This is a genomic window from Nonomuraea sp. NPDC023979 (assembly GCF_040639085.1).
Lineage (GTDB): Bacteria > Actinomycetota > Actinomycetes > Streptosporangiales > Streptosporangiaceae > Nonomuraea > Nonomuraea ceibae.
In genome coordinates this window covers 114,229-160,892 of sequence record NZ_JBEZZG010000023.1, presented here as the reverse complement: position 1 = coordinate 160,892, position 46,664 = coordinate 114,229, and the positions used below count along the sequence as shown (strand labels likewise).

Genomic DNA, 46,664 nt, shown 5'->3' with positions numbered 1-46,664 from the left:
CGCTGGCCCGGCACGGCGGCGGCGCGGTGCGCGTCAGCGGCGGGGCGGTCACGGTGGTCGCGCCCGACCGGGCCGGGCTGCTGTGGAGCGCCGCCGGGGTGCTCGCCGCGCACCGCCTCGTCGTGCGGTCGGCCTCGGCCGCGTCGGCGGGCTCCACGGCCGTGATCGAGTTCTCCGTCATCCCCGAGTACGGCACCCCGCCCGACCCCGCCACGCTGGAGGCGGATCTGCGTCTGGTCCTTGCTGGGCGCCTTGACATCGAGCAGCGGCTGGCCCGCCGGACCAGGTCGATGCGGCCCGCCCGGGTGCCGGTCGCTCCACCCCGTGTGACGTTGGTGGACGACGCCTCCGCGACGGCCACCGTGGTGGAAGTCAGGGCCCATGACAAGCCGGGACTCCTGTGGCGCATCGGACGGGCATTCGGGGCCTGCGGTCTTGACGTAAGGGCCGCTCGCGTAGAGACTCTCGGCGCGGAGGCGGTGGACGTCTTCTACGTGGTTGACCGCGCCGGACGCCCCCTCAGCGACGAGGCGCAGCGCAACCAGGTCCGCGACGCGGTGCTTGCGGCACTGCGGTAACCAACAGCACACGACACACGGTCACATTTGTAACGATTGTGTCCGTTTTGCCTGATACGTCAGATGCTGCGGATACCTTGTGGACGGCCTACGGCCCGTGCCGGGAACGGGATGATTGAGGGGTAGCGGGAGCAGTGACAACGGGGAGTGCAGACAGCGGCGCCGCCGCCGGGAAGGGTCGCCTGAAGCGGCCGATGCCCCGGCTGGGGCTGCGCAATTGGCGCGTGAGGTGGCGGCTCACCGCACTCGTCCTGGTCCCCACCATCGCAGGCGTCGTGCTCGGGGGAGCGCGCGTGGTGGGCTCGGTTCAGAGCATCGGTGACTATGATCGCACAACTGTCGCGGCGGAGCAGGCATCCCGCATCCGCGACCTCGTCGAGGCCGTCGGGCTGGAGCGTGACACCGGCGGCTGGAGCAACGCCGCCAGGAGCCTGCGCAAGAAGCTGAGCAAGCCCTACAACGACCGCAAGGCCGATGTCGACCGGCTGGTCAAGGCCGTGCGGGCCGACCTCGGCGCGATGGACGAGTCCTACGGCGACCGCGTCCAGGCCGTCGTCAAGCGGGCACACATCGACCTCAACGCGCTGCCGCGCATCAGGGAAGAAGCCCAGCGCGACACCACCCGCTACGACACGATGCTCGACACGCTGCTCCGGCTGCACGACGAGCTGAGCCTGCTGAGCGAGGACCCGCAGATCATCGGCCACTTCCGCGCGCTGAGCGCGCTGACCCGGGCCAAGGAGCAGGTCTCCCGCCAGCGCGACCAGCTCCTGCGCGGCTACTACAACTCCGCCAGCGTCGACGCCCAGGAGGTGGAGCGGTTCATCGCCTCCAACTCCGTGCAGCACAGCGAGATCGACAACGTCACCCAGGAGGCCGGCGCCTCCATCGGCATGGAGCTGCAGAAGGCGCTGACCATCCCCGAGTACGTCAACACCGAGCTGACCAAGTCGCGGGCGATCACGCTGGCCAGCGGCAAGCAGCCCGGCGTCCGGCTGCGCCAGAACCTGCTCGCCGCCACCGTGCCGGACAAGTCCGCGCCCGACCAGTGGTTCGACGACAACACCACGATCATCAACGCGCTGTCGTCCATCGAGGACAAGCTCAGCGAGCGCGTCGCGCTGCGCGGCCAGGAGCTGCGTGACGCCGAGATCCGCAACGCGATCATCGCCGGCGCGCTCATCCTCGGCCTGCTGCTGCTCGTGCTGCTGCTGACCGTCGCCATCGCCCGCTCGATGGTCTCGCCGCTGCGCCGCCTGCGCACCGAGGCCCTGGAGATCGCCGGCTTCCGGCTGCCCGACGTGGTGCGCGCGCTGCGCGTGTCCGGCGACAGCGCGCCGCCCGACGTGCGCCCGATCGAGGTCGAGGGCGACGACGAGATCGGCGAGGTCGCCAAGGCCTTCGACCAGGTCCACCGCCAGGCCGTGCGCCTCGCCGGCGAGGAGGCGGAGCTGCGCGGCAACATCAGCGCCATGTTCGTCAACCTCTCCCGGCGCACCCAGACGCTGGTCGAGCGGCAGATCTCGCTCATCGACGGCCTGGAGAAGGGCGAGCAGGACGGCGGCCGGCTGGCGGACCTGTTCAAGCTGGACCACCTGGCCACCCGCATGCGCCGCAACTCCGAGAACCTGCTGGTCCTGGCCGGGCACGAGCCCACCCGCCGCCGCAGCCAGCCCGCCAAGCTCGTCGACGTGGTCCGCGCCGCGCTGTCGGAGGTCGAGGGGTACGAGCGCGTCCAGGTCAAGGTGCACCGGGCCACCTCGGTGCTCGGCAGCGCCGCCAACGACCTCGTCCACCTGGTGGCCGAGCTGGTCGAGAACGCCATCCAGTTCTCGCCGAGCAACTCCCAGGTCATCGTCTCCAGCAGCCTCATCGAAGGCGGCGGCGCGCTGCTGTCGGTGAGCGACACCGGCATCAGCATGACCGACGAGGAGCTGGCCGAGGCCAACCGCCGGCTGGCCGAGCCGCCCGTCGTGGACGTGTCGGTGTCGCGCCGGATGGGCCTGTTCGTGGTCGGCCGGCTGGCCCTGCGCCACGGCATCCGGGTCCAGCTCCGCAAGGGCGAGGGCGAGGGGCTCATCGCCATGGTGCTGCTGCCGCCCGCGCTGGTGCAGGACGGCGGCCAGCCGCCGCTGCCGCAGCGCTCGGCCTACAACCAGGGCGCTCCCGCGCAGCCGCCGCTCCAGCAGCGGCCGGTGCCGCCCGCGCGCAACGGCCACGGCTCGTTCGCCAGCTTCGACTCCTTCGACACCGCCGCGGGCCGGGGCGGCCAGCCTGTCGGGCCCTTCACCGCCGACACCGACGGCGGCGCCTTCGGGCAGCGGCCGTTCGACTCCGGGGCGTTCCCGTCCTACCCGAGCCCGGCGCCGACGCCGCCACCTGCGGCTCCCGCGCCGCCGTCGTACCCGTCGTACCCGTCGCAGCCCGGCCCCGAGCGGATCGGGACGTTCCCGTCGTATCCCAGCTCGGACGGGGGATTCCCGTCCGCGCCCGCCTACAGCACGAACGACGTGCGCAGGCCCGAGCCGCCGCCCTCCGTGGACGTCTCGCCGATGGAGCCCGGGCAGGAGGAGTTCCTGCCGATCTTCGCCTCGGTGGAGTCCGCCTGGTTCCGCAGACCGACAGGCGATACAGCACCGGAATCGAACCGGGATGAGCAATCGCCCGCGCAACCCGTACCCTCTGGGGAGGAAGCGTGGCGAACCGCTGCCGATGCCGGTTGGCAGGCGGCGGCCGCCGCGAGCGACCCCAGCCTCGGCGGCACCACCGCCGCCGGGCTTCCCAAGCGCACCCCCAAGGCCAACCTGGTCCCGGGCACGGCCGCCGCACCGGCGGCCCAGCCGCAACAGCGGCAGGCCCCGGCCCAGCCGTTGTCACCGGACCGGATACGCAGCAGGATGGCCAGCTACCAGCAGGGAGTGCGCCGGGGTCGGGCGGAAGTACGTGAACAGGAGGAACGAGAGTGAGTGAGCGTCCTGCTAGGGAGGGCGAGTGACGACCCTCAGCCATGAGGCGCACCGGTTCGACTGGCTGATCACCGACTTCGTGCGTAACACGCCCGGAGTCGCGCACGCGGTCGTCGTCTCGGCGGACGGGCTCTGCCTGGCCGCCTCGGAGGGCTTCCCTCCGGACCGGGCCGACCAGCTGGCCGCGGTCTCCGCGGGCCTGCTGAGCCTCACCGTGGGCGCTTCCCGGGTGTTCGAAGGCGGATCGGTCTCGCAGACCGTCGTCGAGATGCAGCGTGGACTGCTGATCGTCATGGCGATCAGCGACGGCTCGGTGCTGACCGTGCTGGCCGGGCCCGACTGTGACATGGGGCTGGTGGCGTACCAGATGACGCTGCTCGTCGACCGGGCGGGCCAGGCACTGACCCCCGCCCTGCGGGCGGAGCTGCAGGCGGCCAGGACGCGGTGATGCAGATGACGGGAGTGGGTCGTGTACGGCAGTGACGGCGCAGGGGACGACGAGCCCCTGTTCCGTCCCTACGCGGTGACCGGCGGCCGTTCGGAGCCGCGTTACCACCTCGCGATGGAGACGCTGATCTCGTCCATGTCCATCCCGGACGACGAGATGGCCCTGCTCACCCCGGAGCAGGAGGCGATCATGCAGCTCTGCAGGTCGTTCCGGTCGGTCGCAGAGATCTCGGCCCTGCTCCGCGTCCCGCTGGGCGTGGCTCGCGTGCTCGTCGCAGACATGTCGGACGAAGGGCTCGTCCGGCTGCACGCGCCACGCCTCAGCCAGGGACAGCCAGACCTCAATATGCTCGAAAGGGTGCTCAGTGGACTTCGCAGGCTCTAGCCCCGGGCTGACGTCGACGAAAATCGTCGTCGCGGGCGGGTTCGGCGTCGGCAAGACGACGTTCGTGGGGGCGGTGTCCGAGATCCTGCCGCTCACCACGGAGGCGGTGATGACGGACGCGTCCGCGGGCATCGACGACCTCGGCCTGACGCCGACCAAGCGGACGACGACCGTCGCCATGGACTTCGGGCGGCTCTCGCTCGACCGTGACCTGATCCTCTACCTGTTCGGCACGCCCGGACAGCACCGGTTCTGGTTCATGTGGGACGACCTGGTGAAGGGCGCGATCGGCGCGGTCGTGCTGCTCGACACGCGGCGGCTGGCCGACAGCTTCCCGGCCATCGACTACTTCGAAGAGGCGAAGCTGCCGTTCGTCATCGGGATCAACGGGTGGGACGGGCAGTTCCTCCACACCGACGACGAGGTGCGCGAGGCGCTGGCGCTGTCGTCGCACGTCCCGATCGTGCGCACGGACGCGCGCAACCGGGAGTCGGTCAAGGCGACGCTGATCTCGCTGGTCGAGCACGTGGTGCGGCTGCGGGCCGCCCCCGTGCGGTGATGGCTGGAATTGTCGGATTTATCGGGCATGATCACACTACGCTGCTAGGTCTTCTTCGGATCCCTGAAAGAGGCACGGAAAAGGCGTGCACAGGAGTGTGAATCGTGTGGATCGCGGTCGTCGTGGCCCTGGCCGTCGCCGGGGTGATCGTCTGGTCGTTCCGGCGCGGGGCCACCGGCGCTGACGAGGCGCCGGACCCGGCCTGGGAGTGGGAGTCCCGGCTGGAGGAGAACGCCCGGGTGGCGTTCATGGAGGGCCTGCGGGCCTGCCACGACCAGGCGGCCGTGAGCGAGGAGCGCGGCGTGCTCCGGCTCTTCGGACCGCCGTGCGCGATCTCGCTGTCCCTGCTGGCCGACCGCTTCGCCGCGCGCGGCCAGGAGGGACTGCACGACCCCGAGGGCGTGGTGCGCGAGCTGGTCGAGAAGTGCGTCGCCGCCGAGCAGCCCGGCGTGCTCCACCTGACCGAGGGCCTGCCGGGCGACGACGCCTCCGATGACGCCGGCGGGATGGACCGGGCGGCGTTCGGCGCCGCCGTGCGCGAGCTCGTCCGGCCGGACGGCGCGCCCGGCGGCTCCTGGTATCTCGACGAGGCCGGCGGCTGCCTGGAGGTCGTCGTGCCCGGCGACTACGCCACCACGCTGCTGCTGGACCTGGGCAGGCTGCGCGAGCGCCATCGCGTGGCGCGCGCGGAACGGCCCGGGATGCCCGCCGTCGCCGTGCTGCGCGACGTGGTGTTCGGGCTCATCGCCGAGGACGGGCCCGGCGTGACCTGGACCAGGCCGCCGTCGGAGCGGCACCGCACCGCCGTGCTGCCCGCCGGCGAGCGCCGCACAGCGAGCTGACCTCTCCTCAGCCCCGGGTACGCCGCTCGACCAGCGCCTCCACCCCGTCGAGCAGCCGCTGCAGGCCGAACTCGAAGGCGTGCCCGGCGCTGTAGGCGGCCCCCATGGCCTCGGCCGCGGCCTGGCCCACCCGGGTGGCCGTGGGGAACCGGCTGGCGTCGGCGATCCGGTTGAAGAACGGCGCGTGCGCCGCCCACCACTGCTCGTCGGTCACCCCGGTGTGGCTCTCGGCCTGCGCCGCCTCCACCGCGCCCCGCGCCGTGCCGTGCACGAACCCGGACACCAGCGTGATCACCGAGTCCATCTCCACGTCCGTCAGGCCGATGCCGTCGACGGCGCGCAGCTCGTGGTCGTACTTGGCGGTGGCGTTGGGGCCCAGCACCGGCCGGCTCGCCGCCACCTGGAGCAGCCACGGGTGGCGCAGGTAGAGGTCCCAGTTGTCGCGCGCGATGCGCTCCAGCCGGTCGCGCCAGCCGCCCTCGGCGTCCTCCAGCGGAACCTCGCCGTAGACGGTGTCGAGCATGACGTCCAGCAGTTCCGGCTTGCCCGGCACGTACGTGTAGAGCGACATCGTGCCCACGCCCAGCCGCTCGGCCACCCGGCGCATGGACAGCGCCTGCAGCCCTTCGGCGTCGGCGACGTCGATCGCGGCGCGGGCGATCCGGTCGACGCTCAGGTCGGGCTTGCCCTTGCGGCTGACGCGCTCGCTGGTGCGCCAGAGCAGCGCGAGGCTGCGGGCGGGGTCGCCCTTGCCGCTGTACTCCACAGTCACCCTCGTACGGTACACCGTACGGTCAATCATGCGCGGTAGAAGGGCACAGGTTCAGGGGGGAGCGGCGTGTTGCCGAGGACGAGGTCGGCGGCCTTCTCGGCGATCATCATGACCGGCGCGTAGATGTTGCCGTTGGTCACGTACGGCATGACCGAGGCGTCGACCACGCGCAGCCCGTCGAGGCCGTGCACGCGCATCGTGGCGGGGTCGACGACCGCCATTGGGTCCACGCCCATGCGGCAGGTGCACGACGGGTGCAGCGCCGTCTCGCCGTCCCTGGCCACCCAGGCGAGGATCTCCTCGTCGGTGCGCACCGACGGGCCCGGGCTGAGCTCGCCGCCGTCGAGCCCGGCCCAGGCGGGCTGGGAGAGGATCGCGCGGGCGTGCCGGACGGCCTCCACCCACTCGCGCCGGTCCTGCTCGGTGGACAGGTAGTTGAAGCGCAGCGCCGGCTTGACCCGCGGGTCGGCGGAGGTGATGCGCACCGAGCCGCGCGCGTCGGAGTACATGGGCCCGATGTGCACCTGGTAGCCGTGGCCGCCGGCGGGGGCCGAGCCGTCGTAGCGCACGGCGATCGGCAGGAAGTGGAACATCAGGTTCGGGTACGCCACGTCGTCGTTGGAGCGGATGAAGCCGCCCGCCTCGAAGTGGTTGGTGGCGCCCGGCCCGTCGCGCAGGAACAGCCACTGCGCGCCGATGAGCGGCCTGCGCCACAGCGACAGCGACGGCTGCTGCGACACCGGCCGCGTGCAGGCGTGCTGGACGTACACCTCCAGGTGGTCCTGAAGGTTGGCGCCGACGCCCGGCAGGTCGTGGCGCGCCTTCACCCCGGCGGACGCCAGCACGGCGGCCGGGCCGACGCCGGAGACCTGGAGGAGCTGCGGCGTGTTGATCGCGCCGCCGCACAGGATCACCTCGCCCGCCGTGATGCGCTCCCCGTCGCACACCACGCCGGTGGCGCGCGTGCCGTCGAACGTGATCCGCTCGACGAACGCGCGCGTCCGCACCGTGAGGTTGCGCCGCCGCCGCACCGGATGCAGGTACGCGCGCGCCGCGCTCAGCCTGCGCCCGCGGTGCAGGGTGCGGTCGAATGCGGCGAACCCCTCCTGGCGGAACCCGTTCACGTCGTCGGTGAGCCGGTGCCCGGCCTGCTGCACGGCCTCGAAGAACGCCTCGAACAGCGGCCCGCGCGCCGCCCCGCGCTCCAGCTTGAGCGGCCCGTCGCCGCCCCGGAACCGCGACTCCGGGTCGGCCAGGCAGTTCTCCATGCGCTTGAAGTACGGCAGGCAGTGCGCGTAGTCCCAGCTCGCCATGCCGGGATCGGCGGCCCAGCGTTCGTAGTCGAGCGGGTTGCCCCGCTGGAAGATCATGCCGTTGATGCTGCTGGAGCCGCCCAGCACCTTGCCCCTGGCGTGGTAGACGCGGCGGCCGTCCATGAACGGCTCGGGCTCCGACTCGTAGCGCCAGTCGTAGAACCGGTTGCCGATGGGGAACATGAGCGCCGCCGGCATGTGGATGAACACGTCCCACAGGTAGTCGGGCCGCCCGGCCTCCAGCACGAGCACGGACACCGACGGGTCGGCGCTGAGCCGGTTGGCCAGCGCGCAGCCCGCCGACCCGCCGCCGACGATGACGTAGTCGTAGCCGGCGCTCACCGGGGCATCCAGTCCTTCCACACGATCGCGTTCTCCTCGACCCACCGCCTGGCGGCCTCGTCGGCGGTGATCTTCCGGTTGACCATGTCGGCGGCCACGGCGTTCTGGTCGGCGTTGGTCCAGGTGAAGTTGCGCACCAGCTCGTAGGCCCGGCCACCGCGCTCGGCGAACCGCTTGCTGACGATCTTGTCGAGCAGGTACGGGGGATAGTCGCAGGCGACCTCGGCCGGCACGGTGTCGCAGCCGATGGCGTGCGGCGGAAGATTGACCTTGACCAGTTTCACCTTGCTGAAGAGCCATTGCGGTTCGTAGAAATACATCAACAAGGGCGTCCGATTCTTCGTCGCCGCCTGGGCCGCCTTGATGAGCGCGGCTTCGCTGCCGGAGTAGACGACGCGGTAATTCAGGTCGAGGTTCTTGACGATCGCCTCGTCGTGAGTGACGAACGTCGGATCGCCGTCCAGGACTTGCCCGGCATTTCCGGATCTTGAAGTTTTGAATAGATTCGCGTACTTGTTCAGGTTCCGCCAGTCGGTGATGTCTGGATATTTCTTGACCATCCACTCCGGGACATACCAGCCGATCACCCCTTTGTTCCCCGTGAGACCGGCGGAGAGCGCCACCTTCCTGCGCTCGACGTACTCCTCCTTCAGCTGGTTGTGACCCCAGTTCTCCACGATCACGTCGACCTCGCCGGACTCGAACCCCGCCCAGGAGTCCTCCTCCTTCATCGGCCGCCGCTCCACCCGGTACCCCAGCTCGTGCTGGAGCAGGTATGCCAGCACGGCGGCCTGGGCCTCGTACCCGTCCCACGCGTGGACGTCGATCCTGACCGTGCGGTCCCCGGTGGCCACCGGGACGGCGGGCCGGGAGCCGGTGCAGGCCGCCAGCAGCAGGACCAGCGCCAGCGGGCCCGCGAGCATCGTCGTGATCCGCATGGCTACCGGGGGATCCAGGCCTGCCACTTGGCCGGGTTGGCCTCCACCCACTTCTTGGCGGCCTCCTCGCCGGTCATGCCGCCGTTCGTCATGTCGTCGGCCACGGCGTTCTGGTCCTCGTTGGTCCAGCTGAAGTTCTTGACCAGCTCGTACGCCTTGCCGCCGGTCTGCGCGAACTTCGTGCTCACGATCTTGTCGAGGTCCATCTCCGGGTAGTCGCAGGCCACCTTCTTCGGGTCGGCGTCACAGCCCTCGGTCCACTCCGGCAGCTTGACCCGGACCAGCTCCGTCTTGCTGAACAGCCAGTGCGGGTCCCAGAAGTAGAACAGCAGCGGCTTCTTCTGCGCCTGCGCCTGCTGGGCGCCCTTGATCAGCGCCGCCTCGCTGCCCCCTGTGACGATCTTGAAGTCGAGCTTGAGGTTCTTGATCAGCGCCGCCTCGTTCGAGACGTACGACGGGTCGCCGAACAGGAGCTGGCCCTTGCCGCCCGACTCCGACGTCTTGAACAGGCCGGCGTACTTGTTCAGGTTGCGCCAGTCGGTGATGTCCGGATACTCGTCGGCCATCCACTTGGGGATGTACCAGCCGATGACGCCCTTGTTGCCGGTGGACCCGGCCTCGACCGCCGTCCTCTTCTCCTCGATGAACTGCTTCTTCAGGTCGGGGTGGCCCCAGTTCTCGATGATGACGTCCACGTCGCCGGTCTCGAAGCCCTCCCAGGCGAGCTGCTCCTTGATCTCCGGCAGCTCCACCGTGTAGCCGAGCTCGTTGCGCAGCAGGTAGGCGACTACGTTGGCGCTGGCCTCGTAACCCACCCACGGGTTGATCGCGATCTTCACGGTCCCGGCGGGCGCCGGCGCGCTCGCGGAGCCCTCCGCGGCGGTCGCACTGGGCGCGGTCTCCACGGTGGCACCGCCGCAGGCCGTGGCGAGCCCCAGCGCTAGCAGGCCTGCGAGCAGGCGAATCCTCATGTGACTGTCCTTTGGTGGGGGGAGGTGCGCCTGTCGGCGCCCTGCGTGATGCGGTCGAGCATGACGCCGAGCAGCACGGTCGCCACGCCCGCGATGAATCCCATGCCGAAGTCCGTGCGCTGGGAGAAGCCCAGCACCACGTCGTAGCCGAGCGCCCCGGCGCCCACCAGCCCGCCGACCACCACCATGGCCAGGGTCATGACGATGCCCTGGTTGGCGGCCAGCAGGATGGCGCGCCTGGCCATCGGGAGCTGGACCTTCCACAGGAGCTGGCCGGGCGTCGAACCGGCGGAGACGGCCGCCTCGACGACCGGGCCCGGCACGTTCCTGATGCCCTCCTCGACCAGCCGGACGACCGGCGGGACGGCGTAGACGATCGAGGCGAAGATCGCGGTGAACCGGGTGGTGCCGAACAGCGCGAGCGCGGGCAGCAGGTAGACGAACGCGGGCATCGTCTGGGCCGCGTCCAGCACCGGCCGCTGCACCGCCGACCAGCGCGCCGAACGCGCCGCCGCCACGCCCAGCGCCAGGCCGACGACCAGCGTCACGCTCACCGCGACGGCGACCGTGGTCATCGTCCGCATGGCGTGCTCCCAGGTGCCCAGCAGCGCGATCGCGAGCAGGCAGCCGAGCGCCGTGAGCGCGGGACGCACCCCGCTCACCCGCCAGGCGACGAGCAGCACCGCGGCGGCGACCAGCCACCACGGCGCCGACGTGAACAGGCCCTCCAGCGGGTTCAGCAGCAGGTAGGAGGTGGTGTCCTTGGCGAACGTGGTGACGCCGTACCAGCTCGTCTCGGCCCACAGGACGGCGTCGTTGATCTCGGCGGCCAGGTCGACCGTCAGCGCCCGCGGCCACTCGCGCGGCAGCGCGAACCCGAGCGCCACCCCCGCCACCGCCAGCGCGCCCGCGCCGGCCAGGCGGGCGCGGCCGATCCGGCTGTGCGGGCCGCGCCGGGCCACCGCGACCGTCATCCGGTCCAGCAGCATCGCCATGACCACGATCGCCACGCCCGCCGGGAGCATGATGCCGACCTGGGCGCGCGACAGCCCGAGGATGATGTCCGAGCCCAGGCCCGGCGCGTTGATCAAATTGGCGATGACCACCATCGACAGCGCCATCATGATCGTCTGGTTCACCGCCAGCGCCATCGTCGAGCGGGCCAGCGGCAGGTGCACCTTGACCAGCGTCTGCGCCCGGGTCGCGCCGAGCGAGGCCGACGCCTCCACGGCCGTGGGGGAGACCTGCTGGATCGCCAGCGCGGTGATGCGGATCGCGGGCGGGATCGCGTAGATCATCGTCGCGATCGTGCCCGCGGGCGCCCCGATGTGGAAGAACAGCGCCAGCGGCGCCAGATAGGCGAACGTGGGCATGATCTGCATGACGTCCAGCACCGGCGTGACCGTCCGGTGCACGCGCCGCGACAGCCCCGCCCACACGCCGAGCGGCACCCCGATCGCCAGCGACAGCAGCACCGCCGCCGCGACCAGGGCCAGCGTCTCGACGCTCGACTCCCACAGCCCCAGCACGCCGAACGAGCAGAACCCCGCCACCGCCGCTGCCGCGATCCGCCGGCCGCCCGCCAGCCACGCCAGCGCCCCCGTCACCCCGATCAGCCCCGGCCACCCCAGCGCGGTCAGCGCCGCGTGGAACGCGCCGTAGACCCCGCCCACGAACAGCCGGACGTAGTTGAGGAAGTACAGGAACACCGGGTTGTCGTTGCGGTGGTCGTCGATCCACTCGCGCAGCTCGGTGACGGCCGCGAACTGCGGGGCCTCGCTGTCGTGCGGCAGCGTGCCGGTGCCGCGGAAGACCAGGTACGCCGCCGCGAACCCGGCGGCGATCCCGGCGGGCGCCACCCACCGGGGCACCCGCAGGCCCCGGGGCGTGCTGACCGCCGTGCTGCTCATGCCGCCGTCACTCCGGCGCCGCCCGTCTCCTGACCGGACAGGAAGGTGAGCAGGTCGACCCGGTCCACCAGGCCGACCAGCTCGTCGCCGTCGACCACCCGGATCGGGCGGGACGACTCCGAGGCGGCGGCGACGGCGTCCTTGATCACGGTGGTGGCCGGGAGCGCCGGGCCGTCGAGCGGCTCTCCCGGCTCGGGCGGGCGGGCGATCCAGCGCAGCGACAGGACGTGGCCGCGCGGCACGTCGCTGACGAAGTCGGCCACGTAGTCGTCGGCGGGCGCGCCCACCAGCTCCTCCGGCGTGCCGAGCTGCACGATCGAGCCGGCCCGCATGATCGCGATGCGCTCGCCCAGCTTGAGCGCCTCGGCCAGGTCGTGGGTGATGAACACCATGGTCTTGCCCACCTCGCGGTGCAGGCGCATCACCTCGGCCTGCATGTCGCGGCGGATCAGCGGGTCCAGCGCGCTGAACGGCTCGTCGAACAGCATCACCTGCGGATCGACGGCCAGCGCCCTGGCCAGCCCGACCCGCTGCTGCATGCCGCCGGAGAGCTGGTCGGGGTAGGCGCCGGCGTGCCCGTCGAGGCCGACGAGCGACAGGATCTCCGCCGCCCGCGCGTGCCGCTCGGCCCGGGCCACGCCCTGGACCTCCAGCCCGTACGCCACGTTGTCGATCACCCGGCGGTGCGGCAGCAGGCCGAAGTGCTGGAAGACCATGCTGACGTGGTGGCGGCGCAGCTCGCGCAGCCGGGCCGGGCCGGCCGCGCCCACGTCCTCGCCGCCGATCGTGACCCGGCCCGCGGTCGGCTCGACGAGCCGGGTCAGGCAGCGGACGAGCGTGGACTTGCCGCTGCCCGACAGGCCCATGACGACGAACACCTCGCCGGGCCGTACGTCGAAGCTCACGTCCCGCACGGCGGCCGTGCAGCCGGTTTTCTCCCTGAGTGCGGCGGGGTCCAGAAACCTGTCATCGCACGCCAGCACCTTCGCCGCCTTGGGGCCGAAGATCTTCCACAGTCCCTCGACGCCGATGGCCGCGCTGTCGGGAGAAACCCGCACCTCTCGCCTCCTCGGTTTGAGGGGGCAAACATATGTCGGGATTCACGACAATCTCAATGCTGTGACTCGGGGGAGGCGGTGACGGATGTGCCCTGTTATGAACGTGGAACGCGACAAACGCCCATCAACGGACATTCGCCAATTTGGAGTGGTATTTCGCGCTGAAGGTGCGCTATATGTGGAGCTCCAGCTTCTATGCTCATGAGTCACACTGGTTGACTTATGTCGCGTTATGTTCTCTTGGCCGAGCTGGTCGGCATGTGTTCCAATTACCAGGATTTCCCCGCGAGTCGCATATAGCGCCGATTCGGGCGAGAGGTTGCGTTCGGTGAGTACAGAGTTAGGGCGGCGGCCGCCAGAGGAAGGCAACTGGCGACTGCGCAACTGGCGCGTCCGCGCCCGCCTCGTCGCGCTCATCCTCGTGCCCACCGCCGCCGCCGTGCTCCTCGGCGGCTTCCAGGTGTTCACCTCCACCGGAGCCGCCGCCGACTACGAACGCACCAGCCGCCTCGCCCAGCTCTCCGGACAGGTCGGCGCCCTCACCCACGAGGTCGCCGCCGAACGCGCCCGCATGGCCTGGCACATCGCCCGCGGCCGCCCCCAGTCCCGGCTCGCCGACGTCCACGAGCGGATCGACCGCGCCGACGAAGCCATCCAGCGGGTACGCGGCAGCGCCACCGCCATCCTGCCCGCCGTGTCCGGCCGCACCGCCGACCAGATCGAGAACATGCTCAACCGGCTCGACGACCTGCTCACGCTCCGCCAGCAGGCCCTCAAGGGCGACCTGCTCGCCGCCCCCGCCGTCGACCTCTACACCGTCGTCATCGACGACCTGCTGTCCGTGCACGACGAGCTCATCAAGGGCAGCCAGGACGACGAGCTCATCCGCCAGTCACGCATGCTGCACGCCCTCGCCGGCGCGAAGGAGAGCCTCTCCCTCCAGCAGGCCGTGCTCACCATCGCGCTCACCGACGGCGCCATCAGCCAGGAACAGCTCAAAGGACTGCTCGGCGAGCTGTCCCGCGAGGAGAACGAACGGGCCGCCTTCGCCGACGAGGCCACCGCCGCCGAACGGCGCTTCTTCGACGAGACCGTCAACGGCCGCAGCGCCGACGCCATGCTCTTCCTGCGCGAACTCGTCCTCATCCGAGCCACCGCCGGCCAGCCCCTGCGCGGCCTCGACCAGAACACCGCCGACGACGCCGGACTGTGGTTCAAGGCGTCCACCACCGTCGTCGACTCCCTGCGCACCGTCGAACAGCGCCAGGCCGGCGGCATCCTGGCCCGCTCCCACGCGCTCAGCGCCGACGAGCGGCAGCGCGCGTACGTGATCGCCGGAGCCGTCATCGCGCTGCTCCTCGCCGTCCTGCTGATCACCACCGGCGTCGCCCGCTCCCTCGTCCGCCCCCTGCGCCGCCTGCGCTCCGAAGCCCTGGAGATCGCCGGCCGCCGCCTGCCCGACTTCGTCCAGCACCTGCGCGAATCACGCGACGGCGACATCGACGCCGAAGTGCCGCCCATCCACGTCTTCACCCGCGACGAGGTCGGCGAGGTCGCCCGCGCCTTCGACGAGGTCCACCGCGAGGCCGTACGGCTCGCCGGCGACGAGGCCCGGCTGCGCGCCAACGTCAACGCCATGTTCGTCAACCTGTCCCGCCGCAGCCAGACCCTCGTCGAACGGCAGCTCACGCTCATCGAACGGCTCGAACGCGGCGAACGAGACGACACCCGGCTCGGCGACCTGTTCAAACTCGACCACCTCGCCACCCGCATGCGCCGCAACAGCGAGAACCTCCTCGTCCTCGCCGGCCAGGAAGCCGCCCGCCGCTGGAGCGAACCCGTCGAGCTCATGGACATCGTCCGCGCCTCGCTCGGCGAGGTCGAGAACTACGACCGGGTCAGCGTCCAGATCCAGTCCCAGTCCGCCGTCCTCGGCCAGGCCGTCAACGACGTCGTCCACCTGCTCGCCGAACTGATCGAGAACGCCGTGTCGTTCTCCGCGCGCGACACCAAGGTCGTCATCTCCAGCAACCGCATCGACGGCGGCGGCCTCATGGTGTCCGTCTCCGACAGCGGCATCGCCATGACCCCCGACGAGCTCGCCCAGGCCAACTGGCGCCTGGCCAACCCGCCGGTCGTCGACGTGTCGGTGTCGCGCCGCATGGGGCTGTTCGTCGTCGGACGGCTGGCGCTGCGCCACAACATCAAGGTCCAGCTCCGCCGCCAGGACACCGGCGGGCTCACCGCCATGGTCGTCCTCCCCGAAGCCCTCCTCACCCCCATCCCCCACCCCCCGGCCCCGGCCCTCGACACCACCCCAGCCTCGCCACCCTCCACCCCAGAGCACCCCGTTCCCCCGCCCCCCGCTCCCGAGCCCCCCTCCCCGTCCCGCGACGCCATCCCCGAACCCCCCTCCTGGTTCACCACCGACCACGCCCCCGCCACCGAACCGCCCGCCCCTCCCCGCCAGGGCGACTTCCTGCCGATCTTCGCCTCGCTCGAGTCCAGCTGGTTCACCAAGCCGTCCCCGACCCCCGACCACCGCACCCCCGGCGCCTCCGACCAGGAAGGCGCCCCCCACCTCCCAAGGCGCCACCCGGCCACCCGGCCGACCGGCGAGCCCGCGGCCAGCTCCCCGGACGCGCCCGCGCGGACCACAGGGGAGCCGCTGTCCGCCGCCGCCCCCGCCTCCACCGGTCCGGGCGCCGCGCGGTCCCCGGAGGGGGCACCATCCGGCGCCGCGCCCACCCCAACCGCCCCGGGCACCGCGCCGTCCTCCGAGGGCGCGCAATCCCCCGAGGGCGGGGCGTCTCTGGTGGGGGAGGGTTCTGGTGCGCCACGGCTGCCGCGGCGCTCCCCCGTAGGCGGGCCGGCTGCGGTTGAGGGAGGGGGCGCCTCCGGCGCTCCTCGCCTCCCGCAGCGGTCACCGGCCGGGCGGCCGGGTGGCGGGTCTGCGGTCGGCTCGGGACTGTTCGTGCGGGCTGCGGAGGGTGCGCCGTCCGGGGACGCGCCCGCCGCAACCGGGCCGAGCAACGCGACGTCCCCCGAGGGCGGGCCGGCTTCGGTGGGAACGCCGGATGTGGTGGGGGAGGGGTCCGGTGGGCCGCGGTGGGCGCCCGGGGGTGGCTCGGGTGCGGCTGAGGGTGGGGGCGCCGGTGGTGAGGGAAGGTTGCCGCGCCGGGTGCCGGGCGGTGGGGGTGCCAACGGCTCTGCGGGGGCGTTCGGTGCGGGCGGGGATACGGCCGCCCAGGGGGCGGGGGAGGGCGCGGTGACCCGGGCGGGGCTGCCGCGGAGGACGCCGCGGGCGAACCTGGTGGCCGGGTCGGCGCCGCCGTCGTCGTTGCCGCCGCCCGCGCCTCCCGTGTCGCCGGACCGGTTGCGTACCAGGCTCTCCAGCTACCAGCAGGGCGTCCGCAAGGGCCGGGCCGAGCTTGAGGAGGACGGATGAGGAACCTGAGCCAGGGAGCCAGGGACGTGAACTGGCTGGTCAGCGGTTTCGTCGACGAGGTGCCGGGCGTGGCGCACGCGGTGGTGGTGTCGGCGGACGGCCTGCCGATGGCGTTCTCGCGCGGTTTCCCGCAGGACCGGGCGGACCAGTTGGCGGCGATCGCGGCGGGGCTGGTGAGCCTGACGCAGGGGTCGGCGCGGGTGTTCGAGGGCGGGGAGGTCGTCCAGACGCTGGTGGAGATGGATCGCGGCCTGCTGCTGGTGATGGCGATCAGCGATGGCTCGTGCCTGGCGGTGCTGGCGGCGCCGGACTGTGACATGGGCCTGGTGGCCTATCAGATGACGATCCTGGTCGAGCGTGCCGGGCAGGTGCTGACGCCTGATGTGCGCGCGGAGTTGTCGGCCGCGCGCCCCTGGTGATGGGAGTGGACGTTGGCATCGTGGCATGGCGGGGAGCCGGAGCGCAGTTCGCTGGTGCGGATGTACGCGGTGACGGGCGGCCGGACGGCGCCGCGTGGCGGGCTGGCGATGGAGGCGCTGGTGTCGTCGGCGACGTCGGCGCGGCTGGGCCCGGCCTATACGCGCGAGTACCGGCGGATCAGCGAGCTGTGCCGTCAGGTGCGTTCGGTGGCGGAGATCTCGGCGCTGCTGGCGGTGCCGCTGGGGGTGGCGCGCGTGCTGGTGGCGGACATGGAGGCGGAGGGGCTGGTACGGGTCCACCAGCCGCGGCTCGACGCCGGGTTGCCTGAGCGGAGCCTGCTCGAGCGGGTGCTGGGCGGGCTCCGCCGGCTGTGACCTCGGCGGGCTACTGGGCGGCCCACCAGTAGGCGGCGACGAGCTCGGCGACCAGCGTCTCGGTGAGGAGCGCGACGTCGGGGTCGGTGTCGTGGGCGTAGCGGATGACGGCGGCGGTGTCCTTGACGTCGGCGCCGACGGAGATCACGGTGGAGCCGCGCTGCCGGACCCAGTCCATCGCCTGCTCGTCGTAGCGGGAGCCGGGGTAGAGCAGCGCCCGGTAGTCGAGGGTCTTGGTCAGGTAGACGTCCACGTGCGCCCAGTCGCCGGTCTCGCAGGCGTCGGCGGCGCGGCGCGGGCCTTCGCGGACCATGAGCGCCGACTGCTGGGCCGACGACAGCCGTTCGGCGGGGGCCAGGGCGTAGACGCCGTGGGGGCCGTCGAGGAGTTCTAGCGTCAGGGGCAGCCAGTCGTCGCGGCGGTCGAGCAGGTCGGTGGTGGCCTCGGCGGCGCGGCGTACGAGGGCGGCGACGTCGCGGCCGGAGCCGGTGAGGCGGGATTCGAGCGCGAGGAGGAGTGCCAGCGTGTGCTGGAAGGTGCGGCAGGCGACGCCGCCTTCCTCGGGGCCGGCGAGCAGCGGGACGACCAGGTCGGCGCCGGCGGTGAGCGCGGAGCCGGGGGTGTTGGTGAGGGCGGCGACGGGGGAGGCGCCGCCGGTGTAGCGGGCGAGCGCGTCGAGGGTCTCGCGGCTGCCGCCGGTGGCGGAGATGGGCACGACGAGCGTGCGGGGGTCGGGCGGGTAGGAGGCGGCGGCGGAGGCGTACTCGGCGTGGGCGGAGACGCCGGCGGCGCGCAGGCGCAGGGCGGCGACGTCGGCGGCGTAGCGGGAGCTGCCCATGCCGAGGAACAGCACCCGCTCGATGCCGCCGGGCAGCGCCGCGAACGGGTCGGCGGCGTCGAGCGAGTCGGCGAGCGCGGTGAGCGCGGCGGGTTTGGCCTCCAGGTCGGCCAGGTAGAGCTCGGGGTTCATGGGGTCTCCTCGTGGTACCAGGTGCGCAGCACGCCCATGGGGGCGTAGCGCCATCGGGGCAGGTGGCGGGCCGCGTAGATGAGCTCGCGGCACTCCTGCTCGATCTCGAACGGGCGGATCAGGGTCTCGTCCAGCAGGCCGGCGCGGTCGTGGCGGGCCAGGTGGGCGCGGTAGGCGTCGAGCATGGCGGCGCGGGCGCCGGCGGCCCAGCGGGCGGCGTCGGCGGGCGCGGTGCCGCGGCGCTTGATCGCGACCTGGGCGACGTGCTGGAGGCTGGTGGTGAGCTGGGCGACGTCGCGGGCGGCGGGCTGGTACGGGTCGGCGCCGGTGAGCGTGGGGTTGCCGTCGAAGTCGATGACGGCGTAGCCGTCGCGCCACCGGAGGATCTGGCCGACGTGGAGGTCGCCGTGGACGCGGATCAGCGGGCCGGTGACGGGGCTGTCCAGCGGGGCGAGCTCGGCGCGCAGGCGGTGTGCGTGGCGGGCGAGCCAGTCGCCGTCGTCGCCGGTGGTGAGGCCGAGCGCGTCGCGGAGCGCCGTGCCGGCCCGGCCGGACAGGTCGGCGCCGCTGGGCGGGGCGCCGGGCAGGGTCGCCAGGGCGAGGTGGAGCCCGGCGGCGAGTTCGCCGAGCGCGGGGGCGAACCCGGTGCGCCCGGCGGCGGCCTCGTCGGCGCACCATTCCCACCCGTCGGTGGCTTCCGGCAGGTAGCCGGTCACGAGGGCGAGCAGGAGCTCCCGGTCGCCGTCGGCCCGGGTGAGGGCGGCGTACGGGGGCGCGGTCTGTTTGAAGCCCGCCTCAACGAGGTGGGCGAACACTTCGGGAGTGGGGTGGGGCAGGGGCACGGGCGGGGTGAGCCATTTGACGACGACCTGCTCACCCACGATCACCGAGTAGTTTGTCTGGTCTACGTGTGGTCCGAAGTCGCGTTCGGCTGGGACCCCAGTGTGGAGATCCTCTGGGCTGTGCGAGAAAGTGGGCAGCGGCAGATACCGGCGGACGGCGAAGGGCGGCGGCACGGGGCCGTCCAGCGACGCCAGGAGAGCCGCCGTGAGGCCGCGATCCCGCGCGGTGAGCGGGTTCTCACCGAGAGAGATCAACCGGCTCCATATTGAATCCGAATTCAACAGTTGGACCAAACTTCCAGGTAGCAATGTCCGCCAAAGTCTTGCTCATGTTGATTTCTGCTGCAACACTCCTGCTCTGGTCTGCCGTGTCCAGTTGGTCGCGAGACCCCTCGTACATCGCCATTTCATAAGGAGTAGCGGCCTTGTCCCGTACCCGGTTCACCCGTCGTCTTCCGGCCGCCGTCGCGGTGGCCGGCCTCGCGCTCGCCGCAGCGGCGTGCGGCGGTGAGTCGACCAACAGTGCAGAGACGGCGACCCAGGCGACGGCCGCCGCGCTCAACCCCAACGCCGACCTCACCAAGCAGTCGCTGGCCGTGACCGTGTGGGACGGCTACACCCCTGAAGAGCTTCAGGCCATGGTGAAGAAAGAGCTCAAGATCAAGGAGCTCACGGTCACCCTGCACGAGACCAACGAAGTGGCGATGACGAAGCTCACCGCCGGCGGCGACCACGGGATCGACGTGGCGTTCGTGTCGGGCCAGTACGCCCAGGCGCTCAACGAGCAGGGCCTGCTGGAGCCGATCCACCCCGAGTTGATCCCGAACCTGGCCAACCTCTACCCCGAGGCGACCCAGCTCTCCTACGACAAGGGCAACAAGTACTCCGTCCCCTACACCTGGGGCACCACCGGCATCTGCTACCGCAGCGACCTGGTGAAGAAGAAGCCGACGAGCTGGAACGATCTACTGAAGCCGCCGGCCTGGGCCGACAAGAAGGTCACGCTCATGACCACCGAGCGCTGGCTGGCCCTGCCCGCGCTCAAGTCGCTCGGCTTCTCGGTCAACACCGACAAGGACGAGGAGATCGCCAAGGTCAAGGAGGTGCTGCTCGCGGCCAAGCCGCACCTGCTCGCCTTCGACGACACGACGTTCGGCGACAAGCTGATCAGCGGCGAGGCCCTCATGGTCGAGGCGTGGGACGGCTGGTGCCCGACCACGCACGAGAAGCAGAACATCGAGTTCGAGGTGCCGAAGGAGGGCAGCGACCTCTGGGTGGACACCATGGTGATCATGAAGTCCTCCAAGAACAAGGAGGCCGCGCACGCCTTCATCAACTACATCCTCAACCCCGAGGTGCACCGCTGGGCCGCCGAGAACATCAACTACAAGGTGCCCAACAAGGCCGCCATGGAGAAGGTGAAGATCGCGCCGGGCTCGCTGCTGGGCATCAAGCCCGCCGAGCTGCTCAACGGCGAGTCGATCATCGACCTCGGCCAGGCGTCGACCAAGTTCACGCGCCTGTCCTCTGAGATCACGGCCAGCTAGTTGCGGTGAAGGCTGATACTGAGGCCCGGCCGGTGTCCCCCTCGCGGGGCCGCCGGCTGGGCGCGTTCGTTTTCCTCTCGCCGGGGCTGACCTACCTGATCGTGCTGCTGCTGGTGCCGCTCGCGATGGTGCTCAGCTACACGGTCTTCCAGCGTGGCCGCTTCGGCGGCGTCGTCTACGAGTTCACCACCGAGAACTTCTCCCGGCTGTTCGACCCGCTCTACCTGAGCGTGGTCGTCGAGTCGCTGAAGCTGGCCGGGCTGGCCACGCTGATCGCGTTGCTGGTCGGCTACCCGACCGCCTACCTGATCACGCGGCTGCCGGGCAGGTGGAAGACGGTGGCGCTGGTGATGATCGTCCTGCCGTTCTGGACGAACTTCATCATCCGCGTCTACGCCTGGATCATCCTGCTCAACGGCGAAGGCCTGATCAACAGCGGGCTGGAGGCCATCGGGCTGGGCCCGTACGAGCTGCTCTACAACCAGGGCGCCATCGTCACCGGGCTGGTCTACTCCTACCTGCCGCTGATGGTGCTGCCGCTGTACGCGACGATCGAGAAGCTCGACCCGCAGCTCCGGGAGGCGTCGGCCAACCTGGGCGCGTCCGGGTTCACCACGTTCCGGAAGGTGACGCTGCCGCTGACGCTCCCCGGCGTGATGACCGGCAGCCTGTTCGTGTTCGTGCCGAGCCTGGGCAACTTCGTGATCCCCGAGATGCTGGGCGGCGGCAAGTCGGCGATGGTGGGCAACCTGATCCGCAAGGAGTTCCTGTCGGCGCGCGACTGGCCGTTCGGCTCGACGCTCGCGCTGGCGCTCATCGCGGCGCTGCTGGTGCTGCTCGTCGTGCAGGCCTGGGTGGCGCGCCGTGCGTAGCTCCCGCCTGCTCCACGTCCCGTTCTGGCTCACGTACGTCTTCCTGTACGCGCCGATCGTCGTGCTCGTCGTCATGTCGTTCAACTCGGGCGAGTCCGCCTACACCTACGAGGGGTTCAGCCTCAAGTGGTACGGCGAGCTCGCGCAGGACGAACGGGTGCTGAAGGGCCTGGCCAACACGCTGATCGTGGCGACCGGCGCGACGCTGATCGCGACCGTGCTGGGCACCCTGCTGGCCGTCGGCCTGGCCCGCTACTCCAGGTCGAAGACGCTGGAGGCGCTCTCGCTGATGCCGGCGGTGCTGCCCGACCTGGTGATCGCGATCGGGCTGCTGCTGTTCTTCGGCATGATCCAGCTCACGCTCGGGCGCTACTCGGTGGTGCTCGCGCACGGCCTGTTCGCGATGGCGTTCGTCGCCGCCGTGGTGCGCACCCGGCTCAGCGGCACCGACACCTCGCTGGAGGAGGCCTCGCGCGACCTCGGCGCCGGGCCGGTCACCACGTTCGTGAAGGTGACGCTGCCGCAGCTCGCCCCGGGCATCGTGGCGGGCGCGCTGCTGGCGTTCACGCTGTCGCTGGACGAGTTCGTCATCGCGTTCTTCACGATCGGCAACATGGAGCAGACGCTGCCGATCGTCATCTATTCAATGATCCGTTTCGGGGTGACCCCGGAGATCAATGCGCTGGCCGCGATCCTGCTCCTGGTGAGCTTCACCGCGGTGATCGCGGGGCAGCGCCTGACCAAGATCGGGGAGTCGCGTGCTCAAGATTGACGGGGTCACCCGCAGGTTCGGTGACGTCACCGCGCTCGACGGGGTGTCGCTGGAGATCGGGCAGGGCGAGTTCTTCGCCCTGCTCGGCCCGTCGGGCTGCGGCAAGACGACGCTGCTGCGCATCATCGCCGGCTTCGAGACGCCCGACAGCGGCACCGTGACGCTCGACGGCGAGGACCTGCTGGCCAAGCAGCCCAACCGGCGTCCGATCAGCCTCATGTTCCAGTCCTACGCGCTGTTCCCGCACATGACCGTGGCCAAGAACGTCGCGTACGGCCTGGAGCGGGAGAAGCTGCCCCGCGACGAGATCAAGAAGCGGGTCGGCGAGGTGCTGGAGACGGTGGGCCTGTCGGCGCACGCCGGGCGCAAGCCGCAGCAGCTCTCCGGCGGCCAGCGGCAGCGCGTGGCGCTGGCACGCTCCATCGTCAAGCGGCCCCGGCTGCTGCTGCTGGACGAGCCGCTGTCGGCCCTGGACAAGAAGGTCCGCGCCGACATGCAGCTGGAGCTCAAGCGGCTGCAGAACGAGGTCGGCATCACGTTCGTGGTCGTCACGCACGACCAGGAGGAGGCCATGTCGCTCGCCGACCGCATCGCGGTCTTCGAGAGCGGCAGCGTGCGCCAGGTGGACGCGCCCGTCGCCCTGTACGAGCGGCCGCGCACCAGGTTCGTGGCCGACTTCGTGGGGGCCAACAACCTGTTCGAGGGCACCGTGGGCGGTCCTGAGACGCTGGCGGCGGGGGAGTTCGGCGACCTGCCGGGCACGCCGCTGGGCGAGCTGGAGACCGGCGCCAAGGCGCTGCTCGGCGTCCGGCCGGAGAAGATCAGGCTGGAGGAGAGCGGTGGCCTCAGGGGCGCCGTGCTGGACGTTAGCTTCTACGGCGGTGTCTCGCACATCTCGGTCGACGTGCCGGGGCGGGTCAAGCCGGTGCTGGTCGCCGTGCAGGGCGCCGGCACGGTCCAGCCGGGCGAGGAGGTCTCGCTCAACTGGACGGCCGGCGACGCGGTGATCATCCCGGTGGATCAATGAAGCAGGTCGTTGCCCGTCACCGTGCGCGCGTAGGACAGGATCAGCTCGGCCGCCTCCTCGGGGCCGATGATCGGGTGCCGGGCCGTGATGCGATAGCCGTAGGCGTCCTCCAGCGCCACCAGGTTGCGCGAGATCGACAGCGCGTCGGCCGTCAGCCTGAACACGCCCAGCGCCTGCCCGGTGTCCAGGATCGACTGGTACATCGACACCTGGCGGTCGTACAGCGACGTGAGCAGCACCCCGTAGACGCGGTTGCGCCCGGCGGCCCCGCCCAGCTCGTTGAGGAGCCGCACGTCCGGGTCCAGCGGCCCGGTGGGCAGCCCGGAGCGGATCGTCAGCACCAGCTTGGCGACCGGGTCGGTGAGCGCGGCGATCTGCCGCAGCCGCTGCTCGTAGAAGCGTTCCATGCCCGCGTGCTGCGCCTCGACGAGCAGTTCGCTCAGGTCGGGGTAGTGGTAGAGCACCGCCCCGGAGGTCAGCCCGGCCTCCTCGGCGACGTGCGAGAGCTGCACCCCGTCGATGCCGAAGCGGATGATGGCCCGCCGCGCCGCCTCGATCAGGTCGATGCGCCGGTCAGTACGGCTCTTGCGCTGGGCCATCTTCACCACCTTGCCCTCATGTTCGTCTGTCGTTCAGTAATCCGTGACAATAGTGCCCTGAAGTTGACCAACGCGCTAGATGCGTATTTGAATTCCTCTTCAAATGGCTAGATCCCCCCGGAGTGTGCCCATGTCTCTCACCATTCTGTTCATGCCGGAAAGCGCCTACGGGCCGACCAACAACAGCATCGGCATCGGCGACATTCTGCGCCGTCGTGGCCACCGTGTCGTCTTCGCCGCCGAGTCGTCGTGGAAGGGCAAGCTGGAGGCGCTGGGCTTCGAGGAGGACCTCGTCGACCTGGCCCCGCCGGCTGAGGAGGAGCAGGACGCGGGCCAGTTCTGGAAGGACTTCATCCGCGACACCGCCCCCGAGTACCGCAAGAGCACCCGCGAGCAGCTCGAGACCGTCACCAAGCCCATCTGGGAAGAGCTCATCGAGGGCGCCAAGTACTGCGAGCCGCAGCTCAAGCGCATCATCGAGCGGGTCCAGCCGGACGTCATCGTCGAGGACAACGTGATCACGTTCCCGGCGCTGCTCACGGCCGGCAAGAAGTTCGTCCGCATCGTCTCCTGCAACCCGCTGGAGATGCGCGGCGAGAACGTCGCGCCGGTCTTCTCCGGCCTGCCCGCCGCCGACCGCTCCGAGTGGGACGACTTCCGCGCCGAGTACGACCGCACCCACCGCGAGCTGTGGACCGCGTTCAACGAGTGGTGCGTCGAGCAGGGCACCGAGCCGCTGCCCGACCTCGACTTCATCCACGAGGGCGACCTGAACCTGTACGTCTATCCGGAGATCCTCGACTACGTGGCCGACCGGCCGCTGGGCGACACCTGGCACCGCCTCGACTCGTCGGTCCGCGAGACCGAGGAGGAGTTCGAGCTGCCGTTCGCGCGCAACGAGGGCTCGCTGGTCTACTTCTCGCTCGGCTCGCTCGGCTCGGCCGACGTGGAGCTCATGCAGCGGGTCATCGACGTGCTCGCCACGACGCCGCACCAGTACATCGTCTCCAAGGGCTCGCTGCACGAGGAGATCAAGCTGGCCGACAACATGTGGGGCGCCGAGTTCGTCCCGCAGACGAAGGTCATCCCGCTGTGTGACCTGGTCATCACCCACGGCGGCAACAACACCACCACCGAGGCGATCCACTTCGGCAAGCCGATGATCCTGCTCCCGCTCTTCTGGGACCAGTACGACAACGCGCAGCGGGTGGCCGAGTTGGGCTATGGTGTCAGGCTTTCGACCTACACGTTCACGGACGAGGAGCTGAAGGGCGCGCTGGAGCGCCTGCTCGGTGACGACGACCTCCGCGCGAGGCTCGCCGCCGCCGGTGCGGAGGTCCGCGAGCGTGACGGTCTGCGCAAGGCCGCCGACCTCATCGAGCAGCTCGGCCAGAAGTAGGTACGGCCCCCCGTACCGAGCAGGGAAAGATATCCATGCGTGAATTGATCAACCCGGCCACCGGTCTCGTGTGCGCCGAGGTCCCCGACAGCTCCGTGGAGGCCGTGGCCGCCGCCGTCCGGCGGGCCAGGGACGCCTACGCCGAGTGGGCGCAGACGACGCCCGCCGAGCGCTCGCGGCTGCTGCTGCGGCTCGCGGATCTGGTGGAGGCCGACGCCGAGGAGCTGACGCGGCTGGAGGTCGAGGAGACGGGCAAGCCGGCGGCCGTGTTCAGGGACGGCGAGCTGCCGTTCGCGGCCGACAACCTGCGCTTCTTCGCCGGGGCCGCCCGCTCGCTCGACGGGACCGGCGCCGGGGTGTTCAGCGCCGGTTACACCTCGGTCCTGCTGCGCCGCCCCGTCGGGGTGGTCGGGTCGATCGCGCCGTGGAACTTCCCGTTCATCATGGCCGTGTGGAAGGTCGGCCCGGCCGTCGCGGCGGGCAACGCGGTGGTGATCAAGCCGGCCCCGCAGACGCCGCGCACGACGCTGCGGCTGGCCGAGCTGTTCGCGAAGGCGGGCGCGCCCGACGGGCTCGTCCAGGTCGTCACCGGCGGCGCGGACGTCGGCCAGGCCCTGGTCACCGACCCGGGCGTGGACATGGTGAGCGTGACCGGCTCGACCGAGACCGGCCGGGCCGTCATGACCGGCGCGGCCCGCACGCTCAAGCGGGTGCACCTGGAGCTCGGCGGCAAGGCGCCCGCGCTCGTCTTCGAGGACGCCGACCTGGCCGAGGCGGCGCGCGGCGTGTCGATGGGCGCCACCTACAACACCGGTCAGGACTGTACGGCGGCTACGCGCGTGTACGTCGCCCGCGAGGTCTACGGTGATGCCGTGGAGGCGTTTCGGGCAACTCTTGCCGAAATCTCGGTGGGTGACCCCTGGGACCCGGCCACCGACATCGGCCCGCTCATCTCCGCCGCGCACCGCGACCGGGTGCACGGCTTCGTCTCCCGATCGGGCGGCCGGGTGCTGCACGGAGGCGCCCCGATCGAGGGCCCCGGCTTCTACTATCCGCCCACGCTTGTGACCGATGTCGCACAGGAGAGCGAGATCGTCCAGGGGGAACTGTTCGGCCCGGTCCTCGTGGTGCTGCCGTTCGACGGCGAGGACGAGGCGGTCCGGCTGGCCAACGACACGCCCTACGGTCTCGCCTCGTCGGTCTGGTCGCGTGACGTGGCCCGCGCGATGCGGGTGTCGCACCGCCTGGACGTGGGTGTGACCTGGGTGAATGATCATCTCCCGATCGCCAGCGAGGCGCCTCACGGCGGCGTCAAGGGCAGCGGCTTCGGCAAGGACATGAGCCAGGAAGCGGTCCAGGAGTACGCGGTGACCCGTCACCTAATGATCAAGCACGCGGCCCCGGTCGAGCGGGACTCGTTCCGTCCGGCCTGAAAAACGTGGACGGCGATAAGTCCCCCAAACGGCACACCTGGGGGACTTTGATGGGATATGTTCGGTTGGCCGATCTGGTACGGGTTGTGTTCCAATTACCCAGCCCGGCAGAATCCCATGCGCCACACGCGTGTCTGATTTTCTTCGAGCACGTTACGGCGAGAGGTTGCGAGAGTCAGTGAGGACGGAAAACCCCAAGCACACGAGGCCGGGGGAGTACACAGGCGGACGGTTCCGGCTGGCCAACTGGCGCGTGCGCTCGCGGCTGGTCGCCCTGATCCTCATCCCCACGGTCGTCGGCGTGCTGCTCGCCGGCCTTCAGCTGGCCAGCGCCATCGGCACCAGCGCCGAGTACCGCCGCCTCACCCAGGTGGCCGAGCTCGTGCAGCGGGTCGGGGCGCTCTCCCACGAGCTGGGCAAGGAGCGCACGCTCACCGCGTGGTACCTGTCCGACGGCCGCCGTGCCGGCCGCCTGGCCCAGCTCCGCACCCAGCGTGGAACGGTCGATTCCGCGCTGAAGAAGGTCCTCGACGCCTCCGCCGCGATCGACGCCTCCCACTCCGCGCGTGTCCGCAGCCAGGTCGAGGAGATCCGCCGCTGGCTCAACGGCCTCGACGGTCTGCGCAAGTCCATGGTCGGCGAGAGCACCCCGCCGCGCGCCACGATCAGCACGCTGTCGACGCTCATCGAGGTCCTGGGCGCGCTCCAGGACGACCTGAGCGAGGGCGTCACCGACGACGCCCTCCAGGGTGACGTCGCCGCCCTGGCCGCCATCCAGCGCGTCAAGGAAGAGGTCTCCCGCCAGCAGGGCATCCTCATCGTGGCCCTGGAGCAGCGCAGCCTCGACAACGACGACCTCTCCGACTTCCTCGGCTCCTGGAACCGCCAGCAGGACGAGCTGGCCCGGTTCGAGCAGGAAGCCGGCGAGCAGGACCTGCGCGCCTACCGGCAGAACGTGCGCGGCCAGCAGATCGACCGCGCCGACGCCATGCGCCAGCGCGCCCTGGCCCAGCTGCGCGAGTACGACACGATCCGGGACCTGGACAACACCACCCGCCAGGACATCAACGTCTGGTACAACAGCACGCTGCTGACCACCAACGCCATGCGCAAGGTCGAGGACGGCCTGGCGACCCGCGTCGTGACCCAGACCCGTGAGCTCAGCGACAGCGAGCAGCGCAACGCCATCATCTCCGGCGCGACCATCCTGGTCCTGCTCCTCCTCGTCCTGGTGATCACCACCCGGGTGGCCGGTTCGCTCGTGCGCCCGCTGCGCCGGCTGCGCGCCGAGGCCCTCCAGGTCGCCACCACGCGGCTGCCGGAGACGGTCCGCGTGCTGCGCGAGTCCGGCGACAGCGCCGAGGTGCCCGACGTGCCGTCGGTCGGCGTCAACACCCGAGACGAGATCGGGGAAGTGGCCCGGGCCTTCGACGAGGTCCACCGCGAGGCGATCCGGCTGGCCGGCGACGAGGCCAAGCTGCGCGCCAACGTCAACGCCATGTTCGTCAACCTCTCGCGCCGCAGCCAGACGCTGGTCGAACGGCAGCTCCAGCTCATCGAGGGCCTGGAGCAGGGCGAGGAGGACGAGAACCGGCTCGCCAACCTGTTCCGCCTGGACCACCTGGCCACCCGCATGCGCCGCAACAGCGAGAACCTGCTGGTTCTGGCCGGCCAGGAGGCCGCGCGCAAGTGGAGCGAGCCGGTCCCGCTCGTCGACGTCGCCCGCGCCTCGCTGTCGGAGGTCGAGGGCTACGAGCGGGTCCAGATCCAGATCCCGTCCAGCACCCAGGTCGCCGGCCCGGCCGTCACCGACGCCGTCCACCTGCTGGCCGAGCTGATCGAGAACGCCATCTCGTTCTCCCCCCGCGAGAGCAAGGTCCAGGTCACCAGCAACCCCACCGAGGGCGGCGTGCTCGTGACGATCAACGACCTGGGCATCGGCATGAGCCCCGAGGAGCTGGCCGAGGCCAACTGGCGCCTGGCCAACCCGCCGGTCGTGGACGTCGCCGTCTCGCGCCGCATGGGCCTGTTCGTGGTCGGCCGCCTGGCCCTGCGCCACGGTATCCGCGTCCAGCTCAAGATGCGCGAGCGCAACGGCCTGACCGCCCTGGTGCTGCTGCCCGACATGCTGCTCGTCGGCTCCCAGCCCGCCGGCGGCCCGCAGCCGCGCTCCCAGTACGACGCGTTCACCAGCTTCGACCCCGGCATGCTCGAGTCGGGCCAGTTCGACGCCGGCCAGCCGGTCGCGGCGAGCAACGGCACCGGCGTCTACGCCGCGCCGGCCGGCTTCGAGACCACCGACGTGCGCGGCACGCGCGACGTGCCGGTGGACACCGAGTGGCCCGGATCGCTGCCCGCGCCGGGCGGCGGCGAGGCGTGGCCGTCGTTCGGCGAGCCGCCCGCGCAGGAGACCCGGCAGGACCAGCCCTGGCCGTCCTTCGCCGAGCAGCCCCCGCCGGCCCCGGCGCAGGCTCCGCAGGTGCCCGCGCAGCAGCAGGAGGAGCCGCGCTGGCCGTCGTTCGCGACCGAGCCGCCCCCGATGAAGGAGGAGCCGCGCTGGTCCTCGTTCGCCGAGGAGCCGCCGGCGGCGAAGGAGGAGCCGCGCTGGCCGTCCTTCGCCGAGGAGCCGCCGCCCCTCCAGCAGGACGAGCCGCGCTGGCCGTCGTTCGCGACCGAGCCTCCCGCGATGAAGCAGGACCCCCAGCAGGACGAGAGCCGCTGGACGTCCTTCGCCGACCCGCTCCCGCGCCGCGACCCCCTCGGCGACGAGCTGCCCCGCCGCGACTCGTTCGGCGAGGACCTGCCGCGCCGCGAGGAGCTGCCGCGCCGCGACGCCGCCTTCGGGGCCGAGCCCGGCAGGTCCGCGTTCGGGGACGACGACCGGCCCTGGCCGTCGTTCGCCGAGGGCCCCAAGCCCGGCGACGCCGGCTACAACCCGTTCGGTCCCGGCGACTACTCCTCCCAGGACCTGACCGGCCCGCTTCCCGTGGTGCGCAGCTCGCCCATGGAGGAGCAGAGCGAGGAGTTCCTGCCGATCTTCTCCTCGGTGGGCTCCGACTGGTTCCGCCGGCCCGACCCCTCGGAGCCGGCCGCGCCCGCCGAGGCGGCCGAGCCGGAGTCCCCGGCGCCCGCGCCCCTGGCCGCCGAGCCCGCCGCGCCGTCGGCGCCGTCAGCGTCCGCTGGAAAGTCGGCGCTGCCGCAGCGCCGGCCGGGCCAGTCGGGCGCCGGCGCCTCATGGTCCTCTCCCGCTGACAGCGGCTGGCAGGCCGCCGAGGCGGCGGCCAAGCCCGCCCAGGCCGGCACCACCGCATCCGGCCTGCCGCGCCGCGTGCCCAAGGCCAACCTGGTGCCGGGCACGGCCAGCCTCGCGGAACCGCCGGTCACCTCACCGGCGCCGCAGATCTCTCCTGAGCGCCTGCGGAGCCGGCTGTCCAGCTTCCAGCAAGGTGTACGGCAAGGCCGCGCGTTCACTCGCGGAGAAGAGAATGAGGAGGAGAAATGAGAGAGCTGAGCCAGGGAGCGCGTGGCATCAACTGGCTGATCACTGATTTCGTCAACAACGTGCCCGGTGTCGCGCACACCGTGGTGGTGTCGTCCGACGGCCTTCCGCTGGCCTTCTCCGAGGGGTTCCCCAAGGACCGGGCCGACCAGCTCGCCGCGGTGGCCTCGGGCGTGATCAGCTTGACCCAGGGCGCGGCGCGCGTGTTCGAGGGCGGGATGGTGACCCAGACCGTCATCGAGATGCAGCGCGGGCTGTTGATGATCATGTCGATCAGCGACGGCTCGTGCCTGGCCGTGCTGGCCGCGCCCGACTGTGACATGGGCCTGGTGGCCTACCAGATGACGCTGCTGGTCGAGCGTGCCGGGCAGGTGCTCACGCCGGCCGTACGCGCAGAACTGCAGGCGGCCCGCCCCCGCTAGACGGGCGGTGACAGGAGATCATGGTGTCAGGTCAGGGTTGGGCTGGTGATAGCACTCCGCCGCATCCGTCGGCTCCTCGTGCGCCGAAATCAAGTTCCCTGGTACGGCCTTACGCCGTGACCGGGGGGCGTACGGCCCCGCGGATGAAGTTCGCCATGGAGGCGCTGGTGTCCTCCGTGACGTCCGAATACCAAGACATTTCCCTACTAAGTCCGGAATATCAGGCGATCATCCAACTGACGCGGAACGTTCGGTCGGTTGCTGAGATCTCCGCCCTTTTACGGCAGCCTCTCGGGGTGGTCCGGGTGCTGATCGCCGACATGGCGTCGGAAGGCCTGATCCGCGTGCACCAGCCTGCTCTGGACGCGGGCAAGCCGGACCTCAACCTGCTCGAAAGGGTGCTCAGTGGACTTCGCAGGCTCTAGCCCCGGCCTAACCTCGACGAAGATCGTCGTGGCCGGCGGCTTCGGCGTGGGCAAGACGACGTTCGTGAAGGCGGTGTCCGAGATCCTGCCGCTCACCACGGAGGCGGTGATGACGGACGCGTCGGCCGGAGTGGACGACGTCTCGCTCACGCCGAACAAGACGACGACGACCGTGGCCATGGACTTCGGCCGGGTGTCGCTGGACAGGGAGCTGATCCTCTACCTGTTCGGCACGCCAGGACAGCACCGGTTCTGGTTCATGTGGGACGACCTCGTACGCGGCGCCATCGGGGCCGTCGTGCTGGTCGACACCCGCCGGCTGGCCGACAGCTTCCCGGCCATCGACTACTTCGAAGAGGCGAAGCTGCCGTTCATCATCGGGATCAACGGCTGGGACGGGCAGTTCGCGCACGCGGAGGAGGAGGTGCGTGAGGCGCTCTCGCTGGGCGGCCACACGCCCATCGTCCGCCTGGACGCCCGCTCCCGCGACTCGGTCAAGGCCACGCTGATCACGCTGGTCGAGCACGCGCTGGCCCGCCACATGCACGCCCCGGCCTGACCGTCGCAGTCCCGCCCGCCGTGCCGCCAGACCTCAGGTCCGGCGGCACGCGGCGTCATCGGGCCCTTTCGGGTCAGTACACCCTCTCAGTGGGTGAGGGAGTGGCCGCGGACCAGGCGGCCGACCTCGGCGCGCAGGTGCACGAAGTCGTGGTGCTCGCGCGTGGAGATCTGGTCGCGGGGCTCGGGCAGCTCGACCTTGAGGTCGCCCACCACGTGCGCGGGCGCCTTGGACAGCACCACCACGCGGTCGCCCACGTAGACGCTCTCGTCGATGTCGTGCGTGATGAGCACGATCGTCATCTGGTGGTGGCTGCGCACCTTCAGCACGAGGTCCTCAAGGTCCTCGCGGGTCTGCGCGTCGACCGACCCGAACGGCTCGTCCATCAGCATCAGCTTCGGCCGGTACGCCAGCGCGCGGGCGATCGCCACCCGCTGCTGCATGCCGCCCGAAAGCTGGAACGGGTATTTGCGCCCGGCCTCGGACAGGCCGACCGACTCCAGTGCCTCCTGCGCGGCCTCGCGGCGCGCCTTCTTGTCCATGCCCTTGCGCCGCAACGGCAGCGCCACATTGTCGGCCACCGACATCCACGGAAACAGCGAACGGCTGTAATCCTGGAAAACCACGGCCAGATTGTCGGGCGTCTGCTTCACCAGCACGCCGTCGACCTTGATCTGCCCGCCGGTGGGGGTGATGAGCCCGGCGATGGACCGCAGCAGCGTGGACTTCCCGCATCCTGACGGCCCGACGATGCACAGCAGCTCGCCCTCGGCCACGCTGAGGTTGAGCCCGTCGATGGCGTGGTGCTCGTTCGGTCCGCCGCCACCGTAGACGTGGGTGAGGTTGTCTATCTCGAGCAAGGGATTTCCTAGGGATGGGTCCAGAGATAACACGGCGACTCTATCGAAGGGGACATTCCTTGCACATGGTAAGGAAGAGGTGCTCTGCCCCATTTCTTCTGTTTATTGCTCTCATCTGTCTGTAGTGTGAAGGACCTGATGGACGGCTTCAGCGAGGCGGAGCTCGCTTACCTGCGCGAACACGACCTGGCGAGGCTGGCGACGGCCACGGCCGCCGGGGCGCCCCACGTCGTACCCGTCCGCATCCACCTCGGCGTCCAGCTCGGAGGCGACCGCGCGGGCGGCAACGGGTCCCCGGACGGCGAACGGCCCCTGGTGATCGGCGTCGGCTCGCTGCGGCTGCCCGGCGGCCCCCGCCACCGCCTCTACCGGCAGCACGTCGAGGAGAACGACCAGCTCGCGCTCGTCGTCGACGACTTCACCCCCGACGGGCCGCGCGGCGTCGCCGTCCACGGCATCGGCCGCGTCCACCCCGACGGCGGCGACCGGCTCGACAACCGCTTCGAGCCGGTCTGGCTCGCGATCGTGCCCACCTGGATCTCCTCCTGGGGGATCGACACGCCGCCCATGGACCCGCCCCACAGCCGCCACGTCAGGTCTCCAGCCGCCGCTCGTGATGGTGCCAGGCCAGCACCCGCCGCTCCACGAGCAGGAACAACTCGTTGAGCAGATAGCCGAGAACGCCGAGCAGCACGATGCCCGCCCACATCGCCGGCAGGTTGAACGAGGAGTAGGCCACGGTGAGCTGGAAACCGATGCCGTTCGTGGTGCCCGGCAGCAGCTCCGCGAACACGGTCACGATCAGCGACAGCGACAGGGCCAGCCGCAGCCCGGCGAAGATCTTCGGCAGCGCCGACGGCAGCACGATCCGGAAGACCCGCTCGGCCCGCGACAGCCGGAACGCCTGCCCCGTGTCCAGATGCAGCGGCTCCACCGAACGCGCCCCGTCGGCCGTGTTGAGCAGCACCGGCCACACGATGCTGAACATGATGAACGCGAGCTGCATCTTCAGCCCGAACCCGAACACCACCAGGAACACCGTCACCAACGCCGGCGGCGGGATCGCCCGCAGGAACTGCAGCACGCCGTCGAGATAGTCGTACACCCGCGCCGACAGGCCCAGCGCCAGCCCGAGCGCCACCCCGGCCGCCGCCCCGCCCGCCAGCCCACCGGCCATCCGGCCCAGGCTCGGCAGCACGTTCTCCACGGCCAGCTCGGTCAGGAACAACCGGTCGGGCGGGCCGGAGAACCACATGGCGTGCATCCGCGTCGCGATCGTCGACGGCGGCGGGAAGAACGCGCTGCCGGCCGTCCGCGTGGCCCACTCCCACACGGCCACCAGCACCACGAGCAGCAACCACCGGGAAGCCACCACCCGCCAGACCCGCCCCGCCATTCCCCGGCGACCCCGCCGCCGCCCCTCAGACCGCCCCTGGCCGATCAGATCGCCCCCGGCTCGGTTGCGTCCGCCACCGGGCGGCCCGCTCGCGGTTCCGTCGGTCTCCCGCTGCCCGGCACCGGCCTGGGTGCGGCCGTGCCGCCCACCGGCCCGCGCTACGTCGGCCTGGCCCCCGTCGGGCCGGCCGCGTCCGCCGTCGGGGGGCCCGTCGCCCTCGCGCTGCCCGGCCTGGGTGCGGCCATGCCGCCCGCCGGGGCGGCCCTCGCCGGTGGGGTCACCGGCGACGCGCCTCCCCCCGCCGCTTGCGGGCTCGGGGCCCTCGCCAGGGCGGGCAGGGGCATGCCGTCCGCCTGCGTTGGGGGACCGGCCCTCGTCGGGCGGGGCGATGTGGGGGTGGCCGGGGGGCTGGGTGGGGGTGGGGAGGGGTGGGGCGGAGTCGGGGGTGCGGGTGGGGTGGGCGGCGTCGGGGAAGCGGCCGCGGGCCGGGGGCGGTGGGGCGGTCATGAGAGGCCTCCGTTCCGGGCGTGGTGCCAGCGGAAGAGCCGGCGCTCGGCGGCCACCAGGAGGGCGTTGACCACGACGCCGAACAGCCCGACCCAGACGACCCCCGCCAGGATGTCGTCCATGCGCGCCGGTACGGCGATGCCCGCGAAGTAGATGAACACGCCGACGCCCTCTCCCCGCCCGGCGACGATCTCGGTGCTCACGGTCAGGATGAGCGCGACGCCGGTGGCCAGTCTGAAGCCCGTCATGATGAACGGCGCCGCCGAGGGCAGCGAGACCCGCCACAGCACTGCCAGCGGGCCGAATCCGTACGACCTGAGGGTCTCCTTGGCGACGGGGTCGACGCCGCGCAGGCCGTACATCGTGTTGTAGAGGATGGGCCACAGCGCCGCGTAGATCACCAGGGTGACGCGGAGCTGCAGGCCGGTGCCGATGACGAGGGCCACCAGCGGGATGAGGGCCACCGACGGGATGGGCCGCATGAACTCGACGATGGCCCGGGTGGCGGAGTCGATCACCGGGACGCTGCCGAGCAGCAGGCCGAGCGGGACGGCGACGAGGGCGGCGATGCCGAGGCCGATCGCCCAGGCGAGCATGCTGGTGGCGGCGTGGGCGCGGAATGCGGGGTCGAGGAGCAGCCCGCCGGCCCGCTGGAGGATCTCCGAGGCGGGCGGCAGGAAGGCGGCGGAGACGAGCCCGGCCCGGCCGAGCGCTTCGAACAGGGCGGCGAAGACGAGTGCCCCGGCCGCCCGGCGCGTCCACCGTGCGGTGGCCGTGTTCGGGCGGTCGCGGACGAGGGCGGGCGCGCTCACCCTGACGTGGTGGGGGACATCAGCGAGGCGACGTCGATCTCCTTGGTGAGCCACTTGGCTTCGTGCATCCAGTCGGCGACCCGCTGCAGCCGCACCGGGTTGTCGGAGCTGGAGAACAAGGGGAACGTCACGGTCGCGGCTGTGGCCTTGTCGATCTGGGTGAAGTTGGGCAGCACGTCGGCCACCACCTCACGGTTGTTCTCCATGAGCTTGGCGGCGTTGTGGAGGGCGCGCTGGAACGCCGCGGCTGTCTTGGGATATTTGTCGTACCATTCCTGAGTACTGACATAGCCGGAAATGGGGAATTCGGCCGCGGGTCCTGAGGCCGGATCCAGGATCTTTCTGGCGCCCATTGACGAGGTCGCGGCGGTGACCATCGGCTCGCCGAGATAGGCCGCGTCGAGCTGGCCCTTCTGCCAGGCGGGCATGATGTTCTGGAACGTCACCTGAACGTACTTGATCTTCGCCGGATCGATGTTGTTGGCCTTCAGGACCTGCGTGAGCGCGAGCTCCTGGAAATTGTGCAGAACGTTCACGTTGATCGTCTTGCCTTCGAGGTCCTTCGGCGACCTGATCGGCGAATCAGGCAAAGCCATGATGCTCAGGGAGTCCGGGGCCGCGCGGGAGCCTTCGGCCAGGATGCGCAGCTTCAGCGCGCCTTGGTCGTGGGCCTGGAACATCGACACGTAATTGCCGAACATGGCGTCGATCTCGCCGTTGAGCAACATCGGAATGGCCTCGGGCGACGCCTGCACGATTTGCGGCGTGACCTTGAGTCCTTCCTTCTCGAAGAGCTTCTGGTCAATGGCCACGTACATGGCCGCGGTGTCGATGGCCGGCAGGCCCGCGACCTTGAGCTCCGTCTTCTCCAGGCCGCCCGCGTCGGCGGCGGTGGAGGACTTCGGAGCGGCGGACTCCGGCTCGGCGGTGCAGGCGGCGATTCCCAGCGCCAGGGCAAACCCGATGACGGCGACTCTGCTGGAACGGGCAAGCCTCATGTCGGGGACTCCTTTCACGAGGGGGGTGTGGAGCCTGGAGGGGTAGGGGGGTGCTGTTACTCACGGGACGTGTGCCGTACGCACAACAAGCACTGACGGTAGCACCACATGGGGCGTCATCATCGCAAAAATAACATCTGTGGTTGCAAGGTCAGTTTGGCGCTATATCGTGGTCAATGACCCCATGAATTTCCAGTCTAGGTGCTTTTGCCTGATTTGGTGTGGTTCGTGAGAGCCGTGCCGTGAGTGAAGGGAGGGGCGGCAGGCGGGGCTGTCTGTGGCGATGGCGAGCGATCTTTTGTTGGGACAAATACCCAATGAATGAGTCAATGCTGAATTCATAGTGTTTGGTGGTGGTAGTCGCCGTATGCTCAAAAGGCCCTCATCTCGATTTCACATAGTGCCCCCCACGGTCATCGAGATCCCCCTCAGGGGCGAGAGGTTGCGAAAGCAGTGAGTACGCAGAGCGCTGGTGCTTCCGTTGACCACGAGCCGCACGGCCATCAGAAGCGCAAGGTGCCCCGGCCGGCCAGATTCGGCCTGGGCAACTGGCATGTCCGATCACGCCTCGTCGCGCTGATCGTGGTCCCGACGGCGGTGGCGGTCGCGCTGGGTGGCCTGAACGTGGTCACCTCGCTCAGCGACGCCAACACCTACCAGACACTCAGAGAGGTCGCCGAGTTCAGCGAGAGCCTCGGCGCCGTCAGCCACGACCTCGCCTCCGAGAGGGACGAGACCGCGCTCTACATCGCCCAGGGGCGACCTCCGGCCAAGGAGCCACAGCTCAGAGGCACCTACGCCGGAGTCGACGACCTCATCGGGGAGGCCAAGCGGAGCGCCCAGGCGATCAACGACTCGCACGGTGACGCCGTACGGCCCGTCCTGCGCCGCCTGGAGGAGATCTCCGCGCTGCGCGAGACGGCGGTCAAGGGCAAGATCCAGCCCCTGCCGATGATCGAGAAGTACACCCAGATCATCGCCGCGCTCGTGCAGTTCCACGACCAGGTCGGCCAGGTGGCGGTGGACGAGCAGGTCGCGCACAGCGCCGGCGCGATGGCCGCGATCGCCCGGGCCAAGGCCCAGTCGTCCAAGCAGCGCGGCATCCTGGCCGGAGCCCTGGACAACAAGGCGTTCGACGCGGGCGAGCTCGACTCTCTCACCGCCGCCAAGGCGCGCGAGGAGAGCGAGGTGACCCTGTTCGGCACGCTGGCCACGCAGGATCAGCTGGAGCTCTACCGCAACACCGTCGTCGGCCGCGACATCGACCAGACCGACCTGTTCACGCTGCGGGCGATGGCCCAGTCGGCGGAGAACAAGCCGCTCAGCATCGGCAGCCGCGACGTGGCCACCTGGTTCGACGTGAGCACCGGCAAGATCGACGCGTTGCGGAACGTGGAGAAGAGCATGTCCGCCTCCGTCATCCTGCGCGCCCGCGCGCTGGAGGACGCGGCCAACAGATCGGCGCTCATCTCCGGCGTGCTCATCCTGATCCTGCTGGCCGTGGTGATCGCGATCATCTCGCTCATCGCCCGCTCGCTGATCAGGCCGCTGCGCAAGCTGCGGGGCGAGGCGCTGGAGGTGGCGGGCAAGCGGCTGCCCGAGACCGTGCGGACGCTGCGCGAGAGCGGCGACGGCGCGGTCCCGGCGGTGGCGCCGATCGGCGTCACCACGCACGACGAGATCGGCGAGGTGGCGCGGGCGTTCGACGAGGTGCACCGCGAGGCGGTCCGCCTGGCGGGGGAGGAGTCCCGCCTGCGCTCGAACGTCAACGCGATGTTCGTGAATCTTTCACGGCGTTCGCAGACGCTGGTGGAGCGGCAGATCACCCTGATCGACGGGCTGGAGCAGGGCGAGCAGGACGAGCAGCGGCTCGGCAACCTGTTCAAGCTGGACCACCTGGCGACCCGCATGCGCCGCAACAGCGAGAACCTGCTGGTGCTGGCCGGCCAGGACCCGCCGCGCCGGTGGAGCCAGCCGGTCAAGCTGGTGGACGTGGCCCGCGCCTCCCTGTCGGAGGTCGAGAACTACGAGCGGGTCCTGCTCCAGGTCCCCGACGGCATCTCGATCGCCGGCCAGGCCGTCAACGACATCATCCACCTGCTGGCCGAGCTGGTGGAGAACGCCCTGTCGTTCTCGCCCAGGGAGACGCGCGTCTCGCTGTCCGGGAGCAGGATCGACGGCGGCGGCGTCATGCTGTCCATCACCGACTCCGGCATCGGCATGACGCCGGAGGAGCTGGCCCAGGCCAACGACCGGCTGACCGACGCGCCCAGCATGGACGTGTCGGTGTCGCGGCGGATGGGCCTGTTCGTGGTCGCCAGGCTGGCCCACCGGCACGGCATCCGCGTCCAGCTCAGGCCGCACGGCGCGGGCGGGCTCACCGCGATGGTGCTGGTGCCCGAGTCGCTGCTCGCCCAGTCGCCCGCGCTGGCCGGCGCGTCCAGCGGCCCGCAGGAGGAGCCCTACACCGGGCCGCAGCCGGCGCCCATGCCCTACCAGCTCGGCCCCGGCCACCCGTCCTACCCTTCCTATCCGTCCAACCCCGAGGGCCCCGGCTGGCCTGCCCCGCCCTGGCCGCCCGAGCAGCGCGGCCTCACCGGCAGCGGCTGGCCCGCCGACCCGCGCGGCAACAGCGGCAACAGCGGCGGCTTCGACTCCGCCGACGTGTGGATGCCCCCGCGCCCGCCCGGCGCCGGCAGCTCCGGGGGCTGGAACGGCTCGTCGGGCTCGCCGCCGCTGCCCCGGCGGCCGACGCCCGGCCCGCAGCTCGGCGACTGGACGCAGGCCGAGCGTCCCGACCCGCCGCTGCCGCCGGAACGGCCCAGGTACGACCTCCCCGAGCCGGAGAGCCCGGCCGGCAAGCCCGCCTCCGCCGGTGACGAGTACCTGCCGATCTACGCGGCGGTCGAGTCGGCCTGGTTCGAGCGGGGCGGCAGCGCGAGCTGGAGCTCGTCCAAGGCGGACGAGGGCTGGTCGGCCGCCAAGGCCGTGGTCGAGCCCGTGCGCGACGGCGCGACGGCCGCCGGGCTGCCGAAACGGGTGCCGAAGGCCAACCTGGTGCCCGGCTCGGCCGAGACCGCGACGGCCCCGTCGGGCGTCTCGCCGGTGCCGTCCGTGTCGCCGGACCGGGTGCGCTCCCGGCTGTCCAGTTTCCAGCAGGGCTTCCGCGCCGCCCGCGACGACATCAACGGCGGCCGCGCGAACGCCGGACCCGGATTCGGCCCGCCGCCCCGCTCCGCGGACGGCGGGGAAGGCCGCGAGGAGGAATCATGAACGAGCTGAGCCATGCCGCCCGTGGCGTGGACTGGTTGATCACCGATTTCGTGAGCACCGTCCCCGGTGTCGCGCACGCGGTGGTGGTGTCGTCCGACGGGCTGCCGCTGGCGGCCTCGTCGGGGTTCCCGGCGGACCGGGCCGACCAGCTCGCCGCGATCGCCTCCGGGCTCGTGTCGCTCACCGCGGGGGCGGCGCGGGTGTTCGAGGGCGGCGCGGTCAACCAGACGATCGTGGAGATGCAGCGCGGGCTCATGCTGATCATGTCCATCTCGGACGGCTCCTGCCTGGCCGTGCTGGCCGCTCCCGACTGCGACATGGGACTGGTGGCGTACCAGATGACGTTGATGGTCGAGCGCGCCGGACAGGTGCTCACGCCGGCGGTGCGCGCGGAGCTGCGCGCGTCCCAGACCAGGTGATGTGGTGACGGATCCACGATGGAACAGCGGCGGCTGGGAGCCGGAGTCCCAGCCGCGGCTGCAGGCCGACCCGGCCTCGCCGGTGCGGCCGTACGCGGTGACGGGGGGCCGCACGGCCCCCCGGGTCAAGCTGGCGATGGAGGCGCTGGTGTCGTCGGCGACGGCCGAGCACCGGGAGTTCTCGCACATCACGCCGGAATACCAGGCGATCTCCCAGCTCTGCCGGCAGGTGCGCTCGGTGGCCGAGGTCTCCGCCCTGCTGCGGATCCCGCTGGGAGTGGTTCGCGTGCTGATCGCGGATATGGCGGCGGAGGGCCTGGTGCGCGTGCACCAGCCCGCGCTGGACGCCGGTCAGCCGGATGTCGACTTGCTGGAGAGGGTGCTCAGTGGACTACGCAGGCTCTAGTTCGGGCGTGGGTCTGACTTCGACGAAGATCGTGGTGGCCGGTGGGTTCGGCGTGGGGAAGACGACGTTCGTGGGGGCCGTTTCGGAGATCATGCCGTTGACCACCGAGGCCGTGATGACCGACGCCTCGGCGGGCATCGACGACCTCGGCATGACGCCGCTGAAGTCCACCACCACCGTGGCGATGGACTTCGGCCGGGTGTCGCTCGACCGTGACCTCATCCTCTACCTGTTCGGCACGCCGGGGCAGCACCGGTTCTGGTTCATGTGGGACGACCTGGTGCGCGGCGCCATCGGCGCGGTCGTGCTGGTCGACACCCGGCGGCTGGCCGACAGCTTCCCGGCCATCGACTACTTCGAGGAGGCCCAGCTCCCCTTCATCGTCGGCGTCAACGGCTGGGACGGGCAGTACCCGCACAGCGACAGCGAGGTCCGCGACGCGCTCACGCTGGCCCCGCACATCCCGCTGATCCGGCTGGACGCCCGCTCCAAGGACTCGGTCAAGGGCGCGCTCATCCACCTGGTCGAGCACGCACTCAACATCAGGACCGCGGTGCCGGGCTGGAGCGGCTGAAGCCGTTGACGCGCCGCCGCCGGCATGATCACAATGGCGGCGGATCGCCTCCAGTCCGAGGGAGCACGCAGCATGGCCGCAGTCCGGGGCACGGCCCTGTCGTGATCAGGAACCCGCTCACCGGGCGGCCGGACCGGCCGCTCGCGCCCGTCCCGCCGGACCGGCTCGCCGCCACTGCGGCCGAGCTGCGCGCGCTCGCCCCCGCGTGGCGGGCCGCCGGGCGCGGCCCCGTCCTGACCCGGTTCGGGCAGGCGATCGCCGCCGACGACGACCTGCTCGCGGCGCTGGTGGCCGACACCGGGCGGGTCGCCGAGTCGGTGCTGGAGCGGCAGATCGTGGCCGGTCTCGTCGACCGATGGGTACGGGCGGCGCCCGCGCTGCTGGAGCCCCCGGCCGAGTTCCCCGCCTCGCTGCCCGGCGTCTTCGTCGGCGGCGACGCGGTCCCGTACGACCTGGTGGGGGTGATCAGCCCGTGGAACTTCCCGCTGCTGCTCGGCCTCATCGACGCGGTGCCGGCGCTGGCCGCCGGGTGCCCGGTGCTGGTCAAGCCGAGCGAGGTGACGCCGCGCTTCATCGAGCCGCTGATGCGGCTGGTGCCTGACGAGCTGCCGCTGCGCGTCGTCGAGGGCGACGGCGAGACGGGCGCCGCGCTGGTCGGGCTGGCCGACGCCGTCGTGTTCACCGGCAGCGTGCCGACCGGGCGGCTGGTGGCCGAGGCCGCCGCCCGCGCGTTCGTGCCCGCCTTCCTGGAACTGGGCGGCAAGGACCCGGCGATCGTGCTGGCCGGCGCCGACCTGGACCGGGCGGCCTCGGCCGTGCTGTGGGGCGGCACGGCCAACGCCGGGCAGTCCTGCCAGTCGATCGAGCGCGTCTACGTCGAGCGGCCGGTGCACGACGAGTTCCTGGACCTGCTGGCCGGCAAGGCCGCCAAGGTGGGGCTGACCTGCGAGGGCGGGCCGATCGGGCCGATCATCGGGCCCGGCCGGGAGGACGTGATCGCCGCCCATCTGGCCGACGCGGTGGCCAAGGGCGCCGTCGTGCACACCGGCGGCACGGCCGAGCGCCACGGCGGCGGCCACTGGTTCCGGCCCGCCGTGCTGTCGCGCGTCGACCACTCGATGCTCGTCATGACCGAGGAGACGTTCGGGCCGGTGCTGCCCGTCATGGCGGCCGACGACGCCGACCACGCGGTGGCGCTGGCCAACGACTCGGTCTACGGCCTGTCGGCGGCCGTCTTCGCCGGCTCGGAGGAGCGCGCGCTGGCCGTCGCCGCCCGGATCAGGGCGGGCGCGATCAGCGTCAACGGCGCCGCTCTGACCGCGCTCGTGCACGAGGGCGAGAAGCACTCCTTCCGCCTCTCCGGCCTCGGCGGCTCACGCATGGGCGCCGCCTCCATCGGCCGCTTCCTGCGCCGCAGGGCCTTCCTGGTCAACCGATCCCACGCCGCCGACCCCTGGTGGCACCCGAGCGAGGAGTGAGAGATGGGACTGCGCGCCGAGATGCCGCTGCTGGCGCGGCACGAGGGCGAGTGGGACGGCACGTACGTGCACGTCGACGCCGACGGCACGGTCGTCGACCGGCACCGCGCCCAGCTCACCTGCGCCATCGTGGACGACGCCGTCTACCACCAGACCAACCGCTACACCTGGGACGACGGGCGCGCCGAGGTGCACGAGTTCCCCGGGACCTACCTGGGCGGCGGCCGGTGCGGCTTCGACACCGACCGGCTCAAGGGCGAGTTCTGGGAGCTCGACGGGAGCAGCATCTACCTGTCGTGGCAGTTCAAGGCCGAGGGGGAGGACCTGAGGCTGTTCGAGCTGATCGTGCTCAGCGACGACGGCGACACCCGCAGCCGCGTCTGGCAGTGGATCAAGGGCGGCGAGGTCGTCCGGCGCACGCTGATCAACGAGCGCAGGGTCGGATGACGGCGCTGCGCGCGCTGGCGCTCCAGCTGGAGACGCGGGCGGTCAACGACGCGGCCGACCCGCGCGCCGCGATCGGCGCGGCCGTCACCCGGATCGACCGGCAGGTCGGCGCGTCCAAGGCGTGGATCGGGCCGGACCTGCGGCTGGTGGTGCTGCCCGAATACGCGCTGACCGGCTTCCCGCTGCGGGAGAGCCTCGGCGAGTGGCGGGACAAGGCGGCGCTCGCCCCCGGCGGCCCCGAGTACGCGGCGCTGGCCGGCGTCGCCCGGCGGCACGGCGTGTTCCTCTGCGTCAACGCCTACGAGAGCGACGAGCACTTCCCCGAGCTGTACTTCCAGGCGTCGGTGATCTTCTCCCCCGAGGGCGAGCCGGTGCTGCGCTATCGGCGGCTGCACTCGATGTTCACCCCGAGCCCGTACGACGTCTGGGAGCGCTACCTGGAGGTGTACGGGATCGACGGGGTGCTGCCGGTCGCCGAGACGGAGATCGGCGTGCTCGCGGTGGTCGCCTCCGAGGAGATCCTCTACCCCGAGCTGGCCCGCTCGCTGGCGCTGCGCGGCGCGGAGATCATCTGCAACCCGACCTCCGAGGCGTCGTCACCGGAGCTCACCCCCAAGGCGATCGCCCGCCGCGCCCGCGCCGTGGAGAACCTGGCCTACGTGGTCTGCGCCAACAGCGGCGGCCTGAGCGGGATCGCCATCCCCGGCGACTCGACCAACGGCGGCTCGGAGATCGTCGACCCGGAGGGCCGGGTGCTGGCCAGGGCCGGGGCGGGGGAGTCGCTGGTCGCCGCCGCCGAGCTGGACCTGGCCGCGCTGCGCCGGCTGCGCCGCAGGCCCGGCATGGGCAACCTGCCCAGCCGGGTCAAGTCGCGGCTGTGGGCCGAGGAGTACGGCCGCCACGACGTCGAGCGGCCCGGGGCGCTGACCGGCGCCCCGGACCGCGCCTGGTTCGCCGCCCGCCAGCGCGAGGTGATCGAGCGGCTGTACGGCTGACCGCTCAGGCGCGGGCGCCGTGGTGCCAGCGCAGCACCAGCCGCTCGACGGCCAGGAACCCCGCGTTCAGCAGCACGCCCAGCAGGCCGAGCAGCACGATCCCGGCCCACATCGCGGGGATGTCGAACTGGCTCTGCGCCTCCAGCAGGCGGTGGCCGATGCCCTCGGTGCTGCCGTACAGCTCCGAGATCACCATCATGATCAGCGCCAGGGACACGCTGAGCCGCAGCCCGGCGAAGATCTTCGGCGCGGCGGCGGGCAGGATGATCCGCAGCAGCCGGGCGCCCGCGCCCATCCTGAACACCAGGCCGGTCTCGACGTACTGGCGGTCCACGTACCGGCTGCCGTCCATCGAGTTGATCAGCACCGGCCACACCACGCCGTACACGATCGAGGCCACCTGCATCGGCGTGCCGATCTCGAACAGCAGCAGGAACACCGGGAGCAGCGCCGACGGCGGCACCGAGCGGCCGAAGTGCAGCAGCGGCTCCACCAGCGCCGACAGCGTGCGCGAGCGGCCCAGCGCGACGCCGAGCACGACGCCCGCGAGCGCCGCCAGCGCCCACCCGCCGAACAGCCGCGCGAGGCTCGGCAGCAGGTCGGCCACCGCCTCGTCCGTCAGGAACAGCCGCCCGGCCGGTCCGGAGAACCACAGCTCCCGCAGCCGGGGCACGATCACGCTCGGCGGCGGGAAGTAGACGGCCTGCGCCGCGCGGGCGGCGATCTCCCAGGTCAGCGCCGCCACCGGCAGCATCCAGTACCAGCCCAGCCGGGCGATCATGACGTCTCTCCCGTCCTGGCGTGGTGCCAGCGGAACAGCCGCCGCTCCCCGGCCGTGAACAGCAGGTTGGCGGCCAGGCCGAGCACGCCCGCCCACACCGTCGCCGCCAGCACCCGGTCGGTGCGGGCGGCGCTGCCCGCCTGCACCAGGTAGGCGCCGATGCCGCCGTCGCCGCCCGCGATCAGCTCCACGCTCACCGCCACGATCAGCGTCACCCCCACCGCGATGCGCACCCCCGTCGCGATGAACGGCGCCGCGCTCGGCAGCGACACCCGCACCGCCACCGCCACCGGCCCGAACCCGAAGGCCCGCAGCGTGTCCTTGCCCAGCGGGTCCACGTCCGCCAGGCCGTACAGCGTGTTGACGAGCAGCGGCCACGCGCACGTGTAGACGATCAGCGATGTCTTGGCGTCGCCGCTGTCGGGGAACAGGAACATCGCCAGCGGGATCAGCGACACCGACGGGATCGGCCGCAGGAACTCCACCAGCGGGCGCGCCGAGCGCTCCACCACCGGCACCGTGCCCAGCAGCAGCCCCGCCGGCACCGCCACCGCCACCGCGATCAGCAGCCCGGCCGCGCACGCCGACAGCGTGATCAGCACGTGCCGCAGGAACTCGCCGTCCGCGGCCAGCTCCACCGCCGTCACCAGCACCACGGAGACGTACGGCAGCGCGTCGCGGTCGATCAGGCCGATGCGGCCCGCTGCCTCAAGCAGGGCGAGGAAGCCCAGGACACCGGCGGTGCCCAGGACCCCCCGCCTTATGCGCGCTCCGGTCATCCGCCGACGGCGGCGATCTGCTGCGTCACGTCCGGCTTGGTCTTGAGGTAGCCGTAGCCGGCCAGCAGGTCGGCCAGCTTCTGCAGGCTCGCCTTGTCGACCTCCATCGAGAACACGCCGAGCTTCATCGCGGCCGCCGCCTGCGCGTCGATCTGCGTGTAGGTCGGGATGACCTCGTTGATGGCGGCGCGGTCCTCGCTCGCGATCTTCTGCGCCTTGGCCAGCGCCCGGTGGAAGGCGGCGGCGGTCTTCGGGTTCCGCGCCAGCCACGCCTCCGACACGCCCCAGCCGTCGATCGGGATGCCCGCGGTCACGCCGTCGGTGGTGTCGATCACCTCGGTCGCGCCCATCTTCGTCTTGGCCGCCGTCAGGAACGGCTCCACCAGCCAGGCCGCGTCCACCTGGCCGCCCGACAGCGCGTTGAGCTGGTCGGCGAACGGCACCGCGACGAACTTGACGTCCTCCGGCTTCAGCCCGGCCTCCTGCACGTGCGCGTTCGTGAGCGTCTGGCCGAGCGCCTTCAGCACGTTGACCGCCACCGTCCTGCCCTTGAGGTCGGCCGCCGTCTTGATCGGCGAGCCCTTGGGCACCACCACGCCCGCCACCCCGGGCGCCGCCTCCTGGCTGTGCTGGAGCAGCTTCAGCTTGGCCGCCCCCGAGTCGTTGATCGCCAGCAGCGACACGTAGCTCGTCAGGAAGGCATCCATGCTGCCGTTCAAAATCTTCGGCATGACGGCCTGCGGCGCCTGGATCACCTCGGTCTTGACCGTCAGGCCCTCCTCCTTGAAGAAGCCCCGCTTCTCCGCGATGAACAGCGGCGCCGACGACGGCACCGGGACGATGCCCACGGTGAGCTGGGTCTTCTCCAGCCCGGAGCCGCCGGTGGCGGGGGCCGGGCCGTCGTCGCCACAGGCCGCGACGCCGAGGACCAGCGCGAGCCCGAGGGCGCACGTGCGTGCCAACCGCATGTCACTCCTTACTGAACGCAGGTTCAGCGCACGCTCCACGAGGGTCGCTCGTTGAGCGCGCGCACATCGGAATCGGTGATCGCGTGCTGGGCGTCCGCCAGGGCCGCCAGCTCGTCCTCGGCCAGGACGTCCCGGATGTCGGCGAAGCCGCCGGGAGCCCGTCGCTCCACCAGCAGGACCATCTCGTCGGCCGGCAGCGAGCGGTGGCCCAGGACCAGCTCGGAGGTGACCGGCCGGCGTTCGGCCTCGTAACCGGCCAGCGCCTCGGCCGGGTCGGCCGTG

The 46,664-nt window shown here is 71.2% G+C and carries 44 protein-coding genes (1 of these 44 running past the window's edge); 27 read left to right on the top strand and 17 right to left on the bottom strand.

All coding sequences use genetic code 11. The annotated features are described in order from the left end of the window. The 6 genes from AB0G11_RS32765 to AB0G11_RS32740 all read left to right on the top strand — a co-directional run. The coding region (locus AB0G11_RS32765) for an ACT domain-containing protein (RefSeq protein ID WP_357590506.1) at window positions 1-578 on the top strand (578 nt) is incomplete at its 5' end. A gap of 224 nt (window positions 579-802) precedes the next feature. Continuing rightward, window positions 803-3,544 (top strand): nitrate- and nitrite sensing domain-containing protein, encoded by a 2,742-nt coding sequence (locus tag AB0G11_RS32760; protein WP_357590504.1) that lies wholly within the window; start codon window positions 803-805, stop codon window positions 3,542-3,544. 25 nt (window positions 3,545-3,569) lie between these two features. Beyond that, window positions 3,570-3,992 (top strand): roadblock/LC7 domain-containing protein, encoded by a 423-nt coding sequence (locus AB0G11_RS32755; protein WP_049575902.1) that lies wholly within the window; start codon window positions 3,570-3,572, stop codon window positions 3,990-3,992. 21 nt (window positions 3,993-4,013) lie between these two features. Then, window positions 4,014-4,376 carry a DUF742 domain-containing protein gene (locus AB0G11_RS32750; RefSeq protein ID WP_049575903.1) on the top strand — a complete coding sequence of 121 codons (363 nt, stop codon included), beginning with the start codon at window positions 4,014-4,016 and terminating at the stop codon, window positions 4,374-4,376. After that, window positions 4,357-4,935 carry an ATP/GTP-binding protein gene (locus AB0G11_RS32745; protein ID WP_357590502.1) on the top strand — a complete coding sequence of 193 codons (579 nt, stop codon included), beginning with the start codon at window positions 4,357-4,359 and terminating at the stop codon, window positions 4,933-4,935. The genes AB0G11_RS32750 and AB0G11_RS32745 overlap by 20 nt, the downstream gene beginning before the upstream one ends. A 104-nt stretch (window positions 4,936-5,039) precedes the next feature. After that, the gene (locus AB0G11_RS32740; protein ID WP_357590500.1) at window positions 5,040-5,777 is read left to right on the top strand and encodes a hypothetical protein; all 738 of its coding nucleotides are present in this window, start codon (window positions 5,040-5,042) and stop codon (window positions 5,775-5,777) included. 7 nt (window positions 5,778-5,784) lie between these two features. Here the strand turns inward: AB0G11_RS32740 and AB0G11_RS32735 are convergent, their stop codons facing one another. From AB0G11_RS32735 to AB0G11_RS32710, 6 genes are read right to left on the bottom strand one after another with little or no spacing between them, the layout of a single operon-like run. Next, a complete protein-coding gene (locus AB0G11_RS32735) occupies window positions 5,785-6,549 on the bottom strand; it encodes a TetR/AcrR family transcriptional regulator (RefSeq protein ID WP_357590499.1) in 765 nt (254 codons plus the stop codon). A 26-nt stretch (window positions 6,550-6,575) separates the two neighbouring features. Next, window positions 6,576-8,225 carry a choline dehydrogenase gene (gene betA, locus AB0G11_RS32730; protein ID WP_357590497.1) on the bottom strand — a complete coding sequence of 550 codons (1,650 nt, stop codon included), beginning with the start codon at window positions 8,223-8,225 and terminating at the stop codon, window positions 6,576-6,578. Continuing rightward, window positions 8,201-9,142 (bottom strand): ABC transporter substrate-binding protein, encoded by a 942-nt coding sequence (locus tag AB0G11_RS32725; protein ID WP_357590495.1) that lies wholly within the window; start codon window positions 9,140-9,142, stop codon window positions 8,201-8,203. Before AB0G11_RS32725 ends, betA begins: the two co-directional genes overlap by 25 nt. Before the next feature lie 2 nt (window positions 9,143-9,144). Further along, on the bottom strand, window positions 9,145-10,113 hold the full coding sequence (locus tag AB0G11_RS32720) for an ABC transporter substrate-binding protein (protein WP_219518269.1): 969 nt from the start codon (window positions 10,111-10,113) through the stop codon (window positions 9,145-9,147). Further along, window positions 10,110-12,023, bottom strand: coding sequence for an ABC transporter permease subunit (locus tag AB0G11_RS32715; RefSeq protein ID WP_357590493.1), 1,914 nt, complete (start codon window positions 12,021-12,023; stop codon window positions 10,110-10,112). Before AB0G11_RS32715 ends, AB0G11_RS32720 begins: the two co-directional genes overlap by 4 nt. Beyond that, window positions 12,020-13,081: a glycine betaine/L-proline ABC transporter ATP-binding protein gene (locus tag AB0G11_RS32710; RefSeq protein WP_219518265.1), complete on the bottom strand. Its 1,062-nt coding sequence runs from the start codon at window positions 13,079-13,081 to the stop codon at window positions 12,020-12,022. Before AB0G11_RS32710 ends, AB0G11_RS32715 begins: the two co-directional genes overlap by 4 nt. Window positions 13,082-13,409: 328 nt before the next feature. Between AB0G11_RS32710 and AB0G11_RS32705 the strand changes: the two genes are divergently transcribed. Genes AB0G11_RS32705 through AB0G11_RS32695 form a run of 3 tightly spaced genes read left to right on the top strand, consistent with a single transcriptional unit; the run spans window position 13,410 to window position 17,323 of the window. After that, window positions 13,410-16,529, top strand: coding sequence for a nitrate- and nitrite sensing domain-containing protein (locus AB0G11_RS32705; RefSeq protein WP_357590491.1), 3,120 nt, complete (start codon window positions 13,410-13,412; stop codon window positions 16,527-16,529). Further along, window positions 16,526-16,948 carry a roadblock/LC7 domain-containing protein gene (locus AB0G11_RS32700; RefSeq protein ID WP_219518102.1) on the top strand — a complete coding sequence of 141 codons (423 nt, stop codon included), beginning with the start codon at window positions 16,526-16,528 and terminating at the stop codon, window positions 16,946-16,948. The genes AB0G11_RS32705 and AB0G11_RS32700 overlap by 4 nt, the downstream gene beginning before the upstream one ends. A gap of 12 nt (window positions 16,949-16,960) precedes the next feature. Beyond that, window positions 16,961-17,323, top strand: coding sequence for a DUF742 domain-containing protein (locus AB0G11_RS32695; protein ID WP_219518104.1), 363 nt, complete (start codon window positions 16,961-16,963; stop codon window positions 17,321-17,323). A 10-nt stretch (window positions 17,324-17,333) separates the two neighbouring features. Here the strand turns inward: AB0G11_RS32695 and AB0G11_RS32690 are convergent, their stop codons facing one another. Beyond that, window positions 17,334-18,293: an SIS domain-containing protein gene (locus tag AB0G11_RS32690; protein WP_357590489.1), complete on the bottom strand. Its 960-nt coding sequence runs from the start codon at window positions 18,291-18,293 to the stop codon at window positions 17,334-17,336. Further along, on the bottom strand, window positions 18,290-19,174 hold the full coding sequence (locus tag AB0G11_RS32685; protein WP_357590487.1) for a hypothetical protein: 885 nt from the start codon (window positions 19,172-19,174) through the stop codon (window positions 18,290-18,292). Before AB0G11_RS32685 ends, AB0G11_RS32690 begins: the two co-directional genes overlap by 4 nt. A gap of 386 nt (window positions 19,175-19,560) precedes the next feature. Between AB0G11_RS32685 and AB0G11_RS32680 the strand changes: the two genes are divergently transcribed. The 4 genes from AB0G11_RS32680 to AB0G11_RS32665 are packed head-to-tail and all read left to right on the top strand — an operon-like array spanning window position 19,561 to window position 23,353. Continuing rightward, entirely contained in the window at window positions 19,561-20,682 is a 1,122-nt protein-coding gene (locus AB0G11_RS32680; protein WP_357590485.1) for a spermidine/putrescine ABC transporter substrate-binding protein, read from the top strand. A gap of 5 nt (window positions 20,683-20,687) precedes the next feature. Beyond that, window positions 20,688-21,554 carry an ABC transporter permease gene (locus tag AB0G11_RS32675; protein WP_357590483.1) on the top strand — a complete coding sequence of 289 codons (867 nt, stop codon included), beginning with the start codon at window positions 20,688-20,690 and terminating at the stop codon, window positions 21,552-21,554. Next, window positions 21,547-22,326 carry an ABC transporter permease gene (locus tag AB0G11_RS32670; protein ID WP_357590481.1) on the top strand — a complete coding sequence of 260 codons (780 nt, stop codon included), beginning with the start codon at window positions 21,547-21,549 and terminating at the stop codon, window positions 22,324-22,326. The genes AB0G11_RS32675 and AB0G11_RS32670 overlap by 8 nt, the downstream gene beginning before the upstream one ends. Beyond that, on the top strand, window positions 22,313-23,353 hold the full coding sequence (locus tag AB0G11_RS32665; protein WP_219518114.1) for an ABC transporter ATP-binding protein: 1,041 nt from the start codon (window positions 22,313-22,315) through the stop codon (window positions 23,351-23,353). Before AB0G11_RS32670 ends, AB0G11_RS32665 begins: the two co-directional genes overlap by 14 nt. Here AB0G11_RS32665 and AB0G11_RS32660 read toward each other — a convergent pair. Next, complete coding sequence (locus tag AB0G11_RS32660; protein ID WP_219518116.1) at window positions 23,347-23,952, bottom strand: TetR family transcriptional regulator; 606 nt, start codon at window positions 23,950-23,952, stop codon at window positions 23,347-23,349. The genes AB0G11_RS32665 and AB0G11_RS32660 overlap by 7 nt on opposite strands. A gap of 130 nt (window positions 23,953-24,082) precedes the next feature. On the opposite strand from AB0G11_RS32660, the gene AB0G11_RS32655 reads away from it, so the two are divergent. The 6 genes from AB0G11_RS32655 to AB0G11_RS32630 all read left to right on the top strand — a co-directional run bounded on the left by AB0G11_RS32655 (window position 24,083) and on the right by AB0G11_RS32630 (window position 31,689). Next, entirely contained in the window at window positions 24,083-25,351 is a 1,269-nt protein-coding gene (locus tag AB0G11_RS32655) for a glycosyltransferase (protein WP_357590480.1), read from the top strand. Between the two features lie 29 nt (window positions 25,352-25,380). Next, the gene (locus AB0G11_RS32650) at window positions 25,381-26,784 is read left to right on the top strand and encodes an aminobutyraldehyde dehydrogenase (protein ID WP_357590510.1); all 1,404 of its coding nucleotides are present in this window, start codon (window positions 25,381-25,383) and stop codon (window positions 26,782-26,784) included. A gap of 178 nt (window positions 26,785-26,962) precedes the next feature. Continuing rightward, window positions 26,963-30,286 (top strand): nitrate- and nitrite sensing domain-containing protein, encoded by a 3,324-nt coding sequence (locus AB0G11_RS32645; protein ID WP_357590478.1) that lies wholly within the window; start codon window positions 26,963-26,965, stop codon window positions 30,284-30,286. A gap of 5 nt (window positions 30,287-30,291) precedes the next feature. After that, window positions 30,292-30,705, top strand: a complete 414-nt coding sequence (locus AB0G11_RS32640) for a roadblock/LC7 domain-containing protein (protein ID WP_197093780.1) — start codon at window positions 30,292-30,294, stop codon at window positions 30,703-30,705. 20 nt (window positions 30,706-30,725) lie between these two features. Further along, window positions 30,726-31,130, top strand: a complete 405-nt coding sequence (locus AB0G11_RS32635) for a DUF742 domain-containing protein (protein WP_246646842.1) — start codon at window positions 30,726-30,728, stop codon at window positions 31,128-31,130. Beyond that, entirely contained in the window at window positions 31,111-31,689 is a 579-nt protein-coding gene (locus AB0G11_RS32630) for an ATP/GTP-binding protein (RefSeq protein ID WP_219518121.1), read from the top strand. The genes AB0G11_RS32635 and AB0G11_RS32630 overlap by 20 nt, the downstream gene beginning before the upstream one ends. 86 nt (window positions 31,690-31,775) lie before the next feature. On the opposite strand, the gene AB0G11_RS32625 is transcribed toward AB0G11_RS32630, so the two are convergent. Then, on the bottom strand, window positions 31,776-32,549 hold the full coding sequence (locus AB0G11_RS32625; RefSeq protein ID WP_219518122.1) for an ABC transporter ATP-binding protein: 774 nt from the start codon (window positions 32,547-32,549) through the stop codon (window positions 31,776-31,778). Window positions 32,550-32,687: 138 nt separating this feature from the next. Here AB0G11_RS32625 and AB0G11_RS32620 point away from each other — a divergent pair, with 138 nt between their 5' ends. Continuing rightward, window positions 32,688-33,215 carry a pyridoxamine 5'-phosphate oxidase family protein gene (locus AB0G11_RS32620; protein WP_219518123.1) on the top strand — a complete coding sequence of 176 codons (528 nt, stop codon included), beginning with the start codon at window positions 32,688-32,690 and terminating at the stop codon, window positions 33,213-33,215. On the opposite strand, the gene AB0G11_RS32615 is transcribed toward AB0G11_RS32620, so the two are convergent. The 3 genes from AB0G11_RS32615 to AB0G11_RS32605 are packed head-to-tail and all read right to left on the bottom strand — an operon-like array spanning window position 33,142 to window position 36,262. Beyond that, window positions 33,142-34,452 carry an ABC transporter permease subunit gene (locus AB0G11_RS32615; protein WP_357590476.1) on the bottom strand — a complete coding sequence of 437 codons (1,311 nt, stop codon included), beginning with the start codon at window positions 34,450-34,452 and terminating at the stop codon, window positions 33,142-33,144. The two genes, AB0G11_RS32620 and AB0G11_RS32615, sit on opposite strands and share 74 nt — an antisense overlap. Beyond that, a complete protein-coding gene (locus AB0G11_RS32610; protein ID WP_308126089.1) occupies window positions 34,449-35,264 on the bottom strand; it encodes an ABC transporter permease in 816 nt (271 codons plus the stop codon). Before AB0G11_RS32610 ends, AB0G11_RS32615 begins: the two co-directional genes overlap by 4 nt. Next, window positions 35,261-36,262: an ABC transporter substrate-binding protein gene (locus AB0G11_RS32605; RefSeq protein WP_219512136.1), complete on the bottom strand. Its 1,002-nt coding sequence runs from the start codon at window positions 36,260-36,262 to the stop codon at window positions 35,261-35,263. Before AB0G11_RS32605 ends, AB0G11_RS32610 begins: the two co-directional genes overlap by 4 nt. Before the next feature lie 453 nt (window positions 36,263-36,715). Between AB0G11_RS32605 and AB0G11_RS32600 the strand changes: the two genes are divergently transcribed. From AB0G11_RS32600 to AB0G11_RS32570, 7 genes are all read left to right on the top strand, one after another. Then, complete coding sequence (locus AB0G11_RS32600; protein WP_357590474.1) at window positions 36,716-39,535, top strand: nitrate- and nitrite sensing domain-containing protein; 2,820 nt, start codon at window positions 36,716-36,718, stop codon at window positions 39,533-39,535. Next, window positions 39,532-39,954: a roadblock/LC7 domain-containing protein gene (locus AB0G11_RS32595; protein ID WP_219512126.1), complete on the top strand. Its 423-nt coding sequence runs from the start codon at window positions 39,532-39,534 to the stop codon at window positions 39,952-39,954. Before AB0G11_RS32600 ends, AB0G11_RS32595 begins: the two co-directional genes overlap by 4 nt. Window positions 39,955-40,012: 58 nt before the next feature. Next, the gene (locus AB0G11_RS32590) at window positions 40,013-40,360 is read left to right on the top strand and encodes a DUF742 domain-containing protein (RefSeq protein ID WP_049565051.1); all 348 of its coding nucleotides are present in this window, start codon (window positions 40,013-40,015) and stop codon (window positions 40,358-40,360) included. A 13-nt stretch (window positions 40,361-40,373) separates the two neighbouring features. Next, window positions 40,374-40,934 (top strand): ATP/GTP-binding protein, encoded by a 561-nt coding sequence (locus AB0G11_RS32585; RefSeq protein WP_219512166.1) that lies wholly within the window; start codon window positions 40,374-40,376, stop codon window positions 40,932-40,934. A 101-nt stretch (window positions 40,935-41,035) separates the two neighbouring features. Next, window positions 41,036-42,412, top strand: a complete 1,377-nt coding sequence (locus AB0G11_RS32580; RefSeq protein WP_357590472.1) for an aldehyde dehydrogenase family protein — start codon at window positions 41,036-41,038, stop codon at window positions 42,410-42,412. Between the two features lie 3 nt (window positions 42,413-42,415). Next, window positions 42,416-42,859, top strand: a complete 444-nt coding sequence (locus AB0G11_RS32575) for a DUF3598 family protein (protein ID WP_219512109.1) — start codon at window positions 42,416-42,418, stop codon at window positions 42,857-42,859. Further along, window positions 42,856-43,854, top strand: a complete 999-nt coding sequence (locus tag AB0G11_RS32570; RefSeq protein WP_219512108.1) for a nitrilase-related carbon-nitrogen hydrolase — start codon at window positions 42,856-42,858, stop codon at window positions 43,852-43,854. Before AB0G11_RS32575 ends, AB0G11_RS32570 begins: the two co-directional genes overlap by 4 nt. Before the next feature lie 4 nt (window positions 43,855-43,858). Here the strand turns inward: AB0G11_RS32570 and AB0G11_RS32565 are convergent, their stop codons facing one another. The 4 genes in view from AB0G11_RS32565 to AB0G11_RS32550 are tightly spaced (at most 23 nt apart) and all read right to left on the bottom strand, a layout consistent with a single transcriptional unit that may run on beyond the window. Further along, window positions 43,859-44,635, bottom strand: coding sequence for an ABC transporter permease (locus tag AB0G11_RS32565; RefSeq protein WP_357590470.1), 777 nt, complete (start codon window positions 44,633-44,635; stop codon window positions 43,859-43,861). Further along, window positions 44,632-45,414: an ABC transporter permease gene (locus tag AB0G11_RS32560; RefSeq protein WP_357590468.1), complete on the bottom strand. Its 783-nt coding sequence runs from the start codon at window positions 45,412-45,414 to the stop codon at window positions 44,632-44,634. Before AB0G11_RS32560 ends, AB0G11_RS32565 begins: the two co-directional genes overlap by 4 nt. Continuing rightward, entirely contained in the window at window positions 45,411-46,382 is a 972-nt protein-coding gene (locus tag AB0G11_RS32555; protein ID WP_357590466.1) for an ABC transporter substrate-binding protein, read from the bottom strand. Before AB0G11_RS32555 ends, AB0G11_RS32560 begins: the two co-directional genes overlap by 4 nt. Before the next feature lie 23 nt (window positions 46,383-46,405). Then, on the bottom strand, window positions 46,406-46,664 hold the 3' end of the coding sequence (locus tag AB0G11_RS32550; protein WP_357590464.1) for a flavin-dependent oxidoreductase. The gene runs 983 nt beyond the window's last position; only the last 259 of its 1,242 coding nucleotides appear in the window; its start codon lies beyond the right edge, outside the window; its stop codon occupies window positions 46,406-46,408.

What these genes read in the sequence shown, in the direction of transcription:
- AB0G11_RS32725 (WP_357590495.1), bottom strand. Translation starts at nt 9,142, where the DNA reads ATGCGGATCACGACGATGCTCGCGGGCCCGCTGGCGCTGGTCCTGCTG.
- AB0G11_RS32720 (WP_219518269.1), bottom strand. Translation starts at nt 10,113, where the DNA reads ATGAGGATTCGCCTGCTCGCAGGCCTGCTAGCGCTGGGGCTCGCCACG.
- AB0G11_RS32715 (WP_357590493.1), bottom strand. Translation starts at nt 12,023, where the DNA reads ATGAGCAGCACGGCGGTCAGCACGCCCCGGGGCCTGCGGGTGCCCCGG.
- AB0G11_RS32700 (WP_219518102.1), top strand. Translation starts at nt 16,526, where the DNA reads ATGAGGAACCTGAGCCAGGGAGCCAGGGACGTGAACTGGCTGGTCAGC.
- AB0G11_RS32690 (WP_357590489.1), bottom strand. Translation starts at nt 18,293, where the DNA reads ATGAACCCCGAGCTCTACCTGGCCGACCTGGAGGCCAAACCCGCCGCG.
- AB0G11_RS32660 (WP_219518116.1), bottom strand. Translation starts at nt 23,952, where the DNA reads ATGGCCCAGCGCAAGAGCCGTACTGACCGGCGCATCGACCTGATCGAG.
- AB0G11_RS32655 (WP_357590480.1), top strand. Translation starts at nt 24,083, where the DNA reads ATGTCTCTCACCATTCTGTTCATGCCGGAAAGCGCCTACGGGCCGACC.
- AB0G11_RS32635 (WP_246646842.1), top strand. Translation starts at nt 30,726, where the DNA reads ATGGTGTCAGGTCAGGGTTGGGCTGGTGATAGCACTCCGCCGCATCCG.
- AB0G11_RS32620 (WP_219518123.1), top strand. Translation starts at nt 32,688, where the DNA reads ATGGACGGCTTCAGCGAGGCGGAGCTCGCTTACCTGCGCGAACACGAC.
- AB0G11_RS32615 (WP_357590476.1), bottom strand. Translation starts at nt 34,452, where the DNA reads ATGACCGCCCCACCGCCCCCGGCCCGCGGCCGCTTCCCCGACGCCGCC.
- AB0G11_RS32605 (WP_219512136.1), bottom strand. Translation starts at nt 36,262, where the DNA reads ATGAGGCTTGCCCGTTCCAGCAGAGTCGCCGTCATCGGGTTTGCCCTG.
- AB0G11_RS32595 (WP_219512126.1), top strand. Translation starts at nt 39,532, where the DNA reads ATGAACGAGCTGAGCCATGCCGCCCGTGGCGTGGACTGGTTGATCACC.
- AB0G11_RS32575 (WP_219512109.1), top strand. Translation starts at nt 42,416, where the DNA reads ATGGGACTGCGCGCCGAGATGCCGCTGCTGGCGCGGCACGAGGGCGAG.
- AB0G11_RS32570 (WP_219512108.1), top strand. Translation starts at nt 42,856, where the DNA reads ATGACGGCGCTGCGCGCGCTGGCGCTCCAGCTGGAGACGCGGGCGGTC.
- AB0G11_RS32565 (WP_357590470.1), bottom strand. Translation starts at nt 44,635, where the DNA reads ATGATCGCCCGGCTGGGCTGGTACTGGATGCTGCCGGTGGCGGCGCTG.
- AB0G11_RS32560 (WP_357590468.1), bottom strand. Translation starts at nt 45,414, where the DNA reads ATGACCGGAGCGCGCATAAGGCGGGGGGTCCTGGGCACCGCCGGTGTC.
- AB0G11_RS32555 (WP_357590466.1), bottom strand. Translation starts at nt 46,382, where the DNA reads ATGCGGTTGGCACGCACGTGCGCCCTCGGGCTCGCGCTGGTCCTCGGC.